A 55553-nucleotide genomic window follows, 5' to 3' on the forward strand; every position below is an offset into this window, starting at 1 on the left:
GATTACATCAGTTATGAGCCGGAAATCAGCGCCACGACGTGGCCGCTCTTCGTTCTGCCGGGATTGCTCCTCCTGATTGCCATTGCAGTGTTGCTGCGCCGGGTGGGGAGGGCGCGCGAATGAGCTGGGTCACCGCTATCTTGCTGGCTGTAATTTCCTTTGCGCTGGCCGTGCTGGTCTTCCGTCTCGGCAAAGTCGTATGGACGAGCCTTGCAGCGGCGCTCACCTTTGGGCTTGTCGGCTATGCCGTCCAGGCGAGCCCCGATATCCCTTCTGCGCCAAAGGAAGCTTCGTCTGGCCAGAACGTGGATGATTACGACATCGTCGCCGCACGCCGCGAATTCATGGGCGATAATGATCGCAGCCGCGCCGATGCTCTGATTACCGCTGATGCCTATGCGCAGCGCGGCCGATATATCGAGGCTGCGCAGCTGTTGTCGGGTATCACCAGCGCGAATGCTGGCGATTTCGAGGCCTGGATCGCACTCGGTAATGCGCTCGCCGAACATGCTGACGGAGCGCTGACAGCGCCGACACTCTACGCATACAATCAGGCCCGCATGGTCAAGCCGGATCATGTCGCGCCCGCTTATTTCCTCGGCGTGTCGCTAGTGCGGCAAGGGCGGCTGATGGAAGCGCAGCAGATCTGGCGCGGCGCGTATGAAGGTTCTGCCGAGGGTGCGCCCGGTCGCGCGGCTCTGGGTGAGCGACTTGAACGGATCGAAGGCATGCTGGGCGCGATGGGCGCCATGCCTGCAGAGTCCGCCGCCGAGCAACCGGCCGAATAGAGACATATGTGCGCCGCAGCATTGCCGCGCTCGCCACACGCTGCTAGGGGGCGCGCTTCGCCTCAGGGGGGCGAGACGTCGCATTGGGCAAAAGCCGTTGATCAGGCCTGAATCCATATGAGCCAAACCGAGAATAAAACCGATTCCGCCAAGCTGAAGCTTGCTGCCGGCGCGATCGGCATCGTCTTTGGCGATATCGGCACCAGCCCGCTCTACGCGTTTCGCGAAACCTTTCGCGGCGCACATACGCTGCCGATTGACGATCTGCACATCCTTGGCGTTGTCAGCCTGATTTTCTGGTCGATGACGCTGGTGGTGGCGATCCAATATGTCTCCATCCTGATGCGCGCGGACAATAACGGGCAGGGCGGCAGCCTCGCTCTTGTAGCGCTACTCTCGCGCAATATCGGCAAGACGAATTACGGATGGCTCATCGTCCTGCTCGGCGTCTTTGCAACGGCGCTATTCTACGGCGACAGCATGATTACGCCTGCCATTTCGGTGCTGTCTGCGGTGGAAGGGCTTACCGTGGTGGATCAGGGATTGCAGCCCTACGTCATACCCATCGCACTCGTTCTGCTCGTCGGCCTTTTCGTCCTGCAGCAACGTGGGACGGCGAAAGTGGGCGCGCTCTTTGCCCCGGTGATGATGATCTATTTCGTCGTGATTGCGGTGCTGGGCATTGGCCAGATATTCAATACGCCGGAAATCCTGTGGGCGCTCAACCCGTGGTACGCGATCCAGTTCTTCATCACGGATAAATGGTTCGCTTTCCTTGCGCTTGGCTCGGTCGTGCTGGCGGTGACGGGCGCTGAGGCGCTGTATTCGGATATGGGCCATTTTGGCCGCGGTCCGATGAAATTGAGTTGGTTCGGCTTTGTCATGCCTTGCCTGCTGCTGAACTACTTTGGCCAAGGCGCGATGATCATGGGCCTGCCGACCGAAGCGGCCGAACAGGCGATCATGAATCCGTTCTTCTTCCTGGCGGATGAGGCCTATCGCCTGCCGCTGGTGATCCTCGCCACCTGCGCGACCTTTATCGCCAGCCAGGCGGTCATTTCCGGCGCGTTCAGCATCACTCATCAGGCGATCCAGCTCGGCTTCGTGCCGCGCCTTTCGATCCGCCACACCTCCGATGAGCATTCGGGCCAGATCTATATCCCGGTGATCAATTGGGCGCTGATGTGCGCCGTCATCCTTCTTGTTCTCACATTTCAGAACTCGTCCAATCTCGCGAGCGCATATGGCATCGCGGTAACGGGCGCGGTCACCATCGATACGCTGCTGATGGCGGTGCTGTTTATCGGGGTGTGGAAATGGCCCAAGTGGATCGCGATCCCCGTGGTGCTGGTCTTCCTGATCGTCGACGGCGCCTATTTCGCAGCCAACCTCACCAAAGTGCCCGATGGCGGCTGGTTCCCGCTGCTCGTCGGCGCGATTGCCTTCACCATCCTGACGACCTGGGCGAAGGGCCGCAAACTGATGCGCAGCCGCATGACGGAGATGAGCCTGCCGCTCGACATCTTTGCCAAATCCGCCCGGTCCAGCAGCGCGCGTGTCGAAGGCACGGCCATTTTCATGAATTCGGGCAGCAGCGGCACACCCTCCGCGCTCCTGCACAATATCAAGCACAACAAGGTGCTGCACGAACGCATCGTCGTGCTGACGGTCGATATCAAGGGCGTGCCCTATGTCGACCCGTCAGAGCGGTGCGAGATCATGGAACTGGGCGACGGCTTCTTCCGTGTGATCCTCCATTACGGCTTTATGGAGGAAACCGACGTGCCCAAGGCGCTCGCCAGCCGCGAGATGTGCGGCGGCCCGTTTGATATGATGAAGACCAGCTTCTTCCTCAGTCGCCAGACGCTGTTGACTGCGGACAAGCCCGGCATGGCCGTGTGGCGAGAGAAACTGTTTGCCTGGATGATGCGCAACGCCGCAACGCCGATGGAGTTCTTCCGGCTCCCTACCAACCGCGTGGTGGAATTGGGAAGCCAGGTCGAGATTTGACCGTCCAGCCGTGCTGACATAGTCTCTCCCTGCCCATGCATCACGCGCGGGCAATGGGGGGACAGCATGAATTCACCGAAGCAGGAGGCGGGCATGGGCCCGCTGATGAGCATCGCGCTCGTCATCGGCACGATGGTCGGGGCAGGGATATTCTTCCTGCCATCTTCGCTGGCGCCGCTGGGCTGGAACAGCACGCTCGGCTGGCTGATCAGCGGGGCAGGGGCGTTGTGCCTTGCCATGACCTTTCGTTACCTGATGGACGGGACGGGCGAAGGCGTGCAGCACAATGTCGAACGAGTGATTGGCGAAATGCCCGCTTTCATCGGGATTTTCGCCTATTGGATCATCGGATTTACATCGATCTCGGCCCTGTCGCTGATGGGCGGATCGATCCTTGCCGACCTTTTATTCAACACCCAAAGCCAGCAGGTCAGCGTCACTTTCGCCCTGATACTCCTATGGGCGCTGGTAGGCGTGAACCTTCGCGGTGTCCGGTCGGTGGGAAGCGTTCAGGTGATCACGGTCTTGATCAAGCTGATACCGCTAGTCCTCGTTGCGGGAGTGTTTGTGGGAGCCGTGGCGGGCGGCGCGGATATCCAGCAAATGGCTCCAGCGGAGGTCAATCTGAACAATATCTCGGTCGCGGTCGCGCTGACGTTGTTTCCTTTGCTGGGTTTCGAGGCTGCCAGTATCCCCGTCGCGAAAATTCGTAATCCCAAGCGCAACATTCCGCTCGCGATGATCGGCGGGCCGGGGCTGGTCCTCACGCTATACATTCTCGCGACGACAGCCATGGTGCTGCTGGTGCCGTGGCAGGATACGGCAGGCTCGACTTCGCCTTTTTCGGATTTCCTGGGCGGCTACTTCGGCCCGGTTACCGGCACACTGATGGCGGTTTGCATCCTTATCAGCGTGACTGGCTGTAATAACGGCCTGATCCTGCTCGGCACCGAATGCAGCTATGGCATGGCGCTCCGCAAGGAGATGCCACAATTGTTTGCCCGCACGAATGCCTACGGCATTTCGCATTGGGGGGTAATCGCGATCGGAGTGGGTTGCACGCTCCTGATCCTCGCCAATCTTTCGCGCGGTCTTACTGGAATGTTCGAGTTTCTGGTGCTCATGACCAGCGGCGGAGCTCTCGTCTTCTATCTGACCGGAGCGCTGGCAGCGGTGAAGGAGAATCGCAAAATGGCACGATGGCCACTGCTGGCGATCGGAATCCTCTTCATTGGCTATGCGACCTACGGCACCGGTCTGGAGACCAGTGCGTGGATATTGGTCGTGCTGGCTTTCGGGCTTGCGATGCGTTGGCTTTGCCGGCGCTCTGCGGCGAGCGAAAAGATGCCCGCAGCAGGATAGACCGGCAGATGATGCGGCTCCCCAAGACGGTATGATGGGACTGGGGAGCCGAACGGAAATTTGAGCGAAGCCGCTATTCGGCTGCGCGGCCTTCCACATAGGCGATCATCTGGCGGTGCGCCTCGTCGATCATTTCATATTTGGCATCGACGCGGCTTTTGTAATTTTCATAATGCTCAAGTGTCTGTTGCTTAAGCGGCACCTCTTCACCACGCGCTTCGCGTTGTTCGATCTTTTCCAGCTTTTCCTCATAGTCTAGCAATCGGTTGCGAACCGCTCGGCGTTCGTCATACCTCCAGTCGTCCACAACCTTGTGCAGCAGATTCCGAACATTACCGATTTGGATATCCGATTGGGCCATGGCCAACTCCTGAGTGTGAAATGCAAAGGATGCAGCAATACAAGCGAGATTTTACTCTCGGTTCGCTTCAAGGTTGCTGTCGCGGTGAATAAACGCGATTTGGGAGCTACGGCTAAGTTCGTCCGCGCCTGATCGTGTTGATGTAATAATACGCTAGACTTGAGCTCTGTCAAATTCACCCGGGCGGAGGCGTATCGTCGCTGGGATCGTTGTCCTCGATGCTCAGCCCGTGCTTCATCAGCATCGGCACCTGCGTAAAGGTGAAGACGAAGGTCAGCGGCAGGAACAGCCACAGCTTCATGCCGAGCCATGTCTCGAAGCTGACGGTAAAAATCAGCAGCGTGTTGAGCGCGCCAAGCACGATGAAGAAGAGGCCCCAATTGCGCGACAGCTTGAGCCACCCTTCGTCGTTCAGCCCCTCGAATGCGGCTTCCAGCAGCACCTTCAGAAGCGATTTGCCCTTGGCGTAACCCACCAGCAGCACGACAGCGAAAATCGCGTAGATGATCGTCGGCTTCCACTGGATGAAGCGTTCGTCCTGGAAATAGATCGTCAGCGCGCCGAAGCCCACGATCATCGCAGTGGAGAGCCACAACATCGGACTGACTTTGCCCAGTCGCCATTTGCTCACCGCCAGCGCGATAACGGCTGCGACGATGAAAGCGCCCGTGCCGCGGATCACGGCAAAAATTTCGCCTGCGGTGTCGGTGCCGTCCTCAGGCGAGAAGTATTTGTAGGTCAGGAAGAAGACCAGCAACGGTCCGTAATCGACCGCGACATTGAGCCAGCCGCTCTTGGGCTTCTCGCTCGCTACGGCCTGTTTCGGGGTTTCAGACGTCATCAGGCCACTCCTGCAATCACGCGCGCGACAAGGTCAGGATCGAAAGGCCGCAAGTCGTCGAGCGTTTCGCCAACGCCGATGGCGTGGATCGGTAGGCCATATTGCTCTGCTGCAGCAACCAGCACGCCGCCGCGCGCTGTGCCGTCCAGCTTTGTCATGATGAGACCGGTGACGCCCGCCACTTCCTTGAAAATCTCGATCTGGCTGAGTGCGTTCTGGCCATTCGTGGCATCGAGCACGAGCAGCACGTCATGCGGTGCTTCGGGGTTGAGCCGTCCGAGCACTTTGCGAATTTTTGCGAGCTCATCCATCAATTCGCGCTTGTTCTGCAGGCGGCCTGCGGTGTCGACGATCAGCGCATCGGTGCCGATTTCCGTCGCGCGCTTTACGGCATCGAATACGATGGCAGAAGGGTCTCCGCCCTCCGGCCCGGTCATGATCGGCGCACCGATGCGCTCTGCCCAGATTTTGAGCTGCCCGATGGCTGCCGCGCGGAAGGTGTCGCCCGCTGCCAGCATCACTTCGTAATCGTCTTCCATCAGCCAATGGCCGAGTTTCGCGATGGTGGTGGTTTTGCCGCTGCCATTCACGCCGATGACAAGGATGACCTGCGGGCGGGGGAAGGCGGTGATATCGAGCGGCTTGGCGACGGGCCGCAGGATCGCGGCGATTTCGTCGGCAACAGCCTCTTTCAGTTCACGCTCGGTAATGACCGAGCCGAAGCGCTTTTCCGCGAGCTTATCGCGAATGCGTGCTGCGGCGGAAGGGCCGAGGTCCGAGATGATCAGCGCATCTTCGATCTCGTCGAGCGTAGAATCGTCGAGCCGGGTGGAGCGGATCGTCGTTGCGACCTTGGAAACGATCGAAGCGGGCTCTGCGGACGGTGCCGGTATGGGTTCAGGCTCTGGAGCAGGTGCTGGCGCTGGTTGGGGCGCGACCTCTGGCTGAGCTTGAGGCGCCGGCTCAGGCTCAGCTTCATGCACCGGATCGGGCTCTGGCGTTGGTTCGGGTTCCGGCTCCGGCTCCGGCTCAGGCGCGGGCTCTGGCTCCTCCTCGATCTCCTCATCCTCGACAACAGGCTCGGCAGATTCGACGGCGGCTGACAGATTCTCCGACAAGCGGTCTGATGTCTTGCGGAAACCGCCAAACAGTTTTTCCGTCCAGCTTTTGCTCACGTGAGAATGCCTTCCTCGATTGATTGCGGAGTGATGGTCACGATTGTGCCCGCTTCGGTGCCCTCGGGCAAAGCGACGCGGGCGAAGTTTTCGGCATAGCCGCAGCCGTCGCGTTCGCCGAGAACGCTGAGAGGAGTGCCCACAAGGCTTTGCAGCCACTCATTGCGAACCGATTGGACAGCTGCTCGCAACTCAGCAGCGCGCGCCTTGATAATGTCCTTGTCTAGCTGCGGCATCCGCGCGGCGGGCGTATTGGGGCGCGGTGAATAGGGGAAGATATGGCCGTGCACGATCTGAAGTTCACGGATGATGCTGAGGTTCTCCGCGTGATGCGCTTCCGACTCAGTCGGGAAACCGGCGATGATATCGGCGCCCATGGCCAGTTCGGGGCGGCGCTCCCGCAAGCCGCTGACGAGTGAGATGGCATCGGCTCGCGAATGGCGGCGCTTCATGCGCTTTAAAATGAGATCGGCACCATGCTGAAGAGACAGGTGCAGATGCGGCATCACACGCGGTTCGCTTGCGAAGAGATCGAACAACACGGGATCGACTTCGGCCCCGTCGATCGAAGACATGCGCAGACGCTGCAAGTCCGGAAATGCGTCCAGCACGGCGGCAACCAGATCGCCGAGCGGCGGCGTGCCGGGGAGGTCATGGCCCCATGACGTCACATCGACACCGGTCAGTACGATTTCGGGCGCCCCCTGCTCAAAATGCCGCTCGACTTCGCGCAGCACGGCGGGAATGGTCATGGAACGGCTTTCACCGCGGCCCTGCGGGATTACGCAGAAGGTGCAGGCATGATCGCAGCCATTCTGCACCGCGATAAAGGCGCGGGTGCGCTGCTTGGGTGCAGGCTCGGCGCGTTCGGGTACATTCCATGCGCGCGCATCGAGCTTTTGTGTGTTCGGCACCAGCCCATCGACCTCGGGCATGGCGGCGAGCTGCTCGCGTTCGATATCGGCAGCGCAGCCGGTCACCAGCAGACGCGCATCGGGCCGCGCCTTACGCGCGCGGCGGATCGCCTGACGGGTCTGGCGAACAGCCTCCATTGTCACCGCGCAGCTGTTCACCACGACCACATCCTCCTCGCCCGACATCAGGTCGCGGATACGCTCGCTCTCGGCGATGTTGAGGCGGCAGCCCAGCGAAATGACTTCGGCGCTCATCCGGCGTAATCATCCCATGCGAAGGTGCCGCGAAACGCTTCGGTCGCACCGCCGGTCATGGTGATGCGGTCGTCCTCGCCCCAAGCAATGGTGAGCGGTCCGCCGGGCAAGTGGACGGTCACCTTGCGGTCGACCAACCCGCGCCGCATCGCAGCGACCGCGCTGGCGCAGGCTCCGGTCCCGCAAGCGCGGGTGAGGCCAGCGCCGCGTTCCCACACGCGAAGGCGCATGGTTGTACCATCAATAACCTCGGCGACATTCACATTGATCCGCTCTGGAAAAACGCTGTCCGTTTCGATCTGCGGTCCAAGCTCGTCCAGCGGCACTGCCTGCGCATCATCGACGAAGAACACCACGTGCGGATTGCCGACATTCACCGCGAGCGGGCCTTCGAGCGCGTCCCAACCAAGCGGCAAGCGCTCTGTATCCATCGGATAGGCGAGGGGGATGGCGTCCCATTCGAAACGCGGCGTGCCCATGTCGACAGAAATGCCGTTCGCCTCGGGCCGGGTGGTAATCATGCCGCCAGCGGTCGCGATCGTAGCCTCATCGCCCAGCAACATACCCACCGCACGTGAGGCATTGCCGCAGGCTTCGACCTCGCCGCCGTCGGAATTGTAAATGCGCATGCGGATGGTCGCTGTGTCGTCGGGCTCCATCACGATCAACTGGTCGCAGCCAATCCCTTCGCGCCGGTCGGCCAGTGCCTTGACCGTAGCGTTCTCAAGCGGGCCGGGCAGCGGCGTTCCACGCGCATCGAGCACGATGAAATCATTGCCAAGGCCATGCATCTTGGTGAAGGGGACGCGCATATCCGCCACCTAGGGGGCAGGGCGGTGTTGCGCAATGGGTAGGAGAAGAGAGCGGCCTTAGCCGGCGATGCGCTCTGCTTCTTCCTCTGCAAGACGCGCATCCGCCTTTGTGCCAATCTCTGCAATGACATTCTCGCAGGAAAGAAGGCCGAGCTTGGCAAGGCGATCGTGTGTCGATTGCGCGTTTTCCGGGCGGCCATAGAGGTAACCCTGGCCCTTGATCCCGCCGAGGCCTTTCAAAGCCTCCAGCACGCGGCCATTTTCGATGCCCTCTGCGGTGACAGGAAGCGAGAGGCCCTTGCCGAGCGACACAATCGCGCGAACAAGCTCACTGCTCACATCTTCCTGCGCGATCTCGGTGACAAAGCTGCGGTCGATCTTCAGCCTGTCGAACGGCAGCGATCGCAATTGTGACAGGCTGGAATAGCCCGTTCCGAAATCATCAAGGCTGATGCGGATGCCCTGATTCTTGAGGCTGCTGAAAATCGAGCGGACTGCGCCGATATTCTCGTGCAGGCAGCTCTCGGTAATCTCGATTTCCAGCCGGTGAGGCGGGAAGCCGCTGTCGACAAGAATATGCAGAAGCTTTTGCGCAAACCACGGATCGCGCAGCTGCAGCGGCGAAATATTGACCGAGAGGGATAGCTCGGGATCCCAACCCTTGGCATCGCTGAGGGCCTGCTTGATCAGGCTTTCGGACAGCGGGCCGATCAGGTCAATGTCTTCGGCAATCGGAATAAAGACGTCGGGAGAAACCAGCCCCAGGCGCGGGGAAAGCCAGCGCGCGAGCATTTCGAAGCCGACGAGCTTGCCCGTCTCAAGATCGATCTGCTGCTCATAATAGGGGACAAATTCGCCGTTCTTGAGCCCTTCGCGAATACCCATTTCCAGCTCGTGGCGGAAGCGCAGCTCGTCTTCCATTGGCGACTCGAACCAGAAAAAGCGATTACGCCCACGCTTTTTCGCGTGATACATGGCGATATCGGCGCGGTGGATCAGCTTGTCCGCCGTCAGCACGGTGCCATCGCTGCAATTGGAATGTGCAATACCAATCGAAATGGTCGCTTCCAGCGTGAGATCATTGGCAGGGATCGGGGCAGAAACAGATTCGACAAGCGACTCTGCAAAGGCGTCCACCTTGTCGCGCTCAATGGCTGAGAATGGCACTGCGCAGGCAAATTCATCGCCGCCGATGCGGATCAGCAAACCGCCAACGGGAAGCTTTTCTTCAATCCGCTGGGTAATGGTCTGCAATACGACATCGCCCGCCTGATGGCCGTTGAGATCGTTGATCTGCTTGAAATTATCGAGGTCGATCAGCAGGATCGCGACGTGCTGATCGCGCTCCAGCGCTTCGGCACGCAGTGCATCGATGGCAGGAGGCCCGCTGCGACGATTGAGAGTGCCGGTGAGGGGATCGCGCTCGGCCAGCTCGCGCGCACGTGCCTCTGCCTTGCGGCGTTCCTCCACTTCGCGATGCAATTCATTGTAGCGACGCCAGCCGAATATCAGCAGGGCGATATTGAGCAGCACCGCATTGGTCAGAAGCATATCGGGCGCCGCGCCGGTGCCCATCCACGATCGCACGATCTGCGGCATCACGGTTCCGCCGGTTCCCACGAAAAGGATGGCCGCAGCAATGGCGATACCCAGCGTAACGATGTCACGCTGCGCCGGCGCCAGCTTCTTCGCCTGTGCCTCTGCCTTCACTTCGCTCTCATCTTTGGTCAGCAAGATGGGTCACGCCCCCTAAGTTCGATCAGGTTTATGCCGCATCATGTTCAACGATCCGTTAATTGCGAAAAGCGAATGGAGCGGTTAGGTCTGCGGCGCGCAATCAGGAGGACATTTTGCCGAATTACTGGCTCATGAAATCGGAACCATTCAAATACTCGTGGGATGATCTGAACCGCGATAAGGAGACTGTCTGGGATGGCGTGCGAAACCACCGCGCCGCTAACAATCTGAAAGCCATGGAGAAGGGCGATCAGTGCTTCTTCTACCATTCCAACAAGGGGCTGGAGATCGTCGGCATTGCAGAAGTCAGCGAGGCTGGCCTGATCGATCCGACCGATCCCGAAGGCAAGTGGCCGACGGTGAAGGTGAAGCCTGTCAAACCGGTGAAAAACCCGGTCACGCTTAAAGCCATCAAGGCAAACCCGGAGCTTGAAGGGATCGAACTGGTGCGCCTTTCCCGCCTGTCGGTTGCCGAAATCACCGCGGAGGAATGGGAAAAAATTATCGCAATGTCAGAATCTTGAGGCGGAACGATCGGGTGCTCCGTCCGTTGATCAGGTAAGAAGGCGGCGATATCCGCTGCCACCAGATTTACGGAGATCGACCATGGGTGAACTCACCGACAAGATTAAGGGCAACGTCAACGAAGCAGTGGGCAAGGCCAAGCAGCATTCGGACGATCCCGAGACCAAGGCAGAAGGCAAGCAGCAGGAAGCCAAGGGCAAGGGCCAGCAGTTCAAGGGCGAAGTCAAAGGCAAGATGGGCGACGACATCTGACCGCTGCTACTCAGCACTAATTATCGAAAAGGGCCGCGCGGCAAGCGTGGCCCTTTTTCGTGGAACCGCGTCCGCTTGAAGCCCGTTGCCAATGTATAATCCCACACAGGAGACATGGCATGGGCAGGTTCACAGACAAACGCATTTTGATCACCGGTGGCACAAGCGGGTTCGGCCTGGCGGCGGCTAAAATGATTGTCGAGGAAGGCGGCGAAGTGGCCGTTACCGGCATGAGCCAGGATCATCTGGATGAAGCGGGGCGCGCATTACCATCTGGCTCGCTCGTCCTGCGCAACGATGCTAGCGATCCCGACGCGGCAAAGGAACTCGCGGAAAAAGTCCGTGAGCAAATGGATGGGCTCGACGGGCTGTGGCTGAACGCAGGCTACGGCAAATTCGGCGCTAATGAAGATAACGATGCCGAAATGTTCGATGCCATGATGAACACCAATGTTCGCGGGCCCGTTCTGCAGTTTGCCGGCCTCAAAGAACAGGTAAAGGATGGCGGAGCTGTCTTGCTGACCAGCTCGGTTGCGCCCTATCTCGGGCAGGCACAGGGCGCGATTTACGCTGCGACGAAAGCCGCAGACCTTGCCCTTGCACGGGCTTGGGCGCGCGACCTCGCTCCAAGGGGGATCCGAGTGAATTCGGTGGCACCCGGTCCAATCGAGACGAATTTCTTCAGCGGCATGGGTCTCGACGAGGACGAGAAGGAAGAGATGACCGATCAGATAAAGAGCCAGGTCCCTCTCGGTCGCTTCGGTGAAGCTGAGGAAGTCGCGCAGGTCGCGCTCTTCCTGCTTTCGGACCAGGCCTCTTATGTCACCGGAAGCGAGTATTTCGTCGATGGCGGGATGACGATGCGCTGACGCCGCTGAGGCTTAGCGTTTGCGCAGTCCGCTCACCGTCGCTCCTGCTGCGGAGAGTTGTTCGATATCAGTGATGCAGTGGATCAGGCGGATGCCCTTGCGGCCTACCGCTTCTTCCAGTGCAGCATCGAACTCTGCATTGTTTTCCGCCCGCTTGCCCCAGCCGCCGAAGCTCTGTGCCATCATTGCGAAGTCGGGATTGGCGAGATGCGTTGACGCCTCGCGTCCCGGATATTCGCGCTCCTGGTGCATGCGGATGGTGCCGTAAGTGGAATTGTCGAAGACGATCACCAGCAGGTCGAGGTTGTACTGCGCCGCGGTCGCCAGCTCCTGCGCATTCATCAGGAAGTCGCCATCTCCAGCGGCTGCGACAACGCAACGGTTCGGGAAGCGGCGAGCGGCGGCAACAGCTGCGGGTACGCCGTATCCCATCGCGCCAGCGGTCGGAGCGAGTTGTGACGGATATCCGGCATAGGGCCAGTAGCGGTGCCACCAACCCGCAAAATTTCCCGCACCGTTGCAGATGATGCTGTCGGCAGGCAGCAGCTCGCGCGCCTTGCGCATGGCGAGCGCCAGATCGAGAGTGAACTGCGCTTCCCCGCGCGGCGTATTCCATTCGAGCCATTCGGCGTGCGCGGCAGGCCCGGCATCGAAAGCAATAATGTCCTCATCATCCCACAGGGCTGCGCATTCGGCGAATTCGGCCATATCGGCACAAATCGGCAGATCAGTCCGGTAGACGCGGCCAAGCTCGTTCGGATCGGGGTAGATATGCACCAGCGCCTGATCGGGATGATCGGGCGTTACCAGCTCGTAGCCGTCGGTTGTTGCCTCTCCCATACGCGCGCCAACCACGATCAGCAGGTCGGCTTCTTTCACGCGTTTGGTCAGCTTCGGATTGGGGCCGTAGCCGAGATTACCGGCATAGACGCTGGAGGAAGGCGAAATGGCATCCTGCCGCCGGAAAGCTGTCGCGACGGGCAGGCCGATCCGCTCGGCAAATTCGGTGAAGTAATGGCGCGTGCGCTCGTTCCAGCCCGCTCCGCCGACGATGGCGACAGGAGATGCCGCATCGCCGATCATTCGCATCATCGTCGCCATGGCATCAGGGCAGGGCGCCTGCGCGGGTCTGGTCACGGCCGGGCGAACGGGCGCAGTGACATCTTCTTCGTGCAGCATGTCTTCCGGCAGGGCGAGCACCACCGGGCCAGGGCGGCCTGAAATCGCCGTCGACCAGGCGCGTGCCACGTATTCGGGAATACGGTCAGCATGGTCGATCTTTGCGGCCCATTTCGCGATGGGTCCGAAGAAGGCCGGGAAGTCGACTTCCTGAAAACCTTCGCGATCCTTCATGCCGCGGTCCACATCGCCCACGAACAGGATCATCGGCTGCGAGTCCTGCATGGCGACATGCACGCCGATGCTCGCATTGGTCGCGCCCGGGCCGCGGGTTACGAAAGCCACACCGGGCCTGCCGGTCATCGCCCCGTCGGCACAGGCCATGAAGGTCACACCACCTTCCTGCCGGCAGGTGATCGTATCGATCGCACCGGTATCGGCGAGCGCGTCCAGCGCGGGAAGAAAGCTCTCCCCCGGAACCGTGAAGACGCGGTCACAGCCCTGTTCAACAAGGCAATCGATCAGCAGGCGCGATGCGCTGCGCGGGGTCGGCGTGGTCATGCCGCGTGGTTAGCCCCGACTGATTGCGCCTGCAACCAGAGACGATCGGCTTTCGCCAACCGCTTTATCCGCAGAAATATCCGGGCAGAACAAGATCCGTCCCGTGTTTGGACAGCCGCAATTGTGCGATAGAGCAAATGGTTAGCAAAAGGTTAAGGCGATCGCATGAGACGTTCACTGGTCCTTACCGATGAGTCGGCCCGCCACCCCTTCCGGGCCTCGCTTCCACCGCATGTGGTGCACCGCGCCAATGAAATTGAGCGTATGGTGCCCTGGCGCCTGAAGCTCGGCCTTACACGCAAGGATATGGAAACGGTCGCCGCGACTTATACCGCGGGCTTCGTAGCCACTCTTACCTTCTTCGGTTAAGCAACCACCGCAGCTTCGCGTTCTGCGCGCAGCAATAGCGTGCCGAGCCACGCGGAGATCAGGCACATGCCTGCGCTCAACAGCAATTGCTCGGCCAGCGGAATGCCGATTGCGCTCAGACCCATGGCGAAGAGTGCACCGACCACCATCGCGCCTGAATTGACGATATTGTTCGCGGCCACCGCTCGGCTCGCCTTGTTTGTCGCCACTTTGGTGGTGAGAAAGGCGTAGAGCGGCACGACAAACATGCCGCCGAAGATTGCGATGGACAAGAGGCTGCCGAGCACTGCCCAGGCGAGCGGGTAGGACAGGAATGTCGCGATATCCATCAGCGCGGTGTCCACCACCATCGCATTCCAGGCGCGGCACACGAAATAGAACACCACGACCATCGCCCCCATGACCAGCACCGAAACCGGTGAATAGCGCGAGGAAACGGTGCCTTTGAGCAGCAGATTGACAGCAACGGAACCGATGGCAACGCCGATAGAGAAGAAGACCAAGAACAGGCTGGCCACCGCCGGATCTGCATAGAGCACGTTCTTCGCAAGCGGCGGAAACTGGATGAACAGCACGCTGCCGATGGTCCAGAAAAAGCTGATCGCAAGGATAGCGTAGAACACCTCGCGATTGTGCGACACGTCACGCACCAGATTCCATGAGGAGGTGAAGGGATTGAAGTCGACCTTTTCGGGCTCTCCCATCGGCGGAGCCGCGGGGACCTGCCGGCTGGTGACATAGCCGATCACTGCCACGGCGATGATCGCGATGGCCGCGACTTCCACCAGTTCGGCCAGGAAGCCGGCAATAATCGTGCCGCCCATGATCGCCAGATATGTGCCTGCTTCAACCAGACCGGTCCCTGCCAGAACCTCTTCCTTCTGAAGGTGCTGCGGCAGGATCGCATATTTGATCGGGCCGAAGAATGTCGAGTGCACCCCCATCGCGAACAGCGCCAGCATCAGCAGCGGGATCGCGATCACATCCACTGCAATGCCCTGCCACGCGAGATAGAGCCCGAAAGCGCCCACACACATGATCCCGATTTCCGCTGCCTTCACAGTGCGGATGATCTTTGCCTTGTCCGTCAGGTCCGCCAATTGCCCGGCGATCGCTGAAAACAGGAAGAAGGGCAGGATGAATACGAAGGATGCGACGCCCGAGAAGATGGTCTCCGTGTCGGGCGAATTATACACCAGATAGATGACGAACAGCACCATCGTCGTCTTGTAGAGGTTGTCGTTGAAAGCGTTGAGCAGCTGGGTGACAAAGAGCGGCAGAAAACGCCGCTGCTTGAGCAGGTGGACAGACGTAAACATAAGGGGGCTTGGGCTGCCTTCCTGGTGGCTTCGGACGCTTGCGCAGCAGGCTTATAACCAATTCAGGCATGTGGCCATGCTTTTTCCTGCGCCATTATCACGCTAGAGGTCACCCATCATGTGGACCTTGCCGAATATATTGACGCTATCGCGCATCATCGCGCTTCCCTTGCTCGCCTATCTGCTTTGGTGGCCGGGATGGGAGTTGGGATACCTGCTTGCCTTCGGCCTCTACTGCGCAATGGGCATTACCGACTACTTCGACGGAATGCTCGCCCGCTCGAGCGGAGCGGTCAGCAAGCTCGGCATTTTCCTCGATCCCATCGCGGACAAGATCATGGTGGCGACCGTCATTCTGGTGCTCACCGCGATGGGCGTGCTGCGTGGCCCCTATGTGGGGGACATGCACGTGCTGGCTGGGCTTATCATCCTCGTGCGCGAGATTGCGGTGTCGGGCCTGCGCGAATTTCTCGGCGGACTGCAGGTGAGTGTCCCTGTCAGCAAGCTCGCCAAATGGAAGACGACGTTCCAGCTCATTGCTCTCGGTGCACTAATCTTGGGGCAGGGACTGCCCGACTGGACTGTGATGATCGGCGACATCGATGCGAATGTCCCGCACACAGTCGGCCTGACGACACTTTGGGCGGCCGCGATTTTGACAGTGATAACGGGCTGGGATTACCTGCGCGTGGGTCTCAAGCATATGGATTGATGGAAAATCACCCGGCGTCGCTGCCGGCTCTGGCTTCCATTCGCTGTGTGTAATCTGACAGGCTGTAGAAATAGACCGTGCAAAGGTTCGCGGTGGAGTGGGCCAACACGATGCGGTTGTCGTTCTCCTCGTCATGCCACGCGAAATTGCGCAGGATCACTTGCTCCTGATATTCGATAGGTTCCCCAAAGGTGCTGACGAAGGCGTTTAGCACTTCATCGCAATCGTCGAACTCGGGTATCAGCCTGATCTGCTGCAGACCCGTATGATCATGATAATATTCGACTTCGAAATTGGAGAGCTCACTCTCAAATTCGGCGCGGTTCGATAGCCGCGGCTCACGGCCCTCGCGAGGCAATTCCTCCCGAGTCATCCTCGCGAAGCCTTCGGTAGCCTCTTCGACCTGCTGCGGGGTCATTCCCCATTCGGCACCATTCCACCCCGCGGAAGCTGGCGATGCGGCATAGACCAACGCAACTGGCAGAGCGAAGGTGAGATGTTTTCTCGTCATTTGAGAATGTTATTCGAACGCCGAGGCAGGAGCAAGTTCCGCTCAATGCGGTTACATCCAAACCCTATGATGTAGCCGCTTCCGCCAGCTTTCCATCATAGTCAGCCACCGCGCGTGTCACCGCTTGCATCATGTCCATGCGTGCGAGCGTGGGGCGGCGGGTCTCGCCGATCATGATTGCAATGGCGTAGGTGCGACCGTCGGGTGAGGTGACCAGGCCGACATCATTATAGCCGGACTGGCGACCGTTATAGAATTGTCCGGTGCCTGTCTTGTGCGCGACTGTCCAACCAGCGGGTGCCCCAGCCTTCAGGCGGCGCGGGCCGCTTTTCGTCCGTTGCAGAGTGGCGATAAGCCGCTTGGTCGAAGGTTCGGAGAGCAAATCTCCGCGAGCGAGAGCGGCAAGGGCCTCGGCAATCGCAATCGGCGTTGCTCCATCGACGGGATCGGACAGATAATTTTCGAAGGCGGTTTTGCGGAGAATGTCGGGCACGGCATCCCGCGCATCGAAAAATCCGCTGCGCGTGTAGGCATATTCCTGCTTCCAATTGAGACCGGCAATGGCGCTCTGCATTGCGCGTTCGCCGGGGCCAAAGCGGATATTATCGAGACCCTTGCTGGCAAGCACTTGCCGAACCGCGTCGGGGCCACCCACCTGTCCCAGAAGAACATCGTTGGCGGTGTTGTCACTTTCGGTGATCGCACGTTCGATCAAGTCGACAGGATCGCTACGGACCACGCCGCTCCGCAAGACATCGGGACGGATGGGCTGATGAAACACGGTCAGGTCTTCACGGCGAATATCGATCGGAGACTCAAGGTCGAGCTCACCACGATCAGCCAGTTCCAGCGCGGCCAGGCTGACCCATAACTTGCTGACGCTTTGCTGGGGCAGCAGCTTGCTCTCGTTAAAGCCTGTGCTCCAACCGCTCTGTACGTCGACAATCGCGATGCCCAGCGAGCCGCCAAAGTCTTCGCCGAGTTCTGCAATCCGCTCGGATAGGGCATCGCGGGCTTCAGCCACTTCGGGGTCGACCGGCGCGGCTTGCTCGACAGGACTGTCGGCGACTTCGATGGTCTGGCTCTGCTCGGTCTCGCTCTCTTCGCTCACTGAATCCTGTTCCGGTGCGGAGCAGGCAGACAGAAGGAGGACGGCAGCAGCGAATGGCGGAAGCGTGGTTTTTCTCATTACATCAATGCAATGAGTGAGGCGGCGATTATATCCGGTGAGTTGCTAACCCGCGCGCAATTCCTCAGCCAGCAGCTTGAATTCATCCGCACGCGGCGAATTGGCGCGCCAGACAAGCGCAATCTGGCGGCTGGTGTTTGCGCCTTTGAGCGGACGGGCGACGACATCGGTCTCGTGCAAAATCCCCGCATCGATCGCCATCTGCGGCAGCATGGTGAGGCCGAGGCCATTGTCGACCATCTGCACAAGCGTGTGCAGGCTGGTGCCGATCATCGTCGCACTCGCGCGCATTTCCGGGCGGTTGCAGGCGGCGAGCGCATGTTCTTTCAAGCAGTGCCCGTCTTCGAGCAGTAGCAGGCGCCCTTCGTCGATCATATTGGGCGGGATTTCCGCTGGCGGATCGCGCGGGTCATCTTTGGGGAAAGCGACGTAAAGCGCATCGTCCTGGATGATCTCGCTTTCCACTTCGCCGGTCGCGAAGGGCAGGGCGAGCAGGACGCAATCGGCACGTCCGTGATGGAGCGACTCGATGGCGTGATCCGAAGTCTCTTCGCGCAGGAAGAGCTTCAACTGCGGCCGCTCCTTGCGCAGCCGCGGCAGGATGCGCGGCAAAAGGAAAGGCGCGATCGTGGGGATCACGCTCATGCGCAATTCGCCCGACAGCGGCTTGCCCGCGGCTTGCACCAGCTCGGCCAGTTCCTCTGCCTCGCGCAGCACGCGGTGCGCCTTGTCGACCACGCTCTTGCCAAGCGGCGTAAAGCGCACAACCCGGCGGCTGCGCTCCACCAGCGTCACGCCGAGCAGAGATTCCAGCTCGCGGATCCCTGCCGACAGCGTCGATTGCGACACGAAACTCGCCTCCGCCGCGCGGCCAAAATGCTGATGCTCGTGCAGGGCGACGAGATATTGCAACTGCTTTATGGTGGGGAGGTAGGTGCTCATGCCCTCTATTCGGCCTCAGCCGCCTCTGCCATTTCGGCTTTCACATCATCGATGTGAGTCATCTTCAGGCGGCCGTTTTCCACGGCGAATGCGAGTTTGCCTTCGACCAGCTCAAGCGCGTCCTTGCCGAAGACTTCGAAGCGCCAGCCTTCGAGGATTTGCAGCTTTCGCACACCGGCGGCGAGGGCTTCCAGCTCATCGGCCTTGGTCAACAGGCGAGACGCGACTTCGATTTCGCGGGCGCGGATTTTCAGGAGCAGCTTCAGCAGGTCGGCCACCAGCGCACCTTCCTTGCCCAAAGGTGCACCGCGCTTGGCCTTGGTCGGCATTTCCTCGGCTGGCAGGGGTTCCGCATGTTTGAGGACGCGCATCAGGCGCTTGCCGATGTCATTCTCTTTCCACGCTTGCGACAAGCCGCGTACCTTCGAGAGATCTGCTTGTTTCTTCGGCGGATGGCTGGCGATATCGGCAAGCGTTTCATCGCGAATAATGCGCCCGCGCGGGATATCCTTGTCCTGCGCCTCTTTCTCGCGCCACGCAGCCAAATCCTTGAGGCGGCCAAGCACCGCCGGATTGCGGCCCGGGGCACGAATGCGCCGCCACGCATGCTCCAGATTGTTGGCGTAATTGCTTGGATCGGCGAGCTTTTCCATTTCCGCATTCAGCCAATGGCCGCGATCGGTCTTGATCAGCTTGTTGAGGATCTTCGGAAAAATCTGCGCCAGGTAGGTGACATCGCCAATCGCATATTCGATCTGCCGGTCGGTCAGTGGGCGGCGGCTCCAATCGGTGAAGCGCGCGCCTTTGTCGATCGTCTTGTTGAGCCAGCTTTCGACCAGATTGGCGTAACCGATCTGTTCGGACTGGCTGATCGCCATCATCGCGATTTGCGTATCGAAAATGGGGTAGGGGGTCTTGCCGGTAAAATTGAACACGATTTCCACATCCTGCCCGCCGGCGTGGAAAATCTTCAGCACTTCATCATTGTCGGTGAGCAAGTCCCACAGCGGCTGGAGGTCAATCCCGTCAGCCAGCGGATCGATCGCCGCGGCCTCTTCCTCATTGCCGACCTGCACCAGGCACAGCAGCGGGTAGTATGTGTTCTCGCGCATGAACTCTGTGTCCACGCAGACAAAATCGCCTTTCGCCAAACGCTTGCATAGCTTGGCGAGGTCTTTGCTTTCAGTAATAAGGGGATGGATTTTCATGTATCTTCATTTCTGTTTGGCCGGTTCACCGTGCCTGCCGCACTCTGCCTGTCGAGACGCGAATCTTGACAAAGCGCCGTGCATACCCTGTTAGCGCGCGCACAAAGCTTTATGCCCTGTGGCAGCGCCTGCGCGCGCCCTTAGGTTATAGCCCCCGAAATGGAAAGAGTCCCGATGCACGCCTATCGTACCCACAACTGCGCACAACTCGACAAGTCGAATGTAGGTGACGCTGTCCGCCTGTCCGGCTGGATTCACCGCAAGCGTGACCACGGCGGCGTGCTGTTTGTGGACCTGCGCGATCACTACGGCATCACCCAGATCGTGGCGGACGAGGATTCCCCCGCGCTCGAACTGCTGGACTCGCTGCGGCTGGAAAGCGTCATCACCATCGATGGCGAGGTAAAGGCGCGCGATGCCGAAGCGGTGAACGCGAACCTGCCGACGGGCGAGATCGAAGTTTTCGCCCGCTCGGTCACTGTCCAGAGCAAGGCGGACGAGCTGCCGCTGATCGTGAATTCTGCCGAAGACTATCCGGAAGAAACGCGCCTCAAGTACCGCTTCATCGATCTGCGTCGTGAGCGGCTGCACAAGAACATCATGCTGCGCAACCAGGTTATAACCTCGCTGCGCCGCCGGATGACCGACCAGGGTTTCTCCGAATTCCAGACGCCGATCCTCGGTGCCTCTTCGCCCGAGGGCGCGCGCGACTACCTCGTGCCGAGCCGCCTGCATCCGGGCACGTTCTACGCGCTGCCGCAGGCTCCGCAGATGTTCAAGCAGCTGCTGATGGTCGCCGGTTTCGACCGCTACTTCCAGATCGCTCCCTGCTTCCGCGATGAAGATCTGCGCGCCGACCGTTCGCCTGAATTCTACCAGCTCGACTTCGAGATGAGCTTCGTCACGCAGGAAGACGTGTTCAACGCCATCGAGCCGGTGCTGGCTGGCGTGTTCGAGGAGTTCTCCGGCGGCAAGTCGGTCACCCCTGCAGGCGAATTCCCGCGTATTCCTTACGCCGAAACCATGCTGAAATACGGCACGGACAAGCCGGACCTTCGCAACCCGATTATCATCAGCGACGTATCGCACCACTTCACCCAGTCGGGCTTCGGCATCTTTGAAAAGATCGTTGGCGGCGGCGGCGTGATCCGCGCGATTCCGGCTCCGAACACCAATGAAAAGAGCCGCAAGTTCTTCGACGAGATGAACGATTGGGCGAAGCGCGAAGGTTTTGCGGGCCTCGGCTATGTCACCCGCAAGGGCGGCGAGTTTGGTGGTCCGATCGCCAAGAACCACGGCCCGGAAAACATGGCGAAGCTTTATGAAGAGCTCGGTCTCGGCGAGAACGACGGTCTGTTCTTTGCTGCGGGCAAGGAAAAAGAAGCTGCCAAGCTGGCAGGTGCTGCACGCACCCGCGTGGGCGAAACGCTGGAACTGATCGAGCAGGGTTGCTTCAAATTCTGCTGGATCGTCGACTTCCCGATGTTCGAGTATGATGAAGAGCTGAAGAAAATCGATTTCAGCCACAACCCCTTCTCCATGCCGCAGGGCGAGATGGAAGCGCTGGAGAACACCGATCCGCTCGAGATCAAGGCGTGGCAGTATGACATCGTCTGCAATGGCTACGAACTGTCATCGGGCGCTATCCGAAATCACAAGCCTGAAATCATGTACAAGGCGTTCGAAGTTGCCGGCTATTCCAAGGAAGATGTCGACGCGAACTTCTCCGGCATGATCGAGGCGTTCAAGCTGGGCGCACCGCCGCACGGTGGCTCGGCTCCGGGTATCGACCGTATCGTGATGCTGCTGGCTGACGAGCCGAATATCCGCGAAGTGATTGCTTTCCCGCTCAACCAGAAGGCGCAGGACCTGATGATGGGGGCGCCTTCGGTCGTCAGCCCGAAACAGCTGCGCGACGTGCATATCCGCCTGACTGGCGAAGCGCTCGATACGCAGAAAGCGGCCAGCGTGGCGGAGAAAACCGATATGAATAGTAATTCCACTACGCGCGACGCTCCGCCGCAGGAAAGCTGAACCCTCGGTCCGCTCAATAGAGCCGGTTTACGATAAGCGACGTGCCTGCACATCCGCCCGGATTGCGGCTGCGTGAGCGCGTTCCGTCGAGTTCGTTATAGCCGCCCTGTACGCGGATCGTGGCGCCGAGACGGAAGCTGGCACCGCCATTTTCTTCGGGGAGTGTAATCCTGCTGCCTTGTAGCCGCGTGCCGAGCGGCATGATCAGGTATGCCGGAGGTGTGCCGGGCTCCGCACCCTCACGGTAAAACAGCAGGCATTGATCCGATAGTTCCACTCGTCCGCTTACGCCGGCAAGCAGGTCGATGCCGGAGTATTCATACGTCGGGAACGGAACTTCGAGATAAGACGTCGCACAGGCTGCAAGCGGTGCACATATTGCGGCGATCAGAATTCGATGCATCGGGACGCTCCTTCATTCAGCCAACGCTTTACGCACGAAAAAGGGCGCGGCTCCCGAAAGAACCGCGCCCTCTGGCGTTCATGAGAACGCACTGTGCGACATTATCAGTCGAAACTGATCAGTCGTACTGGCGCTCGATCATGTCGCCGAACTGTTCGCCTTCGCTGATCTCGGCATAGCACTGCTGCACGACGGCGCGCGATTGCGGATCGAGGTCGTCATCTTCGAGCGCTTCCTTGAACTTGCCCTTCAGATAATCTTCGCCTTCTTCCACACGCTCGGCAGCGGCTTCGTCGCCGTTTTCGAATGCATCGGCGATCGAAAGGAATGCCTGATGGACTTCGCCGGTCATGGTACCCTTGGTGACAAGCTCGCCACCCTGGCGCTGGATTTCCGCATTAAGCTGAGAAACGGTCTGTTCGCGCTTTTGCAGACGCTGGTTCAGTGCCTGCTTCAGCTGGGGGCTATCCGCCTTCTCGGCGGCTTTGCGGTAACCCTCAACCGAATCGAATGCGGTATCGGTGAGCGTCTTGAGAACACTATTGGCAGACATGAAAAATCTCCTTTTTATCAGTTGCTTGCCTAACCAATGGACGGCGATGTGTTTGTTTCCCCCGCTGGTCGCTGCCCAGCCTCCCTTCATCGCTAAGGCGGAAATGCAAGAGCTTCGCTTAGCAGCACCATCGATAGGGGCACAAAACAACCGTTCGTGAGAGGTGTTGCAGGCCCTTGCGCTTGTCGCGCCCGTTCATTAGGGCGAAAGGGATATTTGAAACCCCAAGTGTGAGAGGGAATACATGAGCGATACCGCTGACCGCGTGAAGAAGATCGTCGTCGAACATCTCGGCGTTGAAGAAGACAAGGTGACTCCGGAAGCCAGCTTCATCGACGACCTTGGTGCCGACAGCCTCGACATCGTTGAGCTGGTGATGGCTTTCGAAGAAGAGTTCGGTGTGGAAATTCCGGACGACGCTGCCGAAAAGATCAACACGGTTGGCGACGCCAACAAGTACATCGAAGAGCACGCCAATTAATCACTGGCTGACGCTTTGAACTCACCCCGCATTGCATGGGTGGCCGCAGGGCTGCCGAACGCATGAACGGGGTATGGAAGGCTCAGCCATTGTGGCTGGGCCTTTCTTGATTGCGGAGAAGATATATGCGGCGTGTCGTCGTAACCGGCCTTGGCCTTGTCACCCCCCTGGGCGGTGATGTCGAAACCAGTTGGAAAAACCTGATCGCGGGTGAAAGCGGGATCGGCCAGATCACCAAATTCGATCCGGCGGACCAGAAATGCACCATCGCGGGCGAGGTGAAGCCTGCCGACCACCCATGGGGCTTCGATCCGGACAAGCGCGTCGATGGCAAAATCCAGCGGCAGGTAGACCCGTTCATCGTATTCGGCATCGACGCGGCCGGTCAGGCACTGGAAGATGCAGGTCTGACCGAACTGACCGATGAGCAGAAACTGCGCGCAGGCTGCTCGATCGGTTCAGGCATCGGCGGGTTGCCGGGTATCGAGCTGGAATCGAACAACCTCGCCAATCGCGGCCCGGGCCGTGTCTCTCCGCACTTCGTGCATGGCCGCCTAATCAACCTCATCTCCGGCCAGGTCAGCATCAAATACGGCCTGATGGGTCCGAACCATGCCGTCGTCACAGCTTGTTCCACCGGTGCGCACTCGATTGGCGACGCTGCACGGATGATCCGCGATGACGATGCCGACATCATGCTGGCAGGCGGCGCAGAGGCCACCATTTGCCCCATCGGCATCGCCGGTTTCGCGCAGGCGCGCGCGCTCAACACGGGTTTCAATGACCGCCCGACCGAGGCGAGCCGCCCCTATGACAAGGACCGCGAAGGCTTCGTAATGGGCGAGGGCGCTGGTGTCGTCGTGCTCGAAGAATACGAACACGCCAAGGCACGCGGAGCGACGATCTACGCTGAAGTCGTGGGCTATGGCCTCTCGGGCGATGCCTATCACGTCACCGCTCCGCACCCGGAAGGTGCGGGGGCGGAGAACGCGATGCGCATGGCGCTGAAGAAGGCAGGGCTTGAGCCTGCGGACATCGATTACGTCAACGCACACGGCACCAGCACCATGGCCGACACCATCGAGCTCGCTGCGGTACGCCGCGTGCTTGGCGACGATCTGGGCGGTGCTTCGATGAGTTCGACCAAATCCGCGATCGGCCACTTGCTGGGCGGTGCAGGCGCAGTGGAGAGCATCTTCTGCATCCTTGCCATGCGCGATCAGATCGTCCCGCCGACGCTGAACCTCCATAATCCGGATGATGGCACCGAAGGCGTCGATCTCGTTCCGCTCACCGCGAAGAAGCGCGAAGTGAACGCAGTGCTGAACAACAGCTTCGGCTTTGGTGGCACCAATGCTTCGCTGGTGATGAAGCGCGTAGAGGACTGACATGAAAAAACTGGGCGGCTTGGTCGCGGCGGCCATACTGGTATTCGCCGCCGTGCTGGGCTGGTTCGCCTGGGGCTGGTGGGGCACGTCCTCTGTTGAGGAAGAGGTGGCCTTCACCGTGCCCTCAGGTGCATCGCTGACATCTGTGGCGCAGCTGTTGGAGGAGCAAGGGCACATTGCCTCCGCCGATGCCTTCCTGCTGCGTGCCAAGGTGTTTGGTAGCGGCGATCCGATCAAGGCTGGCGAATTCGCGCTTGCCCCAGGGGCAAGTCCTGCAACCATCCTCGATACGTTCCAGCATGGCGATGCGATCGCCTATCGCGTCACCATCCCTGAAGGCACGCCCAGCGTCATCATTCATGACATGCTGATGGCGGAAGACCTGCTCGTCGGCGAAATCCCTGTGCCCGATGAAGGCTCCGTCCTGCCCGACACCTATCAGTTCGAGCGCGGGGAGGAGCGGATCGCCGTTCTTGCGCGGATGCAGCGGGCGATGGACGAGGCGCTTGCCGAGCTCTGGCCACAGCGTGGCCCTAATACGGTCGTAAACAGCCCGGAAGAGGCGGTCATCCTCGCCAGCATCGTCGAGAAGGAAACGGGCGTGCCTGAAGAGCGCGAAATGGTCGCCGGGCTCTATTCCAACCGTATCCGTCAGGGCATCTGGCTACAGGCTGACCCCACAATCATCTATCCGATCACGCGCGGTCGCCCGCTGGGGCGGCGCATCCGCCAGTCGGAGATCGATGATATCAATGATTACAACACTTACCAGATGCCGGGTCTGCCCGCAGGACCGATAACCAATCCGGGGCGGGAAAGCATCGCCGCCGTGCTTAACCCGGCAGAGACGGACGCTGTCTACATGGTGGCAGACGGTTCCGGCGGGCACGAATTCAACTCGACCTATGAGGCTCATCAGGAAGCAGTCGACCGGTGGTTTGCGCTGCGCCGGGAACGCGGCGAGATGTGATCGCGATTGGCTGAGAACGCTCCCCTGATCGTCACCGCGCAGCTGCCCAAGGATATGCAGGGCTGGGCCAATCGGCTGCGTCAGGAGCATTTCCCGCCAGAGCGCAACTATCTCGACGCGCATGTCACGCTGTTCCACTCGCTACCGCCAAGCTGCGAAGGCGAAGTGCGCGAATGTCTCGCCACGATGGCGCGCGAATATGCGCCCGTTCCGGCGCGATTGGCGGGGATCATGAGCCTTGGCGGCGGCACCGCGATCAAGCTGGAAAGCGATGCCATGCGCCGCGTGCGAGACGAGATTGCCGATCGCTTTCACGGCATGCTTACCAGCCAAGACCAGCACAGCCCGCGTTTGCATGTGACCGTGCAGAACAAGGTGACGAGCAAGAAAGCCAAGGCATTGCAGGCAGAGCTGGCGCCGCAAGTCGTCGAGCGCGATTTCACCTTCCCGGGGCTTGAACTGCACGCCTATCAGGGCGGCCCGTGGGATCACCTCGGCAGCTTCACCTTCCGTGGACGAGCATCCCCGTGATATAACGGTGCAGGGATGGGGGGTGACATGGCGGCTTTTTTCGATTTCCTGACCGACGGCGCAAACCTTTTTGCGGTGATGGCGTTGCTCGTGCTCACGCTTGCAGTGTTGATGCGCTCGATGCGCGATCTGCGAATTTCCGTGCTGGTGGCGGGGCTACTTGCAATCGCCCATTTCGGATTTCGGCAAGCAGACACTCTCGCCCTGATCTGGGTCGTGATCCTTTCGTTGGCGAATGCTGTGCAGTTGGCTCTGCTCCTGAAACGGTCCCGACATGGGCTTTTGCGTGCGGAGGAACGCGCACTGATCGAAGACGTGCTGCAGGTGCAGGAACCCGCCCAGCAACGCCGGCTCCTCGATCTGGTAAAATGGCGCGATGTCGCTGCGGGAAGCGAGCTGATCGCGCAAGGGCAGGCACGTCCTCCGCTAATCTATATCGCCATGGGAGAGGCCGCCGTCACCTTCGACGGTGCGCCGGTCGGGGTAGCGGAACCGGGCGACTTTCTGGGTGAGATGAGCCTTGTTTCGGGGGCCACTGCGTCCGCCGCAGTGACAGCAGACACGGCCATGCGTATCGCGTTAATCGAACGTAACGGCATCTTACGCCTGTCCGCTGCGATCCCCGAATTGGCGGGCGCTTTCGACCGCGCGATGAACCTTGGCATGGCGGCAAAAATCGCCCGTATGAATGAAGCCGCAGTGCAGGATCGGGAATAAGCCCGGTCGCATGCAATTGGGTGGTTGACCGGGCGCGAAAGCCCACCTAAATGCGCCGCCTGCACAGCGCTCGGCGCGTGCATCCCTTCGGGGCGGAGTAGCTCAGGTGGTTAGAGCAGTGGAATCATAATCCATGTGTCGGGGGTTCGAGTCCCTCCTCCGCTACCAGGTTTCAGCAATAGCGATCACATGCGGCTTTCCATGAGGAAAACCTTCCCCGCGAGCGTCTCGTCGCTCACGGCGCGGGCGAGGATAGCTGCCACATCGCCGCGTGCCGCCTTGCCGCGCGGGTCCACGTCGTCGCCCAGATTCATATCGCGCGATCCGTCGTCATCGGTGAGGGAAACCGGACGCACGATGGTGTAGGACAAGCCCGAAGCCATCAGGTGCTCGTCCGCTTCATGCTTGGCTTGCAGATAATGCGCGAGATCGGATTCGGGGTCAGGGTCGCCCGCACCGACAGAGCTGAGCATCACGAAATGCTTCACCCCGCTGTTTGCAGCGATATCGATCAGCTTCTTCGCCCCGTCGCGGTCGACCTTGTCCGTCATTTCTTCGCTGGTATCGCCGCCCGAGCCGGCAGCGAAGACGACGACTTCTGCGCCGTCGCACACATCATCGGAAAGCTCAGTCAGATCGGCTTCTCGCGTCGCAACGCCTTCGGGTAATTGCGACGTGTCGGACGACGGGCGGTGCATCGCGATGGGATTGTGACCAGCCTCGGCGAGCTGCTGGGTAAGGCGAAGGCCGGTGGCTCCGGTGGAGCCGGCAATAAGAACGTTCATAGGGATATCCTGCGATTGAAATTGATGAGATGCTTTTTCACAAAGCCTTTCCCTATCAACGCAGGACTCCACCGATCGTTGCAGCTTTTAGTCCCTCTGCTTTTTCGCGGAGGGTTTCAGCCCCTTGGGCCCTTTGTTCGGCTTACCCTGCTTGTCACGCTTTCCCGGCTTGAAGGCCCCTTTGCCTTTATCCGACTTTTTGAAATTGCGCTTCGCCTTGACGCGCGGTCCGTCGCCATGCGGCCTTCCGTGTCCCCGCTTGCGATTGCCGCGAGCAACCTCGCGAGGCCCGCTTTCAGAGCGTTCGATCAGCACCGGATCCTCGTCATCGTCACTTTGCGCAGAGCGCGCGGCGGCATCGGCGAATTTGTCGGCAATCTGGCGCGGGATCTGGAAAAAGGTTTCGTCCGGCCCGATGCGGATCGCGCCGATTTCATTGCGAGTGATGTGTCCGCGGCGGCAGAGCAGCGGCAGGATCCAGCGCGGATCGGCGTTCTGGCGACGGCCCAGCCCCATGCGGAACCACACCGTGTCTTCAAAGCCGGGGCGATGGCGATCCTTCTGGGCTTCACGACGCGCTTCCGGTGTATTGGCGATCAAATCTTCGGGTTCGGGCATGCTCGCGCGGTGCGCCTGCACCAGCATGGCAGCGATCTCTACCGGGGTGCGTTCCGCAAGCAGCCGCTCGGCGAGTTCACGATCGCCGTCGTCCACCTCAACCGGCGCAAGAAGCTTCTCGAGGAGACGCTCGCGGTCTTTCGCCTTGATGGCATCGCGATCGGGCGCGTCGGTCCATTCAGCCGTGATCTTGGCGTGACGCAGCATGGATTCAACGCGCTTGCGACGGGAAAACGGCACGATCATCACCGCCGTGCCCTTATTGCCCGCGCGGCCTGTACGGCCCGAGCGGTGCTGCAATGTCTCGGCATCGCGCGGAATTTCTACGTGAACCACGAGGCTCAGCGTCGGCAGATCGATGCCGCGCGCCGCCACATCGGTAGCGACACATACGCGGGCACGGCGATCGCGCAGTGCCTGGAGCGCCTGATTGCGTTCCTGCTGCGAATGCTCACCGGACAGGGCGACGACCGCAAAGCCGCGCTCCTGCAGAGTGGCGTGCAGATGGCGCACCTTTTCACGCGTGGCGCAGAACAGGATTGCCGTTTCTGCCTCATGGAAGCGCAGCAGGTTGACCACCGCATTCTCAATTTCGGGTGGCGAGACGGTGACGGCCTGATAGGCGATATCGCCATGTCCGCGCCCTTCGCTGATCGTGGCAATGCGTAGCGCATTATCCTGATATCGGCGCGCCAGCGCCTCGATCGGGCGCGGCATCGTGGCGGAGAACAGAAGCGTGCGGCGGGTATCGGGTGTCGCGTCGAGGATTTCTTCCAGCTCTTCGCGAAAGCCCATGTCGAGCATTTCATCCGCCTCATCGAGAACGACGGCCTTCAGCTCCGACAAATCGAGCGCACCGCGCTCTAGATGGTCGCGGAGACGACCGGGTGTTCCCACCACGATGGTCGCGCCAGAGCGAAGGTTCTTGCGTTCCTGCTGCGGGTTCATGCCGCCGACACAGGTCGCGATGCGGGCACCCGCCTTGGCATAGAGCCACGCGAGCTCGCGGCTGACCTGCAAGGCCAGTTCGCGCGTCGGTGCGATGATCAGAGCGGCGGGGCGAATGGCAAAGGGGATTGTGTCGTCACTGCCGAGCAAGTCTTCGGCCATGGCAATGCCGAATGCGATGGTTTTGCCCGAACCGGTCTGTGCGGAAACGATCAGATCGCGGCCCGCGGCATCGGGCTGCATGACTTCCGCCTGGACGGGTGTTGCATTTTCGTAGCCGCGCTCGGCAAGGGCAGCCTCGAGGCTGGCGGGAAGGGAAGGGAATTTCATCTATGGAACCTAAACTGAAATGACCGCGCCAGTTCAGCGTGACCGGCGCGGGCCCGCCGAGAAACGGCGTGCGGAAGCAATCGCAATTGCGTGATTGCGGCCCCCATAGGCGTAGCGGAGGCGTTTGGCTCGCAAATTCTTTGCCAAGGCCGATACGGTGAGGGCGCTGAACACGCTGCCGTCAAGTCGATTGCAGCGAAACTCCGCCTGATCGTTGCGGCTATTCCACCGTGAAGCGGGTGAAGAAACCGTTGGCCTCGGCCTCGGGAATCTCGGCAGTTATCCCATATTCGCCCGTTTCGAGGTCGAGCCGGAAATAGCCGGTCGAACCTCCGGGCATATCGTGAATCCCGCCGACGAAATGCGCCGGAGCCGGTGTCTGTTGTCCGTCGACCGGGAAGAAATCTGCCCAGCGTGCGGCTGCTGCAACATCGGTTTCGTCATCGATGCGTAAGACATGCGCATCATGACCGACGAAGTTGTTGTAAAGGGTCTGCTCGACAAAGCGCGTGCGGACACTGTTCACTCCGGGCCGGAACGCGCCTTCGGCAATCTGGATGCCGGCATTGGTCAGTTCCAGAGTTACATTGGCCTCAGGCTCTGCCATGCCGCCATCTTCCGGCAACACGGTGAAGGGGTGCACCATGCCGAATTCGCCGGGCGTCGGGTTGTAATTGTGCTGGACACCATTGGATTTGACGTAGCATTCGACGATGTAATTGCCGGGAGCGAGGAACATGGTGGCTTCGCCCACCACGCCGTTCGAAATCATTCCCGGGCCGCCCATCCAGACAAGGTCGCCCACCCATGCGGGCATTCCGGCGAGCAAGAAGTCGGCCTCTTCATCATCGCCCGCAATTCGCGCAGTCAGACTCGCCTGTATGCGGCGCACCACCTCCTCATCGACCATTTCGGCGTCCACACCCTCAGGCAGTCGATAGACGAGGCCGAAGTGCGTCATTCCCCCGTCATTGTCGATCCGCACTGTTGTCCAGCCCGAGTTGACCGTGTCGTCTCCCACGAATGTCATGCCATCGACGCCAAGCTCCAGCACGTTTTCTGCCGGAGCTTCATCCTGTGCCGTCTCAGCCTGCGAGCAGCCCAGAAGCGCCGCGCTGAGTGCTGCGGTGATCAGTATATTTTTCATGGTATCCCCCCAAGAATGACCCGAAGACCGAAACGGTCGCCGCGATCCTAACCGCTGACCGGCAAATGGCCAAATCTGCGGCAGGACAGAACTGTCAAAGGTTTGTGGGGCCCATTTCAGGCGAGCGCCTCAATTGGCGCAATCGATACAGCGCGTGGCGATGGGGCGGGCGGCGAGGCGCTCCTTGCTGATGGGCTGGCCGCAATTGGCGCAGGTTCCGTAGGTGCCGTTTGTGATCCGCAACAAGGCCTGCCGAACTTGCTGTATTTCTGCGCGAAGCACGTCATCGACGCCCTCCAGCGCCTCGTCATCGGCAAGATCGACGGCCTGTTCACTCCAGTCATCATCCAGCGGGTGGCGCAAATCGTCCTCGATCGCTTCGGCCCGCTGGAGCAGATTGGTGAGGCGCTGGGTCAATTGCCGCTTCATTTCGCTATACTGTGCCATGCTCGCTCTCCTCGCTTCGGTAGGTACAGATCTAGCGCAGGGCTGGGCTGCGGGATTTGATCCAGCGCAAATTCGCTACCGCGGAGTGAGCGAGATCAGGAAAGCAGGGCAGGACCGAGCATGGCGAGCCACAGATAACCGCCAACAATCGTGCCGATGACAAGCGCGAGCCAGGCGATCCACTTTTTCCGCTGGGGCAGAGCGCGATGCACCTTCGCGGCCACAAATATCAGGAACAACAGCTCTGCGACGAGCAATGGCCAGACCGGCATGTCGAAGGCCGAGGCGACCGTGTATTCATCGAAACTTGGCGATGGGGCGGGCAGGCCCTTGATGGCACGATAGGCCAGCACACCGAGAAACCCGACGGAGAAGATGAACCGCGCTGGCGCTGTGACCGCTAGCGCCGCGCCGAAGCCTGGGCTGCGCTTTATCAGCGCCAGCCCAATCAGCGTCAGAATAATGCTCACCACAGGCCCCATGCCCGTCTGGATGGCGCGCTGCAGAGGCGGATACTCGCTTGCAGGCGTATTGGATTCTACGCTGGCGGCGGTCATCCACACCTCTTCGCCGAATCCAAGACCTGCGAGGTAATGCCCCGCCTCATGCAGAAAAATCGTCGGTCCCGTCAGAACGAGAGCCCAGCCGAAAAGCTTTGCCATTTGCCGCCAAGCAGTTTGCCGTGAGCCTGATCCGCTATGCGATGCCCGCTGATCGTTCATGTCCTGCCCCCGTTTCCCCGGAGAGCTCTACGTGACCGGTCTTGGAAATTCATTCAATACGGAAATCAGTCACCTGAAGCGGCGACGGCGCGCGTCGTGTTTGACCTTCAGGGCGCAGCGGCTAAACACGCGGCATGACGGCGCAATCGCTACAGGCTCCGCCCCCGCTGTCCGCGCTCGCGGAAGACAGCCCAGTTTCCCTTTTCCTCGATTTTGACGGCACGCTCGTGGACATCGCTCCAACGCCCGACAGCATCCATGTGCCGGACGATCTGGCGCGGCGCCTCGTCGCTTTGCGGGAGCGGCTTGCGGGTCGACTGGCTGTGGTCAGCGGGCGGGCGCTCGCCGATCTTCAAAAGCACACGGGAGAGCTCTCCGTTGCGCGGGCAGGGTCTCACGGCAGCGATTGCCAGGATGCAGACGGCGCGGCGATTGGCGCGGAGCCGAAGGATCTGGCGAAAGACACGCGCGATAGCATCGCTGAATTTGCCAATAGGCATGGCTTCTCCCTCGAGGTGAAGACCCATGGTGCGGCGCTACATTATCGCTCTGACCCGGCGCTCGAACACCAAGGGCTGCAATTTGCGCAGGCTCTCGCGGAAGAACGCGGCATTATCGTGAAGCAGGGTAAATGCGTGATCGAATTCGTGGCCGACGAGGCCAATAAGGCGAGCGCGGTGCGTGCTTTCATGGAGATTGCCCCCTTCGCTGGCTCTACGCCCGTCTTCATCGGCGATGACGTTACAGACGAAGATGGCATGCGCGCGGCGAACGAATTTGGCGGGTTCGGCATCGCGGTGGGAGAGCGAGCCAGTGATAATGCGCAATACGCCCTTGCCAGTCCTGCTGCAGTGCACCATTGGTTGCAATTGTGAGTGATACATTAGTGAGCGAGCATCAAAGCAGTCTTGAGCTGTGGCCCATTGGCAATTGTCAGGTCTCCGGCCTGATCGACACGCGCGGCGCGCTGGTCTGGGGCTGTGTCCCCCGTGTTGATGGCGATCCGACATTCTGCGCGCTTTTGAACGGCGACCAGCAGGATGCTGGCACCTGGCGCTTCGAGATGGAAGGCCAGGTCAGCGCGCGGCAGGAGTATATCCGCAACACGCCGATCCTGCTGACCACGCTTGAGGCGGAAGACGGCAGCGCTGTCGAAATTCTCGATTTCTGCCCTCGCTACGAAGGCAAGGGGCGCATGTATCGCCCGGTCGCCTTCTCCCGCATCGTGCGCCCGGTATCGGGTAATCCGCGGATCCGCGTGATTTTGCGGCCGATGAAGAACCACGGGGCGGCGCTCGCGGAAACGACCAATGGCACCAATCACATTCGCTATCTGCTCGGCGATCAGGCGCTACGCCTCAGCACCGATGCGCCTGTCGGCTACATCCTCGAAAACCGAACTTTCCGGATCGAGGATGACACGCATTTCTTCCTCGGCCCGGATGAGCCTTTCACGGGCAATCTGCGCGAAGAAATCCGGCGGATGGAGCAGAGCACGCGCAAATACTGGCAGCACTGGTCGCGCGGGCTGGCGACGCCTTACGAATGGCAGGATGAAGTCATCCGCTGCGCTATCTCGCTCAAGCTGTGCCAGCATGAAGAGACCGGCGCGATTGTGGCGGCGCTGACGACTTCGATCCCCGAAGCGCCCGGCAGCGAGCGCAATTGGGATTATCGCTACTGCTGGATTCGCGACAGCTATTACACCGTGCAGGCCCTGAACAGGCTTGGCGCGCTCGATGTGCTGGAGAAATACCTCGGTTACCTGCGCAATATCGTCGATGCCTCCAAGGGCGGGCAGATCCAGCCGCTGTATTCGGTGATGGGCGAGGGCGAGCTCAATGAAACGACCGCAGCCTGGCTCGCCGGCTATCGCGGCATGGGGCCGGTCCGCATCGGGAATGCCGCCTACAAGCAGATCCAGCACGATGCCTATGGCCAGATCGTGCTCCCTACCGCACAGGGTTTCTTCGACCGGCGCCTGCTGCGCATGGCCGATGAGCGTGATTTCGAAAGCCTGGAGGAAGTTGGCGAGGCGGCGTGGAGAATGCACGACCAGCCCGATGCCGGATTGTGGGAATTCCGCACGCGGCAGGAAGTCCACACCTATTCCGCCGTCATGAGCTGGGCGGCGTGTGATCGGCTGTCGAAAGTCGCCGAGCAGATCGGCAAGCCGGAACGCGCCGAATTCTGGCGCGAGCGGGCAAAGGCCATAACGCAGAAGATCGAAGAGAAGGCGTGGAAGGAAAACGGGGAAGGTGGCCATTACGGCGCCAGCTTCGAAAGCGATTACCTCGATGCGAGCCTGCTCCAGCTGCTCGAATTGCGCTATGTCGAGCCCGACGATCCGCGCTTTGTCGCTACGTTCGAGCAAATCGAGCGCGAGCTCCGGCGCGGAGAACACATGCTTCGCTATGCCGCGGAGGATGATTTCGGCGCGCCCGAAACCGCGTTCAACATCTGCACCTTCTGGCTGATCGAGGCGCTGGCGCTGATGGACCGCAAAGATGAAGCGCGCGAGCTCTTCACCACGATGCTCGCCCACCGCACGAAGTCAGGCCTGCTGAGCGAGGACATGGATTTCGAAACCGGCGAATTGTGGGGCAATTTCCCGCAAACCTACTCGCTTGTCGGAACGATCAATTGCGCCGGACTGTTATCAAAGAGTTGGAACACGATCCGCTGAACAGGCGGGCTAGGGGAAATTTTGCCAAGACTTGTCGTCATATCGAACCGCGTCGCCGTACCCAAGGCGCGCGGGGTCGCTGGCGCGCAGGGAGGGCTTGCTGGCGCGCTCAACTCCGCTTTGAAGGCCAATGGTGGGATCTGGTTCGGCTGGTCCGGGCAGGAGACAGACAAATTCACCGGCAGCGTGAATTATGTCCGCTCCGCCGAGGGCGTCACCACCGCCACGATTGACCTCGAAAAGCAGGACATCGACGAATATTACAACGGCTACGCCAATTCGACGCTGTGGCCGCTCTTCCACTACCGAATCGACCTCGCCCGGTATGAGCGCGAATTTGCCAAGGGATATGAGCGGGTTAATGAGCGGATCGCAGAAAGCGTCCTGCCATTGATCGAGCCGGACGATCAGGTATGGGTGCACGACTATCACATGTTGCCGCTCGCCGAGCGATTGCGCAGCATGGGGATCAAGAACCGCATCGGGTTCTTCCTCCACACGCCGTGGCCGCCCACCAATCTGTTCGTCTCATTGCCCTATCACGAGCGGTTGGTGCGCGCGATGTTGCACTACGATTTACTCGGCTTCCAGAACAACACCTGGCTAGAAAGCTTCCTGCATTACTGCGGTAAGGAGCTGGGCGCTCAGGTCGACCATGAAACCGGCGCGATAACATTCGAAGGCCGCACGACTTATGCGCGCGCCTATCCCATCGGCATCGATTTCGATTTCTTTACCAGCAAGGGCGATACGGGCGAGGCGCGCCAGGCACAGCAACGCCTGTTGTCCTCCACCCGTCGCCGTACCGCCATGATCGGCGTCGACCGGCTCGATTATTCCAAAGGCCTGCCCGAACGGCTCGACGGTATTTCGCGCTTCTTCGACCGCTATCCCGAGCGCGTTCGCGACCTCGTCTTCATCCAGATCGCGCCGCCCAGTCGAGAGGATATCGGCAGCTATCAGGATATTCGCGCCACGCTTGAGCAAAAGGCGGGTCAGATCAACGGCGCGCGCAGCGATGTCGATGTCGTTCCGGTGCGCTATGTGAATAAGGGGTACAGCCAGGAAGAGATCTTCGGCTTCTACCGCGCTGCGAAAATCGGCCTTGTGACGCCGCTGCGTGACGGCATGAACCTTGTCGCCAAGGAATATATCGCCGCGCAGGACCCTGAGGATCCCGGCGTGCTCATCCTTTCGCGCTTTGCGGGCGCTGCGCAGCAGCTCGATTGCGACGGGGAGGGCGCCTTGCTGATCAATCCGCACAGTTCGGATGATCTAGCGCACAATATCGCCAAGGCGCTCGACATGCCGCTGGAGGAGCGCAAGATGCGCCACCAGAACCAGCTGAAAAGCGTGCGCGAGGAGAATATCGAACGTTGGACGGACAATTTCGTCAGCGATCTCGCCAGTCTGGCCAGCTAGGCCTTAAAGCAGCCGCGAACTCGACGGCGGCATCACCGGCTCCGGATCTACATCCGCGAAGAGAGCCCGGCCGCTGCGCCGGGCGCCGGCCTCTCGCGAGCGGAGCACCTGCCTCACACGGAAAATCAGCATTTTCTCACTGAACGGCTTGCGGATGTAATCCTGCGCGCCGTTGTAATAGGCGACCTGCTCATCCTTGATGCCGTGCACGCCTGTCAGCATGACGACCGGAATATCGAAGAAGCGCGGGCTGTGGCGAAGTCGGCGTAGCAACGAGCTGCCGTTTTCGCCCGGCATGTTCTGATCGAGCAGGATCAGGTCGGGCTTGCGCCGGGTTAGCACCTGAAGTGCGGCTTTCGTATCGCTCACCCAGCCACAGGCATGGCCCGCATCGATCAGGATCTGCGCGGCGTGTTCGGCAATGATATCGTCATCATCGACGACGAGTATGTAAGCCATGTCGGTCCTCCTCGGGCCAGCTTGCCAGAGGATTGCCACGCATTGATTCTAAACGGATTTATGCTTGCCTAGTCAGTAACCCTTAGAAGGTTGCACCTGTGTAGATGGCGAGGCCCACCAAGACGACCAGCGCAACTTGGGACAGGCTGAAAAGGGCAAAGCGAACCACAACTCTGTTCCAGGTGGCCTGCACGATCGAGTGGGCAATGCGCAAAACGACATAGACCCAGCCGACGAGGGCAATCAGTTGTTCGTCGTTCAGGCTGAAAGACGCCTGTGTGGCCAGTAGCGCCATGGAGAGCATGACAGCATAAAATACCGTAGGTGCCTCATGCAGGTGATTGAAATTATGCGCCTTCCATTGTGTCTGGGGCGGCAAAAGCTTGTCGAGCGAAGCATCCGGATCGCGCGCCAGACTGTCCGGATCGACATTCGCTTTCAGCATACCGGGAAGCCGCGTCGCGTACATCCACAGGCACATGACGAGCGTCCACGCGGCAAGAGCGATCACGGGTTCGAGTATCATTACCATGGCTTGTGCGTCAGATGGTGAGGAGCAGTGCGCGGATAGCCATCACCAGCAGAATCACGCTGCTGATGACGAAGATCATCAGGCGGATGGGGATGGTGTTGACGAGCGACTGCCACAGGGAATGGACGATGCGTAAGGCGACATAGGCCCAGGCGAGCCACACATCGAGCTGCGCCGCGCCTGCCAGCGCCAGGATCACCACCACGGCGTAAAACACCGTCGGCTGTTCCATCAGATGGGCGTAATTGTGTGCTTTCCAGTTCACCTTGTCCGGTATAAGCCCTTCCAGATCCTGCCCGCGTCCACCGGCTTTCGCTTTGCTTACGCCTCCCGGCTCGCCACGTGCGGAACGCATCTGCTTGATCGCTGGAAAGCGTGTGCCCGCCATCCAGAACAGCATGATCATGGACCAGATCGCCAGAGCGGCGGCCGGTGCGAGAATGGCGGTATTCATGTGTCAAACTCCTCCCCGTGAGCGGTGGAGGGAGACTGGCGAGCGGCAATTAGATTGTCAATTGCAACCTATTTGCTGTCCACTGTGCGCTTAACCGTTAAGCACTGCAGCAAAGGATGCGGCATCGGTATTACCGCCGGTGATCATCACTGCGGTGGCGTCGTCCGCCTCGATCCTGCCGCTCAGAACGGATGCCAGCGCTGCCGCACCGCCGGGCTCGACGACAAGCCGCATGTGGGAAAAGGCAAAGCGCTGCGCTTCCCTGATCTCTTGCTCTGAAACGCGCGCCCATTCGCGGCAATGGGCTTTCATCACCGCGAAATTGATCGGGAAAGTCTTGAAGGTCTGGATCGCATCGCAGGCGGTGGGGGGAGGGTTCTCTCCAACGCTCTGGATTTCACCTGTTTCGAGGCTGCGGCACACATCGTCCCAGCCTTCGGGTTCTACCGGAATGACGCTCGCATCGGGGCAGGCGAGGGCGAGACCAGCGGTGAGGCCTCCGCCGCCGCAGCAGGCGATGATTTTCGACACCGGACGGTCAATCTGCGCAAGCATTTGGTGGGCGATTTCTATACCTGCGCTCCCCTGTCCTTCAATCACCCACGGATCGCCATAGGCGTGCGCGTAGGTCGCGCCCTTTTCGGAAGCGATGCCCTGTGCGATTGCCTCGCGGTTTTCGGTCATCCGGTCATAGGTGACCACCTTCGCGCCCAAGCTCTTGGTCCGCTCCAGTTTCACGTGGGGTGCATCCTCCGGCATGACGATGGTCGCCTCGATCCCCAGCTCGCGCGCGGCCCAGGCTATGCCCTGTGCGTGGTTGCCGCTCGACACCGCGACGACGCCGCGTCCCCGCTCTTCATCCGACAGATCGGTCAGCCGATGCCATGCGCCGCGGATCTTGAAGGCGCCGATGGGCTGCAGGCAATCGGCCTTGGCATAGATAGTCCTTCCCTGCGCTTCGAATGGGATCAGCGGGGTGGGCGGCAGGATCGCGGCGATTTTCTGGGCAGCGCGGATCACGCCTTCGTGGGTCGGCTCTCTTTGGGTGTCTTTCATCGTCACGATGTCTTACGCCTTTCCTACAAACTGTCACGCGCGTCATGCCGGAGGGATGTTGTTAAATCGGCATTTTTCCGCAGATTTTAGCGCCTTTGAGAGGCACGAGCGAATGGCGGTTTTCTCTCTCTTGGACACTGTCACACCTGTCACACCTTGCCTCTTTCGGCGAAATGGGGAACGGGGAGACCACATGACCCGTTTTGCGGGCAAACCGGACAGGAGTTTCCCGATTCATGAGTGACAAGCCCATCAACGACACCCGCAAGGCTGAACTGCTGAGCACCGAGGTCGAGCACATCGACATCACCAGCTTCGACGCGCGCCCGATCATCGATTCGATGAAGAAGATGAGCTTCACCAGCCGCGATCTCGCCAATGCGACCGGCATCTACAACCAGATGCTCAGCGACAAGGATTGCACCATCTTCCTCGTCATCGCGGGTTCGACCAGCGCGGGCGGCTGCATGGATCTGTATGCGGAGCTGATCCGCAACAACATGGTCGATTGCGTCGTGGCGACGGGTGCGACCATCGTCGACATGGACTTCTTCGAAGGGCTTGGACACAAGCACTACCAAGCGCTGGAAGTGCCCGATGATGACACGCTGCGTTCGCTCTACATCGATCGGATCTACGACACCTATATCGATGAAGAACAGCTGCAGGATTGCGACTTCACGATCAACAAGATCGCCAACGACCTGCCGCCGGGCCCTTACTCCAGCCGCGCTTTCATCCGCGAGATGGGCAAGTACCTTGTCGACCACGGCAAGAAGGAAAACAGCCTCGTCAAACTCGCCTACGAGCATGACGTGCCGATCTTCTGCCCCGCCTTCGTGGACAGCTCCGCTGGTTTTGGGCTGGTGAAGCACCAGGTCGACCAGATGGAGAAGGGCGAGCCCTATTTGATGATCGACGCCGTGGCCGACTTCCGCGAACTGACCGATATCAAGATGAAGAGCGGTGACAGCGGCCTGCTGATGGTCGGCGGCGGTGTGCCGAAGAACTTCATCCAGGATACGGTCGTTTGTGCGGAGATCCTCGGCCATGAAGACGTTTCGGTCCACAAATACGCCGTGCAGATCACCGTCGCCGATGTGCGCGATGGCGCCTGCTCATCCTCGACGCTTCAGGAAGCGGCGAGTTGGGGCAAGGTTTCGACCGCGATCGAGCAGATGGTGTTCGCAGAAGCGGGTTCGGTCATGCCGCTGCTCGCCAGCGATGCCTACCACCGCGGCCACTGGAAGACCCGCGACAAGCGCCGCTGGGCGAAGCTGTTCGACAAGGACGCTTAGGGTCTCCTAAGCGCCCGTCAGCGGCTCGCGGCTGTTGAGGTTCTTGGCAAGGTCAGCGATCCGTGCGAACTGGTCGACGGTACGCTGCATGCGGTGGCGATCGTCGGCGGCGTCGATGCTGCCGCTTTCGAACATGTTGCCGGTTTTGAGTGTCACCACGATGCCTCCCTCGTGGAAGATCGTGGCGATGCCTTCGCCGCTGTAACTGCGTTCGAGAGCGATCAGCCGCTCGACATAGAGCGGGTCGATCAGGTGCCGCGCCTCGACCTGGTCGGTCGTGTAAATGTCGAAGCGGTCCTCGAAATCGGGATGGGTCATGTCGGCGTAGTCGAGTTGCATGCCGGCGACCTTGATGCTGTCCCGCTTGCCGCCGAAGAAGGTGCGGTGCGCATTGTCGCGAACCAACAGCGTGGTGCCGTGAAAGCGGCGCTTGTAGCCGATGCTCATCACGATGCCGCGAAAGACTGTGACCCAGCGGCGGTTCTTGCCCGATCCCCGGCGCTCTTCCAGCTTCGCCTCATGCAACATGAAAGGAATGCCGCCGATATCGCCGCTCCAGCGGTCTTCGAAATGCGTCCGATCATGACTCGGTAAGAGCTTGCAGGCCTTGGCGAGTTCGAACGGCATGCCGGCTTCGCAATCATGCGCATATTCGATCCCGAGCGTGTCAGCGATCGCATCATTGATGCCGATCTTCACATTTCGTACCGCCTTGGAGACCGGCATCTGCGCCCACGCAAAGCCTATGCCGCCGAGGAAAAAACCGCCCCAAAGGACTGGCAGATAGTCGATCTGGAATGCGATCAGGGCGAAAGCCATCAGCGGCAACACGACGACCAGCACCATAAAGCGCCGATTCCACGTCTTTTTTTTGGCCTCCTCGCGGACAGCCTTCTGGTCTTCCAGCCACTGCCCCAGATCGCCCGCCAGCAATGCATCCACATCGGGACGCTCAATCATTTCCCCAATCCCCTTTTCCTGAGCTGAAAGGCATGGCACAGATCACTTTACAAATGGAAGGGTGGGAAAACCGATGGAATTCATTTTGCTCGGGATTGTGGTGGTCCTCGTCGTCTTGGGGATCGGTATTTACAACAAGCTGGTCGCGCTGCGTCAGAATGTGAACCAGGGCGTGGCCGATATCGACGCGCAACTGCGCCAGCGGCACGATCTCATCCCCAATCTCGTCAGCACTGTGAAGGGCTATGCTGCCCACGAACAGGAGACGCTGGAAAGCGTGATTGCCGCGCGCAACCACGCCGCCAGCGGTTCGATCAATTCCGCCGATGAGCAGACCCTGCGCGTCGCGCTCGACAAGTTGCTAGCACTGGGAGAGGCCTATCCGGACCTCAAAGCCAGCAGCAATTTTCAGGAACTTCAGCGCGAGCTATCCGATGTAGAGGATAAGCTTGCTGCTGCCCGCCGGGCGCTCAATGCCGCGGTCTCACGCTACAACACTGGGCGTGAGAGTTTTCCCGCGGTCTTGTTTGCCGGAATGCTTGGCTTTGAAGAGGCCGATTTCCACCGGTTGGATGACAGCGAAAAGGGTGTTGTTGACCAAGTGCCGAATGTTCAATTTTCCTGATCGATTTGCGTCTTCGATTTCACTTGCAGTTCAGCGGAAGCGATTTATACGCGCGCTTTCGCTGCCCCATGGGACACCCTCCGCAAGGCAGCCTGCTTTGAGCTTTTTGGTTTAACGCCTTAGGGGGTCCCTTGAATTGCACCAATTTTCTGATGCCAAGGCTGTAGTTCGCGCTTTCGCGCCGGACGAACCTGTTATCCTCAATCGCCCGCATGCTGCTGCGCGCGCCGCCCGCTTCTTTACAGAGAAGTTTCCGGGCACCTCGATGTATGCGGTGAAGGCGAATCCGTCGCCCGATCTGATCCAGATTCTCTGGGACAATGGCGTGACGCATTACGACGTCGCGTCCATCGGTGAAGTGCGTCTTGTGCGCGGCCTGCTGCCGGACGCGACGCTGTGTTTCATGCACCCGGTCAAGACCCCGCGAGCGATCAAGGATGCCTATTTCGATCATGGCGTGAAGACTTTTAGCCTCGACACAGTCGAAGAGCTGGAGAAGATCGTCGCCGCAACCACCGATGAGCACGGCAATGCCGCGAGCGATCTGAACCTGCTGGTGCGGCTGCGCGTATCATCCGAGCATTCGCAGCTCTCGCTCGCATCCAAGTTTGGTGTCGATCTCGCCGATGCGGCGCCGCTTTTGCAGGCAACTCGCCAGTATTGCGATGCGTTGGGCATCTGCTTCCATGTCGGTAGCCAGGCCATGACGCCGTTCGCCTATGTGCAGGCGCTGGAGCGTGTTCGTGCGGCCATTGCCGAGGCTGCTGTGACCGTCGACATCATCGATGTCGGTGGCGGCTTCCCCAGCGTTTATCCCGATCTCGAACCGCCTGCGCTCGAAGATTTTTTCGCGATGATCCATCGCCACTTCGAAGCGCTGCCGATCTCCTACTCGGCGGAGCTTTGGGCGGAGCCCGGTCGTGCGCTGTGCGCCGAATATTCGTCAATCATCGTGCGCGTCGAAAAGCGCCGCGACAATGAGCTCTACATCAACGATGGCTCCTACGGCGCCCTGTTCGATGCAGCGCATGTCGACTGGCGTTTCCCGGTGCGAGCGCTGGAAGATGATCTGATCAAGCCCTTGAGCGAATTCGCCTTTTACGGCCCGACTTGCGACGATGCCGATTACATGAAGGGTCCCTTCATGCTGCCAGAAGACATCCAGGCAGGTGACTATATCGAAATCGGTATGCTCGGTGCATATGGCGCGGCAATGAAGACGGATTTCAATGGCTTCGGCGCGGTCGAAGCAGCCATGGTCACAGATGAGCCAATGGCAAGCCTCTATCGCGGCGACCGCCCCGATCCGCGCGCCAGCGATAATGTGGTGAGTTTGCGGTAGGTTTCGCGCTTGCAAATCACATTTGGTGTCTTAGTCTGTTGCTACACCTGATGGGAGGTTTGAAGATGCGCATGTTCCTTACCGCCGTTTTGGCCTTGGTTGGATTTGGCGGACCTGCCTACGGACAAGATGTCGATGGTCCAGAAACATCAAGCGATGCGCCCGTGCAAATCATGGTACTCGGGTCTTATCACTTCGCCAATCCCGGCCAGGATGAGGTAAACCTGAACGCGCCGGATATGCTTGTCGACACACGGCAGCGCGAGCTGCAAATTCTGGCAGAGGCGCTTGCGGAGTGGCGACCGACACGGATTGCGGTCGAATCGCAAGCTTCCGCTCCCGATTTTGCGCTTCCCACCTTTGCTAACGCGGAAACTCTTCTTCGCCAGCAGCGCAATGAGAGCATTCAGATTGGCTATCGGCTGGCACTGATGCTGGGGCATGAAGAAGTGTACGGCTTCGACGAGCGTGCGGACGATGATGAGCCCGATTACTTCCCATTCGGTGCGCTGCAGGAGTTTGCGCAGGCCAATGGTCAAATGCCGGTTATCGAAAATGCACTAGGTCAAACGCAGGCGATGATTTCTGCGCAGGAGGAGGTGCTACCGGATATTTCGGTTGCTGCATCGCTAATCCCACACAACGACCCGGCAGTGATCGAGGACGGACATGATGCGGTGTATTATTCGTTCCTGCTGATCGGCGATGGCGATGCACAGCCGGGTGCCGAACTCAATGCCTATTGGTACATGCGCAACGCAAAGATGTTCGCCAAGCTGGCGGAAATCGCCCAGCCTGGGGACCGGGTGCTGGCTATAGTTGGGAGCGGCCATGCGAGATGGCTTCGCCATTTTGCGCGCACCGTACCGGGCTTCGAGCTTGTGGAGGCAATGCCCTATCTCCGCGCGGCAGACATCGCATCCGAGATGGATGCCCAATAAGTCGCGACCGCGAACCTAGCCCCGCGTCACGGTAACCTGCATGAATTGCGGTTGGCTCTTGGGAGCACCTTCTTCGCCGAGCGATAGCGGGTAGTTGCCCGGCGGTAGCGCGGCGAGCGGCATTCCTGCAGCGGCGAGGGCGTAGGGTGAGATGCGGTGACGTGTCACCAGTCCGCCGGCGCCATCGCTGACGAGCGGGGTTTCGAACTCCACGGCAAAGGTTGCATCTTTTGAGCGCGCCACTGTGCACACGACGAGCTGACCACCGCCGAGATCGAGTACGAGGCCCGTTCCCTTCGGCACGCCGACGAGCCCTTCGATCAGCGAACCGGTCTGCGACAGGTCTTTCATCACCGCATCATAGCGATGATCCTCATGGATCACGCCGATGCGGCGGAACACACTGCGGCGCTCCGGACGGTAGGTCTCAGGGCCATTCGGCTCGATCTTAAAGCCGCCGGTGGCAATGCCTTCGAGGATTTGTTCCTGCGGCAGCGCCTTCGAATAGATCCAGCCCTGAATGTATTGCGCGCCCTTGTCGCACACGACTTTGAGCTGATCGAAAGCCTCGACACCTTCCACCGTCGTTTCCATGCCGAGAGCCTTCGACAGGCCGATAATGGCGGTGATGATCTTTGAACTGTTTTCGTTCTTCTGGGTGCAGGTATCGACGAAGCTCTTGTCCACCTTGATCTTGTCAAACGGGGCCGAGCGAAGGTAGCTGAGCGAGGAATATCCCGTCCCGAAATCATCGAGGGCGAGCCGCACGCCGAGGCCCTTGAGAGCCTTGAAAGTCGCATCGGTGGTGTCGGTATCGCCCATGAAGACGGTTTCGGTCAGTTCTAGCTCCAAGCGGTCAGGATCGATCCCGGTTTCGGCGATCGCCTGCGTGACGATGGCGGGGAAGCCCTTGTTGGCGAACTGCTTGGCCGAGACGTTGACCGCGACGCGGGCCTTCTCCGGCCACTCCATCGCGTCTTCACAGGCGCGGCGCAGGGCCCATTGGCCAAGCTGATTGATGAGGTCCGTTTCTTCTGCAGCGGGAATGAATACGCCGGGGCTGACGAAACCGCGATCAGGGTGTTCCCAGCGCATAAGGGCTTCGAAGCCGACGACATGATTGTCCTCGGTCCGCACAACGGGCTGGTAGTGCAGGGCGAGTTGATCGGTCGCCAGCGCCTCGCGCAGGTCGTCCAGCAATTCAGCCCGCTCCTGCTCGACGTCCTTCAGATCGGCAGAATAGAACCGGTAAATGCCGCGACCGCCATTCTTTGCGGCATAGAGCGCAAGGTCGGCATTGTTGAGGATCTCGTCCGCCTCGATACCATCATAGGGCGCGACGGAGATACCGACCGATGCGCCGATGATCGCGCGCTTTCCTTCGATCTGGTAGGGGGAGGACAGCATCTGGATGATCTTGTCCGCCAGATCGCCCAGGGTTCCGCGATCATCCATATCCGGGAGCATGACCTGAAACTCGTCACCGCCCAGTCGCCCGATTTCACCTTTTTCGCCGATTACGGCGCGCAGACGGTCAGCTACCTGCCGCAGCAGCTCGTCGCCCGCGGGGTGGCCCATTGTGTCATTGACCTGCTTGAACTTGTCGAGGTCCATCATCATCAGCGCGCAGGAGCGTTTGGCGCTTCGGTAAGCGGCCAAAGTGCTCTCGATCTTGCGGTTCATCCGGTGACGATTGGCGAGGCCCGTCAGGGAGTCATATTCGGCGAGGCGCGAATCCTCGCGCGCCCGCTGATAGGCTTGGGTGATGTCCTTTGCGCTGCCGCGATAGCCGAGGAATCTGCCGTCCTCGTCAAATTTCGGATGTCCGGACAGCGACCACCAGCGTTCCTTGCCCGCTGCGAGGTTTCGCTCGGCAATCAGCCGCGCGGGGAGGTCGGCAATCTTGTTCCGGGCTTTGAGCTGGAAGTTCAGCGGCCGGTCGGACCGGTCAGCGTTATCGGGGTCGATCTCGAACAGTTCCGCCAGAGGATTGTCGAGAAGCTCTTCCAAGCCCTCTTTCAGATGCTCGCCAGCGCTGGGTGAGAAGTAGATCAGCCGATCATCCTGATCTGTCGCCCATATCCAGGAAATGCCGGTGCGTTCGTAATCATCGAGGATTTCGAGGCGGCGCTGGGCATCTTCTGCGGAAACTACGCGGGCAGCAGGCTTCGGGGCGCTCGATCCGCCAAAGCCTTTCAGAAGATTGCCAACAGCCATAGTTCGCCCGCGATTATCCTTTGCGCCGGGTCTCCCGGTCTCTTGCAAGGACTATGGCGGGTTTTGGTTACTATGGATTTAAGATTGGAGGGCGAATGCCCCGGTGAAATTACGCAGCTTCGCGCAATTCAAGCTCAAGCCGATCCCAGATTTCGACCAGCGCCTTGGTCAGCTCTGCCATCATCGCCTCGGTATGGGCTGGGCCCGGCGTAAAGCGCAGCCGCTCGGTGCCCCGCGGCACTGTCGGGAAATTGATCGGCTGCACATAGGCACCGTATTCGGCGAGCAGGATGTCGCTGATTTTCTTCGCGCGCACCGGATCGCCAACCATCAGCGGCACGATATGGGTGGTGCTGTCCATCACCGGCAGGCCAGCATCGCGGAAATACTTTTTCAGAAGCGCAGCATTGGCTTGCTGCGCCTCACGCTCGGCACTGCTTTGTTTGAGGTGCCGGACCGCGGCCAGCACGCCTGCGACAAGTGCGGGGCTGAGCGACGTCGTGAAGATAAATCCCGGCGCGTAGGAGCGGATGCAGTCGATGACTTTCTGGCTGGAGGCGACATAGCCGCCCATGACGCCGAAAGCCTTGCCCAGCGTCCCTTCGATCAGGTCGATGCGATGCGCGGCTTCGTCCCGCTCCGAAATGCCGCCGCCGTGATCGCCATACATGCCGACCGCGTGGACTTCGTCGATATAGGTAAGGGCGTTGTATTTCTCGGCGAGATCGCAAATCGCGTGGATCGGCGCGACATCGCCGTCCATCGAATACACGCTCTCGAACGCGATGACCTTCGGAGTGTCGTGATCTTCGGCGGCCAGCAGCTCTTCGAGATGAGCCAGGTCATTGTGCCGGAAAACACGCTTCTCGCAGCCGGAATTGCGGATCCCGGCGATCATGCTCGCATGGTTCAGCTCGTCCGAGAAAATGATGCAGCCCGGCAGCAGCTTGGCGAGCGTCGACAGAGTGGCGTCGTTCGAGACATATCCGCTGGTGAAGAGCAGCGCGGCTTCCTTGCCGTGAAGCTGTGCCAGCTCCTGCTCGAGCTGGATATGGTAGTGCGTGTTGCCGCCGATATTTCGGGTGCCGCCAGAGCCTGCGCCAACGTCGTGCAGCGCCTCTTCCATCGCCGCGATAACCTTTGGGTGCTGGCCCATCGCGAGGTAATCGTTCGAGCACCACACGGTGATGGGCTTGGGGCCATTGTGCCCGGCAAAGCAGCGTGCGTTGGGGAATGCGCCCTTGTTGCGCAGAATATCGATAAACACGCGGTAGCGGCCTTCGGTATGAAGCCGGTCAATCGCGGAATCGAAGATCTGATCGTAATTCAAGGTCAGCATCCAAGCGGCGCCATGCGCAGCGGGCACGGCCATTTGCCGAAGCCACTTAGTAAAACATTGCGATAGTTTGAAGTGCGAAGTTTGCGAGGCATTCGCAACAAATGGCATCTCCGAGGGGCAGGCAATGCCGACCTGCCCGAAAACACGTATCAGAAGCGAGAAACGCCGCCGATGCCATAGGGGGCGAGGGCCTCCGCGAGATGCTCGTCCACCGCGCCGGTTACCACGGCCTGGTCGGCACGGTTGCGTTCAAACGATTGGCCCTGTGTGAGCGATGCGATGCGCCGTGCGATGCCGTCCGATCCATCGATAAACTGCACGCCCGCGGCCATCTGCGCGGCCAATTCGGCCTGAACAAGCGGGAAGTGCGTGCAAGCGAGCACCACCGTGTCGATTTCAGCGCCATCCGCCTTAGCTTTCATCCCGGCAATGGCTCGGTCGAAAACGCCAGCATCGGGCACCTGACCGCGCAGCTTCGCTTCGGCAGCTCCCACCAATTCGGGCGCGGCGTGGCGGATAAGGCGTTTGTCCTGGGCGAACTGCGCCTCGAGATCATCGACATATCGTTGCCGTATCGTTGCAGCCGTGCCGAGGAGCCCGATCGTGCCTGTCTTGGTGAGTGCAGCCGCTGGCTTGATCGCGGGGACGGTGCCGACAATCGGGACATGCAGCACATCCCGCACCATGCCGAGCGCTATGGTCGATGCGGTGTTGCAGGCGATGCAGATGAGACGCGGATCATATCGCTCGCTCATCCGGCCCAGAAGACCTGCGACCCGCGCCGCAATCTCCGCTTCGCTCTTCTCGCCATAGGGTAATCCTGCGGTGTCGGCGGCGTAGATTACCGGCGCTTCCGGCAGGGTTTTGCGCAGGGCGGATAGCACCGAGAGCCCGCCCAGACCGGAATCGAACAGCAGGATGGGAGAAGAAGCGGGAATTTCCATGTGGCCCATGCGCGTAGTGGGTTCCTCCGATTTCGACAAGTTTGGGCTTTCCCAAGCCTTTGGCGAGAGGCTAGGGTCTAGGCCATGGATCACGCTCTTGCTCTGCTGCTCGGTTATATCTCGGGTTCGATTCCTTTCGGTCTGCTGCTCGCGAAAGCTGCCGGGAAGGGTGATATCCGCTCGATCGGATCGGGCAACATCGGTGCAACCAACGTCCTGCGGACGGGCAGCAAATGGCTGGCAGCGGCGACGCTGCTGCTCGATTTCGCCAAAGGGCTGGTGCCGGTGCTGATTGCTTCAGCGGTATTCGACCGAGGCACGGTGCTGCCCGAGGCGGCATGGGGGCCTGTCCCGCTCGCTGCGATAGGCGCTGTGCTGGGGCACTGCTTTCCCGTCTGGCTTGGTTTCAAAGGCGGGAAGGGCGTTGCAACCAATGCCGGTGTCAGCTTCGGCCTCGCCTGGCCCATCGGCGTTGCTTATGCGGTGGTCTGGATCGCCGCTCTGGCTCTTTTCCGGATCAGTTCCGTCGCCGGGATGAGCGCTGTTTGTGCCGCAGCCGTAGCCGCAGCGGTGCTGGGGTACGAACATTTCGTCCCCGTCCTCGCAGCCATTGCCGTCCTCATAATCTGGCTGCACCGCGCCAATATCGGGCGGCTGATGCGAGGTGAGGAACCGAAGGTCGGCAGCAAGACGTGAGCGAAGCGGCGACTGCCAATCCGGAGCGGATTTCACAGGAAGAGGCGTTCGCCCGCATTCGCCTGCTGCGCTCCGCCAATATCGGCCCCGTCACCTATTTCCAGCTTCTCAAGCGCTTCGGGACCGCTGTGCAATCGCTAGAGGCTTTGCCCGACCTCGCGCAGCGCGGAGCGAAGCGCGATTACAAACCGGCGGCCCGTTCGCGGATCGAGAGCGAAGTCAGCGCAGCGCGCGTGGCCGGTGCGCGGTACGTTTTTCACGACAGCGCCGATTATCCCGCCCTGCTGGCAGAGGTGGATGGCGCGCCGCCGATCATCACCGTGCGCGGCGATATGGCGCTGGCGGCAAAGCCATGCGTGGCAATGGTTGGCGCGCGCAATGCCTCTGCCGCAGCAGTAAAATTGGCGCGCGATTTTTCTCGGGCATTGGGAGAGGCGGGCTTCACCGTAGTGTCCGGTCTCGCCCGCGGCATCGACGGTGCCTGCCACGAAGGTGCGATGCCGCACACTATCGGCGTGATCGCCAGCGGAATCGACATCGCCTATCCACCGCAGCACGCCAAATTGCAGGAGCAGATCGCCGGCGATGCCTTGCTGATTGCAGAAGAGGCACCCGGCACGCAGCCGCGCGGCCAGCACTTCCCGAAGCGGAATCGCATCATCGCAGGGCTCGCCACCGGCACGCTGGTGGTAGAGGCGGCACCGCGCTCAGGCTCGCTCATCACCGCAAGGCTGGCTGGCGAAGCGGGGCGCGAAGTCATGGCGATCCCCGGAAGTCCGCTCGAAGCGCGCAGCCAGGGCTGCAACCACCTGATCCGCGAAGGCGCTGTCTTGGTGCAATCGGCAGAGGATGTAGTGGAGCTGCTCTCCGGCTTCGATGGCGTCCCGCGCTCGCGCTTTCGCGAACCGGTTCAGCCCGCCGATTTCCTCGATTTCGAAGCAGATGACACCACCGGCAGCGCCGATATCGCCAGCATGCTCACCACCGCGCCCGTCGCCGTGGATGAGCTGATCCGCCAGTCAGGAGAAAGTGCCGGCGCTGTGCAAATGGCGCTGCTAGAGCTTGAGATTGCAGGAAAACTCGTCAGACATGCAGCCGGACGCGTCAGCCTTTCCGGCTGAGCGAATTGGGGGCGATATGCATTCTGCGATGACGGTGGCCGAACGCGTCAGTCTCATTTTCGAGGAAGCGCAGCGTTTGGTTCTCGCAGCATGGAAAAGTGCCGCGATTTACCTTGCGGGTGTGACCGCTCTGGGAGTGCTTGCCGACCAAGACCCGGAGGCGATAGGCATGGGTTTCCTCCTCAGCGGGGTGCAGCTTGGCCTCGGCTATTTTTTACTCACACAGATGATCGACAAGGGCGGGCTCGCCGATCGTCGCAGCGCGGGTTTCGGAACCTATTTCGGTTTGACGTTGCTGAGCGGCATCGCGATTGCAGTAGGGCTCGTCTTTCTGCTTATCCCAGGCATTTTCCTGTTCGTCAGGTGGGCACCTTTGTATCCGGTTGGATTGGTCGATGGAGACGGGATCGGCGCTGCTATGGGCAAGTCCTTCGAGATGACCAAGCCCCATTTCTGGCCGATACTGGTCGCACTGCTTCCGGTCACCGCCTTGCAGTTTGTGTTTCTAATCGGATATCTGGCGATTGAGCCGAATTATTTCACTTTACCGTTGCTCATCTCAACATTCGGCAATCTCGGAATATCGGCTGGTCTCATCGGTATCACTGCTGTCTGCACTGCGGTGTTTGCGTTGCTGGACAATCGCAACGAAAAGATCGCCGCAGTCTTTGACTAGATCACCGGAAGCAAAGTTGTAATGGCGTTTCTTCAGGAAAAACGGGCGAATGTCGCCGATTTGCTCGGCGGGACTTTTCGTGAGCTCGGCGCGATAAGGCGCGAGCTGGCGATCTATTTTGTGATCTTCGCTGCGCTGACCTTGCTACCGGTCAACCGGATCGGGCTCGGCCTGCTGTTTACACTGGCTTTGTTTGTAGGGTACTTCGTCGGGCAGTACATGCTGTACCAGGCGATGCTGCGGAAAGCCGGGATGCTGCATGACAGCGGCTGGCGGATTATCGAGTTCGGCGTGATGGCCGTGCTACTCGCCATCCCCATTTCAATCGGCCTGAATTTGTTCGTGATACCCGGCCTCATCCTGATCGGGAAATGGATCATGGCGCCGACTTTCCTCGTCGCGCGGCGGCAGAATTTGATCGAAGCTATCGGCGATAGCTGGCGCGCGAGTGACAACAACACCGTGCATCTGACGCTTGCCGCAACGCTGGTTTGCACAGTCTGGATTATCGCCTTTGCCGTCTTGGCGGCATTGGCCGATTTTACTGGCGCTTATTTCGCAGACGATCTGGTCTGGCTGTGGATGCATGTCCTGCCAGTGCTGCTCGCCGGCCTGTCGATGGCGGCCTACAAACAGCTGAGTGACGAAACGGCAGCGCTGTACGAAGTCTTTTCTTGATTTTGCAGCCTCGGCGCTCCACCCGCTTGACGAACTCGTGAAACCCGCACCACCCTCGCGCGTACGTACACGTGTAGGGACACCGTCAGGACATCATGCAACTCGTCATCGTCGAATCGCCAGCCAAGGCGAAAACCATCGAGAAATACCTGGGCAAGGACTTCAAGGTTCTCGCCAGCTATGGGCACGTCCGCGATTTGCCACCCAAGGATGGGAGCGTCCGCCCGGATGAGGAATTTGCGATGGATTGGGAGGTTTACTCCGACCAGCGCAATCGCAAGCAGGTAAAAGCCATCGCCGATGCGGCGAAGGACAGCGACCGCCTGATCCTCGCAACTGACCCTGACCGCGAAGGCGAGGCGATCAGCTGGCACGTTCTCGAATTGCTGAAAAAGCGCAAGGCGCTGCCGACGAATGTCGAGCGGGTCACGTTCAACGCAATCACGAAGCAGGCGGTCACCGAAGCGATGAAATCGCCGCGCGAGCTCGATCAGGATCTCATCGACGCCTATCTCGGCCGCCGCGCGCTCGATTACCTTTTCGGTTTTACGCTCAGCCCGGTGCTGTGGCGCAAGCTGCCCGGCGCGAAATCGGCGGGACGCGTGCAGTCGGTCGCTCTGCGCCTGATCTGTGAGCGCGAACGCGAAATCGAAGTCTTCAAGGCCGACGAGTATTGGTCGGTCACGGCCAAGATGGAGCATGATGGCACCGCCTTCGATGGCCGTCTGGTTCGCTTCGATGGCAAGAAACTGGAGCGGCTTTCCATCGGCGACAAGGGCACTGCCGACGCCGCGAAGAAGGCTGTCGAGGACAGCCGCTTCACGGTGGAAGAAGTCGAGACCAAACCGCTCAAGCGCAGCCCTGCGCCGCCGTTTACAACCTCTACTCTTCAGCAGGAGGCCGCCCGCAAGCTCGGCTACTCTGCCAGCCACACGATGCGCTGCGCGCAGTCGCTGTATGAAGCGGGCGCGATCACCTACATGCGTACCGACGGTGTGCAGATGGACATGAGCGCGATCATGGCTGCGCGCGATGCGATTTCGGAGCGTTTCTCCGAAGAGTATCGTCCGGAAAAGCCGCGCTTCTACCAGTCGAAGGCGAAGAACGCGCAGGAAGCGCACGAAGCCATTCGTCCCACCAATTTCAGCCGCGATCGCGCAGGCTCGGGTGACGAGGCGAAGCTGTACGATCTGATCTACAAGCGCGCGATGGCGAGCCAGATGGCGACCGCCCAGCTTGAGCGAACCACCGTCACCATGCGCGATCCGACCGGCAAGCATGAATTGCGTGCGACCGGGCAGGTGGTGAAATTCCCCGGCTTCCTCGCAGTGTATTCGGAAAGCTTCGACGACAAATCGGACAGCGACGATGACAATCTGTTGCCGGTGATGCGCAAAGGCGATAGCCCGGCGAAGAAAGCGGTCGAAGCGGTCCAGCACTTCACCCAGCCACCGCCGCGTTTTTCCGAAGCCAGCCTGGTCAAACGGCTTGAGGAGCTCGGCATCGGGCGGCCTTCGACCTATGCCTCGACAATCCAGACGCTGCGTGATCGCGATTATGTGCGCATGGAGAAAAACCGTTTCTTTGCAAAGGATTCGGGCCGTCTTCTGACAGCATTTCTTGAACGCTTCTTCCCCCGCTATGTCGCCTATGACTTCACAGCGGAGATGGAAGAGGAGCTTGACGATGTCTCCGGCGGCCGTGCCGAATACAAGACATTGCTGAGCGATTTCTGGCGCGACTTCAAGCCGAAGAGCGATGAAGTGATGGAGCGGCAGCCTTCGGAAGTGACCGAAGTGCTCGATGAATTCCTGTCCGACTTCCTCTTCCCCGAACGCGAGGATGGCCATGCGCCGCGCTGGTGCCCGCTCTGTGCAGAGCAGGGGCGCGATGGCGGCGAACTCCACCTGCGTGGAGGGCGCTACGGCGCTTTCATCGGCTGCGACAACTATCCGGAATGCACATTCCGCCGCAAATTCGGCCAACCCGGCAAGGATGACGGTTCGGACGACGGCGCAATGGGCGAACATCCGGACACGGGCGAAGTCATCGAGCGCAAGTCTGGCCGTTTCGGCCCCTATGTGCAGATTGGCGAAGGCAAGGAAGCCAAGCGTGCCTCAATTCCCAAGGACGTCGACGATTTCGATCTCGAATGGGCGGTGAAGCTGCTCGGCCTGCCGCGTATCGTTGGCCAGCACCCCGAAACCGGCAAGGATATCGAAGCGGCCATCGGTCGCTACGGACCGTACCTTCGCCACGATGGGAAATATGCCAAACTGTCGGGCACGCGCGATGTCTTCGATGTCGGCATGAATGCAGCCGTCACCTTGCTCGCCGAAGCTGCCAACAAGGGCGGACGCGGACGGGGAAGCCGCGAACCGCTCAAAGTGCTCGGCAAGACCGAGGCTGGCGACGATGTGAAGCTGATGGACGGCCGCTACGGCCCCTATGTCACCGACGGCAATGTCAACGCGACAATCCCGAAGGATAAGGACAAGGACAGCCTGACGCTGGAAGAGGCGCTCGCACTGATCGCCGAGAAAGCGGCCAAGAGACCTTCAAAAAAGAAGCGCAAAGCTCCTGCCAAAAAGAAACCAGCCGCAAAGAAAAAGGCACCCGCGAAGAAGAAGGCCGGTGCGAAAAAGTAACCACTTTCGCACGCGGCTTTCCGGCGTTTGTAAATCTTCAAGACTTGGGCGGTAGGCAGGCCTTTCTCACTAAAGGGCCTGCACCGTGATCGAGATCGAAATCCAGAACGAAACGCATCAGTCGCAGCAGCGGCTGCGCTTTGCTTCCGTGCCGCGCATAGGCGAGAGCATCCGCCTGCGCGAAGACACCGGCGTTTATGAAACTTACGACGTGCTCGACGTCTGGTATCAGAAGGCCGAGTTCGGCGATGTCTGGACGCCATATCTCCACGTTCGCGCCGCTTCTGCTGCAACCATGCCAACCGCCGTTGCCGGCGGACGGTTCTGAGGAGGGGAGGCAAGACCATGCAACATCTCATCAAGCGCAGCACCGGTCCCCGCGCAAGCAAGGCCGCTCCACCCACATTGGCTGAGCGTCTCGCCGCCAACCGCAAGGCTTCGCAGGCAGCCGCGGCTGAAGCGCTGGAACAGCAGGAGTTCGAGCAGGTTGAGGACGTGCTCGACCTGACGGAAGAGGCTCCGCTCGAGGCAGCACCGTCCAGTGCGACTGCCAACGATACCCCAGCCAACGATACCGATGCCATCGTCGAAGCGGCCAAGGCGGCGCGTTCGGGCGGCGCCAAGCCGCAAGCATCGGGCAAAACCTGCCTGGTAGTCGATGACAGCCGGGTGATCCGAAAAGTCGCAAGCAAGATCGCCAGCGACCTGGGCTTTGCCGTGATCGAGGCAGAGCACGGCGAAGAAGCGCTTGTCCGCTGCGAACAGGCCATGCCTGATCTCGTGCTGACCGATTGGGACATGCCGGTGATGGACGGCCCGAGCTTCGTCTCCGCTCTGCGCGAAAAGCCGGGCGGGGTGGCTGTGAAAGTCGTCTTCTGCACATCCAAAGGTGAGGCGGGCGACATCCACAAGGGCATCGGCGCAGGCGCGGATGATTACATCGTCAAACCGTTCGACGACGCGGCCATAACCGCGAAATTGCAAAAGCTTGGCGTGATCTGAGGAGGGTGGGGCTGCCAGACAGGCTTACTTTACCCAGTCGAGGCCCATTTCCTCATACAATTCGCGGTTCTCGGCCCAGCGTTCATCGACCTTCACGTGAAGGAACAGATGGACTTTCTGGCCGAGGATTTCGGATAGTTCCTTGCGTGCTTCCTCGCCAATCTCCTTGATCCGGCGGCCTTGCTTGCCCAGCACGATGGGCTTCTGGCTATCGCGCGCAATCACGATCTGCTGGCGGATCTCGACACTGCCGTCCTCGCGCTGTTCATAACTTTCCGGACGCACTGCGGCGTCATAGGGAAGTTCCTCATGCAGCTGGCGATAGAGCTGTTCACGGGTGACCTCGGCAGCGAGCAGGCGTTCGGAGGCATCTGACACCTGATCCTCAGGATAGTGCCACGGCCCTTCCGGCATCAGCGAGGCGAGATGCTCCTTGAGTTCAGGAACGCCATCGCCGGTCAGCGCGGATACGAAGTAAATCTCCGCAAAATCGGCGATCTGGGTCAATTCCTGCGCCAGCTCCAGCAGCGGTTCTTTCTTGCTCACATCAAC

General features: G+C 60.2%; 57 protein-coding genes and 1 tRNA gene (2 of these 58 only partly in view). 30 read left to right on the forward strand and 28 right to left on the reverse strand.

Annotated features, from left to right (window positions below):
• From O2N64_RS10660 to O2N64_RS10675, 4 genes are all read left to right on the forward strand, one after another.
• Nucleotides 1-123, forward strand: the final stretch of a protein-coding gene (locus O2N64_RS10660) for a cytochrome c-type biogenesis protein (protein WP_271079646.1). Its footprint begins 222 nt before the window's first position; the window shows 123 of its 345 coding nt (coding positions 223-345); the start codon falls outside the window, past its left edge; its stop codon occupies nucleotides 121-123.
• A complete protein-coding gene (locus O2N64_RS10665; protein ID WP_271077579.1) occupies nucleotides 120-788 on the forward strand; it encodes a tetratricopeptide repeat protein in 669 nt (222 codons plus the stop codon). The genes O2N64_RS10660 and O2N64_RS10665 overlap by 4 nt, the downstream gene beginning before the upstream one ends.
• A gap of 117 nt (nucleotides 789-905) precedes the next feature.
• A complete protein-coding gene (locus tag O2N64_RS10670) occupies nucleotides 906-2798 on the forward strand; it encodes a potassium transporter Kup (RefSeq protein WP_271077580.1) in 1893 nt (630 codons plus the stop codon).
• A 66-nt stretch (nucleotides 2799-2864) separates the two neighbouring features.
• Nucleotides 2865-4160 (forward strand): APC family permease, encoded by a 1296-nt coding sequence (locus tag O2N64_RS10675; protein WP_271077581.1) that lies wholly within the window; start codon nucleotides 2865-2867, stop codon nucleotides 4158-4160.
• 73 nt (nucleotides 4161-4233) lie between these two features.
• Here O2N64_RS10675 and O2N64_RS10680 read toward each other — a convergent pair whose 3' ends face one another.
• From O2N64_RS10680 to O2N64_RS10705, 6 genes are all read right to left on the reverse strand, one after another.
• Nucleotides 4234-4521, reverse strand: a complete 288-nt coding sequence (locus O2N64_RS10680; protein WP_271077582.1) for a hypothetical protein — start codon at nucleotides 4519-4521, stop codon at nucleotides 4234-4236.
• A 175-nt stretch (nucleotides 4522-4696) separates the two neighbouring features.
• On the reverse strand, nucleotides 4697-5362 hold the full coding sequence (locus O2N64_RS10685) for an inner membrane-spanning protein YciB (RefSeq protein WP_271077583.1): 666 nt from the start codon (nucleotides 5360-5362) through the stop codon (nucleotides 4697-4699).
• Nucleotides 5362-6225: a signal recognition particle-docking protein FtsY gene (gene ftsY, locus O2N64_RS10690; protein WP_271079647.1), complete on the reverse strand. Its 864-nt coding sequence runs from the start codon at nucleotides 6223-6225 to the stop codon at nucleotides 5362-5364. Before ftsY ends, O2N64_RS10685 begins: the two co-directional genes overlap by 1 nt.
• A 308-nt stretch (nucleotides 6226-6533) precedes the next feature.
• Nucleotides 6534-7706, reverse strand: a complete 1173-nt coding sequence (locus tag O2N64_RS10695; RefSeq protein ID WP_271077584.1) for a MiaB/RimO family radical SAM methylthiotransferase — start codon at nucleotides 7704-7706, stop codon at nucleotides 6534-6536.
• A complete protein-coding gene (dapF, locus tag O2N64_RS10700; RefSeq protein ID WP_271077585.1) occupies nucleotides 7703-8518 on the reverse strand; it encodes a diaminopimelate epimerase in 816 nt (271 codons plus the stop codon). Before dapF ends, O2N64_RS10695 begins: the two co-directional genes overlap by 4 nt.
• 57 nt (nucleotides 8519-8575) lie before the next feature.
• Nucleotides 8576-10252 carry a putative bifunctional diguanylate cyclase/phosphodiesterase gene (locus O2N64_RS10705; protein WP_271077586.1) on the reverse strand — a complete coding sequence of 559 codons (1677 nt, stop codon included), beginning with the start codon at nucleotides 10250-10252 and terminating at the stop codon, nucleotides 8576-8578.
• A 134-nt stretch (nucleotides 10253-10386) separates the two neighbouring features.
• Here O2N64_RS10705 and O2N64_RS10710 point away from each other — a divergent pair, with 134 nt between their 5' ends.
• The 3 genes from O2N64_RS10710 (at nucleotide 10387) to O2N64_RS10720 (ending at nucleotide 11901) form a co-directional block, all read left to right on the forward strand.
• Nucleotides 10387-10779 carry an EVE domain-containing protein gene (locus tag O2N64_RS10710; protein ID WP_271077587.1) on the forward strand — a complete coding sequence of 131 codons (393 nt, stop codon included), beginning with the start codon at nucleotides 10387-10389 and terminating at the stop codon, nucleotides 10777-10779.
• 82 nt (nucleotides 10780-10861) lie between these two features.
• The gene (locus O2N64_RS10715) at nucleotides 10862-11032 is read left to right on the forward strand and encodes a CsbD family protein (protein ID WP_271077588.1); all 171 of its coding nucleotides are present in this window, start codon (nucleotides 10862-10864) and stop codon (nucleotides 11030-11032) included.
• Nucleotides 11033-11151: 119 nt separating this feature from the next.
• The gene (locus O2N64_RS10720) at nucleotides 11152-11901 is read left to right on the forward strand and encodes an SDR family oxidoreductase (RefSeq protein ID WP_271077589.1); all 750 of its coding nucleotides are present in this window, start codon (nucleotides 11152-11154) and stop codon (nucleotides 11899-11901) included.
• A 12-nt stretch (nucleotides 11902-11913) separates the two neighbouring features.
• Here O2N64_RS10720 and O2N64_RS10725 read toward each other — a convergent pair whose 3' ends face one another.
• Nucleotides 11914-13581 (reverse strand): thiamine pyrophosphate-binding protein, encoded by a 1668-nt coding sequence (locus O2N64_RS10725; protein WP_271077590.1) that lies wholly within the window; start codon nucleotides 13579-13581, stop codon nucleotides 11914-11916.
• A gap of 165 nt (nucleotides 13582-13746) precedes the next feature.
• Here O2N64_RS10725 and O2N64_RS10730 point away from each other — a divergent pair, with 165 nt between their 5' ends.
• Nucleotides 13747-13950, forward strand: a complete 204-nt coding sequence (locus tag O2N64_RS10730; RefSeq protein ID WP_271077591.1) for a hypothetical protein — start codon at nucleotides 13747-13749, stop codon at nucleotides 13948-13950.
• Here O2N64_RS10730 and O2N64_RS10735 read toward each other — a convergent pair.
• The gene (locus O2N64_RS10735) at nucleotides 13947-15269 is read right to left on the reverse strand and encodes an MFS transporter (RefSeq protein WP_271077592.1); all 1323 of its coding nucleotides are present in this window, start codon (nucleotides 15267-15269) and stop codon (nucleotides 13947-13949) included. The two genes, O2N64_RS10730 and O2N64_RS10735, sit on opposite strands and share 4 nt — an antisense overlap.
• A gap of 118 nt (nucleotides 15270-15387) precedes the next feature.
• On the opposite strand from O2N64_RS10735, the gene pgsA reads away from it, so the two are divergent.
• Nucleotides 15388-15981, forward strand: coding sequence for a CDP-diacylglycerol--glycerol-3-phosphate 3-phosphatidyltransferase (gene pgsA, locus O2N64_RS10740; protein ID WP_271077593.1), 594 nt, complete (start codon nucleotides 15388-15390; stop codon nucleotides 15979-15981).
• Nucleotides 15982-15988: 7 nt separating this feature from the next.
• On the opposite strand, the gene O2N64_RS10745 is transcribed toward pgsA, so the two are convergent.
• The 4 genes from O2N64_RS10745 to rnd all read right to left on the reverse strand — a co-directional run bounded on the left by O2N64_RS10745 (nucleotide 15989) and on the right by rnd (nucleotide 19831).
• Nucleotides 15989-16492, reverse strand: coding sequence for a hypothetical protein (locus tag O2N64_RS10745; RefSeq protein ID WP_271077594.1), 504 nt, complete (start codon nucleotides 16490-16492; stop codon nucleotides 15989-15991).
• A 64-nt stretch (nucleotides 16493-16556) separates the two neighbouring features.
• Nucleotides 16557-17681: a serine hydrolase gene (locus O2N64_RS10750; RefSeq protein ID WP_271077595.1), complete on the reverse strand. Its 1125-nt coding sequence runs from the start codon at nucleotides 17679-17681 to the stop codon at nucleotides 16557-16559.
• A 45-nt stretch (nucleotides 17682-17726) separates the two neighbouring features.
• Nucleotides 17727-18623 carry a hydrogen peroxide-inducible genes activator gene (locus O2N64_RS10755; RefSeq protein ID WP_271077596.1) on the reverse strand — a complete coding sequence of 299 codons (897 nt, stop codon included), beginning with the start codon at nucleotides 18621-18623 and terminating at the stop codon, nucleotides 17727-17729.
• 5 nt (nucleotides 18624-18628) lie between these two features.
• Nucleotides 18629-19831, reverse strand: a complete 1203-nt coding sequence (gene rnd, locus O2N64_RS10760) for a ribonuclease D (protein ID WP_271077597.1) — start codon at nucleotides 19829-19831, stop codon at nucleotides 18629-18631.
• Between the two features lie 174 nt (nucleotides 19832-20005).
• Between rnd and aspS the strand changes: the two genes are divergently transcribed.
• Nucleotides 20006-21865, forward strand: coding sequence for an aspartate--tRNA ligase (aspS, locus tag O2N64_RS10765; protein ID WP_271077598.1), 1860 nt, complete (start codon nucleotides 20006-20008; stop codon nucleotides 21863-21865).
• A gap of 13 nt (nucleotides 21866-21878) precedes the next feature.
• Here the strand turns inward: aspS and O2N64_RS10770 are convergent, their stop codons facing one another.
• Complete coding sequence (locus O2N64_RS10770) at nucleotides 21879-22268, reverse strand: hypothetical protein (protein ID WP_271077599.1); 390 nt, start codon at nucleotides 22266-22268, stop codon at nucleotides 21879-21881.
• 118 nt (nucleotides 22269-22386) lie between these two features.
• Entirely contained in the window at nucleotides 22387-22821 is a 435-nt protein-coding gene (locus tag O2N64_RS10775) for a ferritin-like domain-containing protein (RefSeq protein ID WP_271077600.1), read from the reverse strand.
• Between the two features lie 244 nt (nucleotides 22822-23065).
• On the opposite strand from O2N64_RS10775, the gene O2N64_RS10780 reads away from it, so the two are divergent.
• The 6 genes from O2N64_RS10780 (at nucleotide 23066) to O2N64_RS10805 (ending at nucleotide 27076) form a co-directional block, all read left to right on the forward strand.
• On the forward strand, nucleotides 23066-23302 hold the full coding sequence (locus tag O2N64_RS10780; protein ID WP_271077601.1) for an acyl carrier protein: 237 nt from the start codon (nucleotides 23066-23068) through the stop codon (nucleotides 23300-23302).
• Nucleotides 23303-23427: 125 nt separating this feature from the next.
• A complete protein-coding gene (fabF, locus tag O2N64_RS10785) occupies nucleotides 23428-24690 on the forward strand; it encodes a beta-ketoacyl-ACP synthase II (protein ID WP_271077602.1) in 1263 nt (420 codons plus the stop codon).
• A 1-nt stretch (nucleotide 24691) separates the two neighbouring features.
• Nucleotides 24692-25660, forward strand: a complete 969-nt coding sequence (gene mltG / locus O2N64_RS10790; protein ID WP_271077603.1) for an endolytic transglycosylase MltG — start codon at nucleotides 24692-24694, stop codon at nucleotides 25658-25660.
• A gap of 6 nt (nucleotides 25661-25666) precedes the next feature.
• The gene (locus tag O2N64_RS10795; protein WP_271077604.1) at nucleotides 25667-26191 is read left to right on the forward strand and encodes a 2'-5' RNA ligase family protein; all 525 of its coding nucleotides are present in this window, start codon (nucleotides 25667-25669) and stop codon (nucleotides 26189-26191) included.
• Between the two features lie 27 nt (nucleotides 26192-26218).
• Nucleotides 26219-26908: a cyclic nucleotide-binding domain-containing protein gene (locus O2N64_RS10800; RefSeq protein WP_271077605.1), complete on the forward strand. Its 690-nt coding sequence runs from the start codon at nucleotides 26219-26221 to the stop codon at nucleotides 26906-26908.
• Nucleotides 26909-26999: 91 nt separating this feature from the next.
• Nucleotides 27000-27076 (forward strand) — tRNA-Met (locus tag O2N64_RS10805).
• Between the two features lie 17 nt (nucleotides 27077-27093).
• Here O2N64_RS10805 and O2N64_RS10810 read toward each other — a convergent pair.
• From O2N64_RS10810 to O2N64_RS10830, 5 genes are all read right to left on the reverse strand, one after another.
• Nucleotides 27094-27693 (reverse strand): SDR family oxidoreductase, encoded by a 600-nt coding sequence (locus tag O2N64_RS10810; RefSeq protein WP_271077606.1) that lies wholly within the window; start codon nucleotides 27691-27693, stop codon nucleotides 27094-27096.
• Nucleotides 27694-27780: 87 nt separating this feature from the next.
• Nucleotides 27781-29589, reverse strand: coding sequence for a DEAD/DEAH box helicase (locus O2N64_RS10815; protein WP_271077607.1), 1809 nt, complete (start codon nucleotides 29587-29589; stop codon nucleotides 27781-27783).
• A gap of 220 nt (nucleotides 29590-29809) precedes the next feature.
• The gene (locus O2N64_RS10820) at nucleotides 29810-30736 is read right to left on the reverse strand and encodes a hypothetical protein (protein ID WP_271077608.1); all 927 of its coding nucleotides are present in this window, start codon (nucleotides 30734-30736) and stop codon (nucleotides 29810-29812) included.
• A 129-nt stretch (nucleotides 30737-30865) separates the two neighbouring features.
• On the reverse strand, nucleotides 30866-31183 hold the full coding sequence (locus O2N64_RS10825; RefSeq protein WP_271077609.1) for a TraR/DksA family transcriptional regulator: 318 nt from the start codon (nucleotides 31181-31183) through the stop codon (nucleotides 30866-30868).
• Between the two features lie 95 nt (nucleotides 31184-31278).
• Nucleotides 31279-31845 carry a hypothetical protein gene (locus O2N64_RS10830; RefSeq protein WP_271077610.1) on the reverse strand — a complete coding sequence of 189 codons (567 nt, stop codon included), beginning with the start codon at nucleotides 31843-31845 and terminating at the stop codon, nucleotides 31279-31281.
• Nucleotides 31846-32039: 194 nt separating this feature from the next.
• Between O2N64_RS10830 and otsB the strand changes: the two genes are divergently transcribed.
• The 3 genes from otsB to O2N64_RS10845 are packed head-to-tail and all read left to right on the forward strand — an operon-like array spanning nucleotide 32040 to nucleotide 36013.
• Nucleotides 32040-32780, forward strand: a complete 741-nt coding sequence (otsB, locus tag O2N64_RS10835) for a trehalose-phosphatase (RefSeq protein WP_271077611.1) — start codon at nucleotides 32040-32042, stop codon at nucleotides 32778-32780.
• A complete protein-coding gene (locus O2N64_RS10840) occupies nucleotides 32774-34591 on the forward strand; it encodes a glycoside hydrolase family 15 protein (RefSeq protein ID WP_442866756.1) in 1818 nt (605 codons plus the stop codon). The genes otsB and O2N64_RS10840 overlap by 7 nt, the downstream gene beginning before the upstream one ends.
• 21 nt (nucleotides 34592-34612) lie before the next feature.
• The gene (locus O2N64_RS10845) at nucleotides 34613-36013 is read left to right on the forward strand and encodes an alpha,alpha-trehalose-phosphate synthase (UDP-forming) (RefSeq protein WP_271077613.1); all 1401 of its coding nucleotides are present in this window, start codon (nucleotides 34613-34615) and stop codon (nucleotides 36011-36013) included.
• Between the two features lie 3 nt (nucleotides 36014-36016).
• Here O2N64_RS10845 and O2N64_RS10850 read toward each other — a convergent pair whose 3' ends face one another.
• From O2N64_RS10850 to O2N64_RS10865, 4 genes are all read right to left on the reverse strand, one after another.
• Nucleotides 36017-36472, reverse strand: coding sequence for a response regulator transcription factor (locus O2N64_RS10850; RefSeq protein ID WP_271077614.1), 456 nt, complete (start codon nucleotides 36470-36472; stop codon nucleotides 36017-36019).
• 82 nt (nucleotides 36473-36554) lie between these two features.
• Nucleotides 36555-36998, reverse strand: a complete 444-nt coding sequence (locus O2N64_RS10855) for an MAPEG family protein (RefSeq protein ID WP_271077615.1) — start codon at nucleotides 36996-36998, stop codon at nucleotides 36555-36557.
• A 16-nt stretch (nucleotides 36999-37014) separates the two neighbouring features.
• A complete protein-coding gene (locus O2N64_RS10860; protein ID WP_271077616.1) occupies nucleotides 37015-37458 on the reverse strand; it encodes an MAPEG family protein in 444 nt (147 codons plus the stop codon).
• Nucleotides 37459-37548: 90 nt separating this feature from the next.
• Nucleotides 37549-38514 carry a threonine ammonia-lyase gene (locus O2N64_RS10865; protein ID WP_271077617.1) on the reverse strand — a complete coding sequence of 322 codons (966 nt, stop codon included), beginning with the start codon at nucleotides 38512-38514 and terminating at the stop codon, nucleotides 37549-37551.
• Between the two features lie 236 nt (nucleotides 38515-38750).
• Here O2N64_RS10865 and O2N64_RS10870 point away from each other — a divergent pair, with 236 nt between their 5' ends.
• On the forward strand, nucleotides 38751-39812 hold the full coding sequence (locus O2N64_RS10870; RefSeq protein ID WP_271077618.1) for a 1,9-bis(guanidino)-5-aza-nonane synthase: 1062 nt from the start codon (nucleotides 38751-38753) through the stop codon (nucleotides 39810-39812).
• A gap of 6 nt (nucleotides 39813-39818) precedes the next feature.
• Here O2N64_RS10870 and O2N64_RS10875 read toward each other — a convergent pair whose 3' ends face one another.
• Nucleotides 39819-40772 carry a DUF3137 domain-containing protein gene (locus O2N64_RS10875; RefSeq protein WP_271077619.1) on the reverse strand — a complete coding sequence of 318 codons (954 nt, stop codon included), beginning with the start codon at nucleotides 40770-40772 and terminating at the stop codon, nucleotides 39819-39821.
• A gap of 73 nt (nucleotides 40773-40845) precedes the next feature.
• On the opposite strand from O2N64_RS10875, the gene O2N64_RS10880 reads away from it, so the two are divergent.
• The 3 genes from O2N64_RS10880 to O2N64_RS10890 all read left to right on the forward strand — a co-directional run bounded on the left by O2N64_RS10880 (nucleotide 40846) and on the right by O2N64_RS10890 (nucleotide 43680).
• A complete protein-coding gene (locus tag O2N64_RS10880) occupies nucleotides 40846-41397 on the forward strand; it encodes a LemA family protein (protein ID WP_271077620.1) in 552 nt (183 codons plus the stop codon).
• Between the two features lie 136 nt (nucleotides 41398-41533).
• Nucleotides 41534-42739, forward strand: coding sequence for a type III PLP-dependent enzyme (locus tag O2N64_RS10885; protein WP_271077621.1), 1206 nt, complete (start codon nucleotides 41534-41536; stop codon nucleotides 42737-42739).
• A 71-nt stretch (nucleotides 42740-42810) separates the two neighbouring features.
• Nucleotides 42811-43680 (forward strand): DUF5694 domain-containing protein, encoded by an 870-nt coding sequence (locus O2N64_RS10890; RefSeq protein ID WP_271077622.1) that lies wholly within the window; start codon nucleotides 42811-42813, stop codon nucleotides 43678-43680.
• A gap of 15 nt (nucleotides 43681-43695) precedes the next feature.
• Here the strand turns inward: O2N64_RS10890 and O2N64_RS10895 are convergent, their stop codons facing one another.
• From O2N64_RS10895 to murI, 3 genes are all read right to left on the reverse strand, one after another.
• A complete protein-coding gene (locus O2N64_RS10895) occupies nucleotides 43696-45897 on the reverse strand; it encodes a putative bifunctional diguanylate cyclase/phosphodiesterase (RefSeq protein ID WP_271077623.1) in 2202 nt (733 codons plus the stop codon).
• Nucleotides 45898-46006: 109 nt separating this feature from the next.
• Nucleotides 46007-47227, reverse strand: a complete 1221-nt coding sequence (hemA, locus tag O2N64_RS10900; RefSeq protein ID WP_271079648.1) for a 5-aminolevulinate synthase — start codon at nucleotides 47225-47227, stop codon at nucleotides 46007-46009.
• A gap of 158 nt (nucleotides 47228-47385) precedes the next feature.
• Nucleotides 47386-48180, reverse strand: coding sequence for a glutamate racemase (murI, locus tag O2N64_RS10905; RefSeq protein ID WP_271077624.1), 795 nt, complete (start codon nucleotides 48178-48180; stop codon nucleotides 47386-47388).
• Nucleotides 48181-48264: 84 nt separating this feature from the next.
• On the opposite strand from murI, the gene plsY reads away from it, so the two are divergent.
• From plsY to O2N64_RS14400, 7 genes are all read left to right on the forward strand, one after another.
• A complete protein-coding gene (plsY, locus tag O2N64_RS10910; RefSeq protein ID WP_271077625.1) occupies nucleotides 48265-48876 on the forward strand; it encodes a glycerol-3-phosphate 1-O-acyltransferase PlsY in 612 nt (203 codons plus the stop codon).
• A complete protein-coding gene (gene dprA, locus O2N64_RS10915; RefSeq protein WP_271077626.1) occupies nucleotides 48873-49997 on the forward strand; it encodes a DNA-processing protein DprA in 1125 nt (374 codons plus the stop codon). The genes plsY and dprA overlap by 4 nt, the downstream gene beginning before the upstream one ends.
• Nucleotides 49998-50025: 28 nt before the next feature.
• Nucleotides 50026-50673, forward strand: coding sequence for a hypothetical protein (locus O2N64_RS10920; RefSeq protein ID WP_271077627.1), 648 nt, complete (start codon nucleotides 50026-50028; stop codon nucleotides 50671-50673).
• 21 nt (nucleotides 50674-50694) lie between these two features.
• Nucleotides 50695-51351, forward strand: coding sequence for a hypothetical protein (locus O2N64_RS10925; RefSeq protein ID WP_271077628.1), 657 nt, complete (start codon nucleotides 50695-50697; stop codon nucleotides 51349-51351).
• A gap of 95 nt (nucleotides 51352-51446) precedes the next feature.
• On the forward strand, nucleotides 51447-53999 hold the full coding sequence (topA, locus tag O2N64_RS10930; protein ID WP_271077629.1) for a type I DNA topoisomerase: 2553 nt from the start codon (nucleotides 51447-51449) through the stop codon (nucleotides 53997-53999).
• An 85-nt stretch (nucleotides 54000-54084) separates the two neighbouring features.
• Nucleotides 54085-54327, forward strand: coding sequence for a hypothetical protein (locus tag O2N64_RS10935; RefSeq protein WP_199803279.1), 243 nt, complete (start codon nucleotides 54085-54087; stop codon nucleotides 54325-54327).
• A 17-nt stretch (nucleotides 54328-54344) separates the two neighbouring features.
• Nucleotides 54345-55001 carry a response regulator gene (locus O2N64_RS14400; RefSeq protein WP_333781559.1) on the forward strand — a complete coding sequence of 219 codons (657 nt, stop codon included), beginning with the start codon at nucleotides 54345-54347 and terminating at the stop codon, nucleotides 54999-55001.
• A gap of 24 nt (nucleotides 55002-55025) precedes the next feature.
• On the opposite strand, the gene era is transcribed toward O2N64_RS14400, so the two are convergent.
• On the reverse strand, nucleotides 55026-55553 hold the 3' portion of the coding sequence (gene era, locus O2N64_RS10945; RefSeq protein ID WP_271077630.1) for a GTPase Era. The gene runs 375 nt beyond the window's last position; the window shows 528 of its 903 coding nt (coding positions 376-903); its start codon lies off the right edge, out of view; it ends in the stop codon at nucleotides 55026-55028.

It is taken from the genome of Aurantiacibacter sp. MUD61, from assembly GCF_027912455.1.
Classification (GTDB): Bacteria; Pseudomonadota; Alphaproteobacteria; order Sphingomonadales; family Sphingomonadaceae; genus Alteraurantiacibacter.

What these genes read in the sequence shown, in the direction of transcription:
- O2N64_RS10920 (WP_271077627.1), top strand. Translation starts at nt 50,026, where the DNA reads ATGACGGTGGCCGAACGCGTCAGTCTCATTTTCGAGGAAGCGCAGCGT.
- O2N64_RS10680 (WP_271077582.1), bottom strand. Translation starts at nt 4,521, where the DNA reads ATGGCCCAATCGGATATCCAAATCGGTAATGTTCGGAATCTGCTGCAC.
- O2N64_RS10750 (WP_271077595.1), bottom strand. Translation starts at nt 17,681, where the DNA reads ATGAGAAAAACCACGCTTCCGCCATTCGCTGCTGCCGTCCTCCTTCTG.
- O2N64_RS10825 (WP_271077609.1), bottom strand. Translation starts at nt 31,183, where the DNA reads ATGGCACAGTATAGCGAAATGAAGCGGCAATTGACCCAGCGCCTCACC.
- O2N64_RS10730 (WP_271077591.1), top strand. Translation starts at nt 13,747, where the DNA reads ATGAGACGTTCACTGGTCCTTACCGATGAGTCGGCCCGCCACCCCTTC.
- O2N64_RS10820 (WP_271077608.1), bottom strand. Translation starts at nt 30,736, where the DNA reads ATGAAAAATATACTGATCACCGCAGCACTCAGCGCGGCGCTTCTGGGC.
- O2N64_RS10800 (WP_271077605.1), top strand. Translation starts at nt 26,219, where the DNA reads ATGGCGGCTTTTTTCGATTTCCTGACCGACGGCGCAAACCTTTTTGCG.
- O2N64_RS10830 (WP_271077610.1), bottom strand. Translation starts at nt 31,845, where the DNA reads ATGGCAAAGCTTTTCGGCTGGGCTCTCGTTCTGACGGGACCGACGATT.
- O2N64_RS10685 (WP_271077583.1), bottom strand. Translation starts at nt 5,362, where the DNA reads ATGACGTCTGAAACCCCGAAACAGGCCGTAGCGAGCGAGAAGCCCAAG.
- murI (WP_271077624.1), bottom strand. Translation starts at nt 48,180, where the DNA reads ATGGAAATTCCCGCTTCTTCTCCCATCCTGCTGTTCGATTCCGGTCTG.
- O2N64_RS10695 (WP_271077584.1), bottom strand. Translation starts at nt 7,706, where the DNA reads ATGAGCGCCGAAGTCATTTCGCTGGGCTGCCGCCTCAACATCGCCGAG.
- O2N64_RS10810 (WP_271077606.1), bottom strand. Translation starts at nt 27,693, where the DNA reads ATGAACGTTCTTATTGCCGGCTCCACCGGAGCCACCGGCCTTCGCCTT.
- O2N64_RS10710 (WP_271077587.1), top strand. Translation starts at nt 10,387, where the DNA reads ATGAAATCGGAACCATTCAAATACTCGTGGGATGATCTGAACCGCGAT.
- dapF (WP_271077585.1), bottom strand. Translation starts at nt 8,518, where the DNA reads ATGCGCGTCCCCTTCACCAAGATGCATGGCCTTGGCAATGATTTCATC.
- O2N64_RS10675 (WP_271077581.1), top strand. Translation starts at nt 2,865, where the DNA reads ATGAATTCACCGAAGCAGGAGGCGGGCATGGGCCCGCTGATGAGCATC.
- O2N64_RS10720 (WP_271077589.1), top strand. Translation starts at nt 11,152, where the DNA reads ATGGGCAGGTTCACAGACAAACGCATTTTGATCACCGGTGGCACAAGC.
- fabF (WP_271077602.1), top strand. Translation starts at nt 23,428, where the DNA reads ATGCGGCGTGTCGTCGTAACCGGCCTTGGCCTTGTCACCCCCCTGGGC.
- O2N64_RS10725 (WP_271077590.1), bottom strand. Translation starts at nt 13,581, where the DNA reads ATGACCACGCCGACCCCGCGCAGCGCATCGCGCCTGCTGATCGATTGC.
- O2N64_RS10865 (WP_271077617.1), bottom strand. Translation starts at nt 38,514, where the DNA reads ATGAAAGACACCCAAAGAGAGCCGACCCACGAAGGCGTGATCCGCGCT.
- O2N64_RS10875 (WP_271077619.1), bottom strand. Translation starts at nt 40,772, where the DNA reads ATGATTGAGCGTCCCGATGTGGATGCATTGCTGGCGGGCGATCTGGGG.
- O2N64_RS10715 (WP_271077588.1), top strand. Translation starts at nt 10,862, where the DNA reads ATGGGTGAACTCACCGACAAGATTAAGGGCAACGTCAACGAAGCAGTG.
- rnd (WP_271077597.1), bottom strand. Translation starts at nt 19,831, where the DNA reads ATGAAAATCCATCCCCTTATTACTGAAAGCAAAGACCTCGCCAAGCTA.
- pgsA (WP_271077593.1), top strand. Translation starts at nt 15,388, where the DNA reads ATGTGGACCTTGCCGAATATATTGACGCTATCGCGCATCATCGCGCTT.
- O2N64_RS10855 (WP_271077615.1), bottom strand. Translation starts at nt 36,998, where the DNA reads ATGATACTCGAACCCGTGATCGCTCTTGCCGCGTGGACGCTCGTCATG.
- O2N64_RS10755 (WP_271077596.1), bottom strand. Translation starts at nt 18,623, where the DNA reads ATGAGCACCTACCTCCCCACCATAAAGCAGTTGCAATATCTCGTCGCC.
- O2N64_RS10780 (WP_271077601.1), top strand. Translation starts at nt 23,066, where the DNA reads ATGAGCGATACCGCTGACCGCGTGAAGAAGATCGTCGTCGAACATCTC.
- O2N64_RS10775 (WP_271077600.1), bottom strand. Translation starts at nt 22,821, where the DNA reads ATGTCTGCCAATAGTGTTCTCAAGACGCTCACCGATACCGCATTCGAT.
- topA (WP_271077629.1), top strand. Translation starts at nt 51,447, where the DNA reads ATGCAACTCGTCATCGTCGAATCGCCAGCCAAGGCGAAAACCATCGAG.
- O2N64_RS10665 (WP_271077579.1), top strand. Translation starts at nt 120, where the DNA reads ATGAGCTGGGTCACCGCTATCTTGCTGGCTGTAATTTCCTTTGCGCTG.
- mltG (WP_271077603.1), top strand. Translation starts at nt 24,692, where the DNA reads ATGAAAAAACTGGGCGGCTTGGTCGCGGCGGCCATACTGGTATTCGCC.
- O2N64_RS10890 (WP_271077622.1), top strand. Translation starts at nt 42,811, where the DNA reads ATGTTCCTTACCGCCGTTTTGGCCTTGGTTGGATTTGGCGGACCTGCC.
- plsY (WP_271077625.1), top strand. Translation starts at nt 48,265, where the DNA reads ATGGATCACGCTCTTGCTCTGCTGCTCGGTTATATCTCGGGTTCGATT.
- aspS (WP_271077598.1), top strand. Translation starts at nt 20,006, where the DNA reads ATGCACGCCTATCGTACCCACAACTGCGCACAACTCGACAAGTCGAAT.
- O2N64_RS10815 (WP_271077607.1), bottom strand. Translation starts at nt 29,589, where the DNA reads ATGAAATTCCCTTCCCTTCCCGCCAGCCTCGAGGCTGCCCTTGCCGAG.
- O2N64_RS10860 (WP_271077616.1), bottom strand. Translation starts at nt 37,458, where the DNA reads ATGAATACCGCCATTCTCGCACCGGCCGCCGCTCTGGCGATCTGGTCC.
- O2N64_RS10850 (WP_271077614.1), bottom strand. Translation starts at nt 36,472, where the DNA reads ATGGCTTACATACTCGTCGTCGATGATGACGATATCATTGCCGAACAC.
- O2N64_RS10670 (WP_271077580.1), top strand. Translation starts at nt 906, where the DNA reads ATGAGCCAAACCGAGAATAAAACCGATTCCGCCAAGCTGAAGCTTGCT.
- O2N64_RS10925 (WP_271077628.1), top strand. Translation starts at nt 50,695, where the DNA reads ATGGCGTTTCTTCAGGAAAAACGGGCGAATGTCGCCGATTTGCTCGGC.
- O2N64_RS14400 (WP_333781559.1), top strand. Translation starts at nt 54,345, where the DNA reads ATGCAACATCTCATCAAGCGCAGCACCGGTCCCCGCGCAAGCAAGGCC.
- O2N64_RS10745 (WP_271077594.1), bottom strand. Translation starts at nt 16,492, where the DNA reads ATGACGAGAAAACATCTCACCTTCGCTCTGCCAGTTGCGTTGGTCTAT.
- O2N64_RS10870 (WP_271077618.1), top strand. Translation starts at nt 38,751, where the DNA reads ATGAGTGACAAGCCCATCAACGACACCCGCAAGGCTGAACTGCTGAGC.
- O2N64_RS10735 (WP_271077592.1), bottom strand. Translation starts at nt 15,269, where the DNA reads ATGTTTACGTCTGTCCACCTGCTCAAGCAGCGGCGTTTTCTGCCGCTC.
- otsB (WP_271077611.1), top strand. Translation starts at nt 32,040, where the DNA reads ATGACGGCGCAATCGCTACAGGCTCCGCCCCCGCTGTCCGCGCTCGCG.
- O2N64_RS10770 (WP_271077599.1), bottom strand. Translation starts at nt 22,268, where the DNA reads ATGCATCGAATTCTGATCGCCGCAATATGTGCACCGCTTGCAGCCTGT.
- O2N64_RS10895 (WP_271077623.1), bottom strand. Translation starts at nt 45,897, where the DNA reads ATGGCTGTTGGCAATCTTCTGAAAGGCTTTGGCGGATCGAGCGCCCCG.
- O2N64_RS10880 (WP_271077620.1), top strand. Translation starts at nt 40,846, where the DNA reads ATGGAATTCATTTTGCTCGGGATTGTGGTGGTCCTCGTCGTCTTGGGG.